General features: G+C 46.4%; 50 protein-coding genes and 1 tRNA gene (1 of these 51 running past the window's edge). 7 read left to right on the top strand and 44 right to left on the bottom strand.

The genetic code is table 11. The annotated features are described in order from the left end of the window. Both ACLROL_RS04715 and ACLROL_RS04710 read right to left on the bottom strand, forming a co-directional pair. Positions 1 to 1,366 carry the 5' portion of an ABC transporter ATP-binding protein gene (locus ACLROL_RS04715; protein ID WP_087202039.1) on the bottom strand. Its footprint begins 329 nt before the window's first position, so 1,366 of the gene's 1,695 nt are visible here — the first part of the coding sequence; its start codon is at positions 1,364 to 1,366; its stop codon lies beyond the left edge, outside the window. A 27-nt stretch (positions 1,367 to 1,393) separates the two neighbouring features. Continuing rightward, entirely contained in the window at positions 1,394 to 2,245 is an 852-nt protein-coding gene (locus tag ACLROL_RS04710; protein WP_413067421.1) for a hypothetical protein, read from the bottom strand. A gap of 293 nt (positions 2,246 to 2,538) precedes the next feature. Here ACLROL_RS04710 and arcC point away from each other — a divergent pair, with 293 nt between their 5' ends. After that, on the top strand, positions 2,539 to 3,468 hold the full coding sequence (gene arcC / locus ACLROL_RS04705) for a carbamate kinase (RefSeq protein WP_087202043.1): 930 nt from the start codon (positions 2,539 to 2,541) through the stop codon (positions 3,466 to 3,468). On the opposite strand, the gene ACLROL_RS04700 is transcribed toward arcC, so the two are convergent. From ACLROL_RS04700 to ACLROL_RS04690, 3 genes are all read right to left on the bottom strand, one after another. Then, a complete protein-coding gene (locus ACLROL_RS04700; RefSeq protein WP_087202045.1) occupies positions 3,458 to 4,018 on the bottom strand; it encodes a nicotinate-nucleotide adenylyltransferase in 561 nt (186 codons plus the stop codon). The two genes, arcC and ACLROL_RS04700, sit on opposite strands and share 11 nt — an antisense overlap. Positions 4,019 to 4,150: 132 nt before the next feature. Then, positions 4,151 to 5,716 carry an aryl-sulfate sulfotransferase gene (locus ACLROL_RS04695; RefSeq protein WP_413067420.1) on the bottom strand — a complete coding sequence of 522 codons (1,566 nt, stop codon included), beginning with the start codon at positions 5,714 to 5,716 and terminating at the stop codon, positions 4,151 to 4,153. A gap of 139 nt (positions 5,717 to 5,855) precedes the next feature. After that, entirely contained in the window at positions 5,856 to 6,113 is a 258-nt protein-coding gene (locus tag ACLROL_RS04690; protein WP_087202047.1) for a hypothetical protein, read from the bottom strand. Positions 6,114 to 6,161: 48 nt separating this feature from the next. Between ACLROL_RS04690 and ACLROL_RS04685 the strand changes: the two genes are divergently transcribed. Both ACLROL_RS04685 and ACLROL_RS04680 read left to right on the top strand, forming a co-directional pair. Continuing rightward, the gene (locus ACLROL_RS04685) at positions 6,162 to 7,442 is read left to right on the top strand and encodes a sensor histidine kinase (protein ID WP_221920312.1); all 1,281 of its coding nucleotides are present in this window, start codon (positions 6,162 to 6,164) and stop codon (positions 7,440 to 7,442) included. Then, positions 7,439 to 8,290: a response regulator gene (locus ACLROL_RS04680; protein WP_087202052.1), complete on the top strand. Its 852-nt coding sequence runs from the start codon at positions 7,439 to 7,441 to the stop codon at positions 8,288 to 8,290. Before ACLROL_RS04685 ends, ACLROL_RS04680 begins: the two co-directional genes overlap by 4 nt. Before the next feature lie 68 nt (positions 8,291 to 8,358). Here ACLROL_RS04680 and ACLROL_RS04675 read toward each other — a convergent pair whose 3' ends face one another. The 4 genes from ACLROL_RS04675 to ACLROL_RS04660 all read right to left on the bottom strand — a co-directional run bounded on the left by ACLROL_RS04675 (position 8,359) and on the right by ACLROL_RS04660 (position 13,051). After that, positions 8,359 to 9,405, bottom strand: coding sequence for a PTS sugar transporter subunit IIC (locus ACLROL_RS04675; protein WP_287450032.1), 1,047 nt, complete (start codon positions 9,403 to 9,405; stop codon positions 8,359 to 8,361). 190 nt (positions 9,406 to 9,595) lie between these two features. Continuing rightward, positions 9,596 to 11,338, bottom strand: a complete 1,743-nt coding sequence (locus tag ACLROL_RS04670; protein ID WP_413067419.1) for a S8 family peptidase — start codon at positions 11,336 to 11,338, stop codon at positions 9,596 to 9,598. Continuing rightward, entirely contained in the window at positions 11,339 to 11,968 is a 630-nt protein-coding gene (gene rbr / locus ACLROL_RS04665; protein ID WP_087202058.1) for a rubrerythrin, read from the bottom strand. 66 nt (positions 11,969 to 12,034) lie between these two features. Beyond that, positions 12,035 to 13,051, bottom strand: coding sequence for a glycosyltransferase family 2 protein (locus ACLROL_RS04660; RefSeq protein WP_087202060.1), 1,017 nt, complete (start codon positions 13,049 to 13,051; stop codon positions 12,035 to 12,037). A gap of 151 nt (positions 13,052 to 13,202) precedes the next feature. Between ACLROL_RS04660 and ACLROL_RS04655 the strand changes: the two genes are divergently transcribed. Next, positions 13,203 to 14,423, top strand: a complete 1,221-nt coding sequence (locus ACLROL_RS04655) for a 6-phosphofructokinase (RefSeq protein WP_087210256.1) — start codon at positions 13,203 to 13,205, stop codon at positions 14,421 to 14,423. Positions 14,424 to 14,675: 252 nt separating this feature from the next. Here ACLROL_RS04655 and ACLROL_RS04650 read toward each other — a convergent pair whose 3' ends face one another. The 17 genes from ACLROL_RS04650 to purF all read right to left on the bottom strand — a co-directional run bounded on the left by ACLROL_RS04650 (position 14,676) and on the right by purF (position 38,101). After that, complete coding sequence (locus ACLROL_RS04650) at positions 14,676 to 15,545, bottom strand: SDR family oxidoreductase (protein WP_087210253.1); 870 nt, start codon at positions 15,543 to 15,545, stop codon at positions 14,676 to 14,678. Continuing rightward, on the bottom strand, positions 15,542 to 16,687 hold the full coding sequence (locus tag ACLROL_RS04645) for a M56 family metallopeptidase (RefSeq protein WP_087210251.1): 1,146 nt from the start codon (positions 16,685 to 16,687) through the stop codon (positions 15,542 to 15,544). The genes ACLROL_RS04650 and ACLROL_RS04645 overlap by 4 nt, the downstream gene beginning before the upstream one ends. 2 nt (positions 16,688 to 16,689) lie before the next feature. Then, positions 16,690 to 17,067 carry a BlaI/MecI/CopY family transcriptional regulator gene (locus tag ACLROL_RS04640; RefSeq protein ID WP_087202068.1) on the bottom strand — a complete coding sequence of 126 codons (378 nt, stop codon included), beginning with the start codon at positions 17,065 to 17,067 and terminating at the stop codon, positions 16,690 to 16,692. Positions 17,068 to 17,074: 7 nt separating this feature from the next. Continuing rightward, entirely contained in the window at positions 17,075 to 18,091 is a 1,017-nt protein-coding gene (locus tag ACLROL_RS04635; RefSeq protein ID WP_413067418.1) for a hypothetical protein, read from the bottom strand. Positions 18,092 to 18,093: 2 nt separating this feature from the next. Further along, positions 18,094 to 19,461, bottom strand: a complete 1,368-nt coding sequence (locus tag ACLROL_RS04630) for a biotin/lipoyl-binding protein (RefSeq protein ID WP_221920298.1) — start codon at positions 19,459 to 19,461, stop codon at positions 18,094 to 18,096. A gap of 16 nt (positions 19,462 to 19,477) precedes the next feature. After that, on the bottom strand, positions 19,478 to 20,320 hold the full coding sequence (locus ACLROL_RS04625) for a carbohydrate ABC transporter permease (RefSeq protein WP_221920297.1): 843 nt from the start codon (positions 20,318 to 20,320) through the stop codon (positions 19,478 to 19,480). Beyond that, on the bottom strand, positions 20,317 to 21,105 hold the full coding sequence (locus ACLROL_RS04620; RefSeq protein ID WP_221920295.1) for a carbohydrate ABC transporter permease: 789 nt from the start codon (positions 21,103 to 21,105) through the stop codon (positions 20,317 to 20,319). Before ACLROL_RS04620 ends, ACLROL_RS04625 begins: the two co-directional genes overlap by 4 nt. A gap of 53 nt (positions 21,106 to 21,158) precedes the next feature. Then, entirely contained in the window at positions 21,159 to 22,940 is a 1,782-nt protein-coding gene (locus tag ACLROL_RS04615; RefSeq protein WP_413067417.1) for an extracellular solute-binding protein, read from the bottom strand. Further along, a complete protein-coding gene (locus ACLROL_RS04610) occupies positions 22,912 to 23,370 on the bottom strand; it encodes a hypothetical protein (RefSeq protein ID WP_413067416.1) in 459 nt (152 codons plus the stop codon). Before ACLROL_RS04610 ends, ACLROL_RS04615 begins: the two co-directional genes overlap by 29 nt. A 342-nt stretch (positions 23,371 to 23,712) precedes the next feature. Then, positions 23,713 to 24,945 carry a 6-phosphofructokinase gene (locus tag ACLROL_RS04605; protein ID WP_087202079.1) on the bottom strand — a complete coding sequence of 411 codons (1,233 nt, stop codon included), beginning with the start codon at positions 24,943 to 24,945 and terminating at the stop codon, positions 23,713 to 23,715. A 184-nt stretch (positions 24,946 to 25,129) separates the two neighbouring features. Next, on the bottom strand, positions 25,130 to 26,626 hold the full coding sequence (gene glpK, locus ACLROL_RS04600) for a glycerol kinase GlpK (protein ID WP_413067415.1): 1,497 nt from the start codon (positions 26,624 to 26,626) through the stop codon (positions 25,130 to 25,132). A 256-nt stretch (positions 26,627 to 26,882) separates the two neighbouring features. Then, positions 26,883 to 27,437 (bottom strand): ANTAR domain-containing response regulator, encoded by a 555-nt coding sequence (locus ACLROL_RS04595; RefSeq protein WP_087203197.1) that lies wholly within the window; start codon positions 27,435 to 27,437, stop codon positions 26,883 to 26,885. 21 nt (positions 27,438 to 27,458) lie between these two features. Further along, positions 27,459 to 28,748, bottom strand: a complete 1,290-nt coding sequence (locus tag ACLROL_RS04590; protein WP_413067414.1) for a glutamine synthetase family protein — start codon at positions 28,746 to 28,748, stop codon at positions 27,459 to 27,461. A 76-nt stretch (positions 28,749 to 28,824) separates the two neighbouring features. Then, positions 28,825 to 30,306 carry a glutamate synthase subunit beta gene (locus ACLROL_RS04585; protein WP_087203199.1) on the bottom strand — a complete coding sequence of 494 codons (1,482 nt, stop codon included), beginning with the start codon at positions 30,304 to 30,306 and terminating at the stop codon, positions 28,825 to 28,827. After that, positions 30,282 to 34,844: a glutamate synthase large subunit gene (gltB, locus tag ACLROL_RS04580; RefSeq protein WP_413067413.1), complete on the bottom strand. Its 4,563-nt coding sequence runs from the start codon at positions 34,842 to 34,844 to the stop codon at positions 30,282 to 30,284. Before gltB ends, ACLROL_RS04585 begins: the two co-directional genes overlap by 25 nt. Positions 34,845 to 34,865: 21 nt before the next feature. After that, positions 34,866 to 36,476, bottom strand: a complete 1,611-nt coding sequence (locus ACLROL_RS04575) for a CTP synthase (protein WP_413067412.1) — start codon at positions 36,474 to 36,476, stop codon at positions 34,866 to 34,868. A 212-nt stretch (positions 36,477 to 36,688) separates the two neighbouring features. After that, entirely contained in the window at positions 36,689 to 38,101 is a 1,413-nt protein-coding gene (gene purF, locus ACLROL_RS04570) for an amidophosphoribosyltransferase (protein WP_287448812.1), read from the bottom strand. Between the two features lie 226 nt (positions 38,102 to 38,327). Between purF and ACLROL_RS04565 the strand changes: the two genes are divergently transcribed. Beyond that, positions 38,328 to 40,439, top strand: coding sequence for a glutamine synthetase III (locus ACLROL_RS04565; RefSeq protein ID WP_087203202.1), 2,112 nt, complete (start codon positions 38,328 to 38,330; stop codon positions 40,437 to 40,439). Here ACLROL_RS04565 and ACLROL_RS04560 read toward each other — a convergent pair. The 7 genes from ACLROL_RS04560 to ACLROL_RS04530 form a co-directional block, all read right to left on the bottom strand. After that, positions 40,432 to 42,099 carry a DUF4091 domain-containing protein gene (locus tag ACLROL_RS04560; RefSeq protein WP_413067411.1) on the bottom strand — a complete coding sequence of 556 codons (1,668 nt, stop codon included), beginning with the start codon at positions 42,097 to 42,099 and terminating at the stop codon, positions 40,432 to 40,434. The two genes, ACLROL_RS04565 and ACLROL_RS04560, sit on opposite strands and share 8 nt — an antisense overlap. An 88-nt stretch (positions 42,100 to 42,187) precedes the next feature. Beyond that, positions 42,188 to 42,961 carry an acyltransferase domain-containing protein gene (locus ACLROL_RS04555; protein WP_413067410.1) on the bottom strand — a complete coding sequence of 258 codons (774 nt, stop codon included), beginning with the start codon at positions 42,959 to 42,961 and terminating at the stop codon, positions 42,188 to 42,190. Positions 42,962 to 43,036: 75 nt separating this feature from the next. Then, a tRNA-Arg gene (locus ACLROL_RS04550) sits at positions 43,037 to 43,110 on the bottom strand. A gap of 97 nt (positions 43,111 to 43,207) precedes the next feature. After that, positions 43,208 to 44,401 (bottom strand): FprA family A-type flavoprotein, encoded by a 1,194-nt coding sequence (locus ACLROL_RS04545; protein WP_413067409.1) that lies wholly within the window; start codon positions 44,399 to 44,401, stop codon positions 43,208 to 43,210. Positions 44,402 to 44,422: 21 nt separating this feature from the next. Next, complete coding sequence (locus ACLROL_RS04540) at positions 44,423 to 45,295, bottom strand: YitT family protein (protein ID WP_287448808.1); 873 nt, start codon at positions 45,293 to 45,295, stop codon at positions 44,423 to 44,425. A 100-nt stretch (positions 45,296 to 45,395) separates the two neighbouring features. Next, entirely contained in the window at positions 45,396 to 45,968 is a 573-nt protein-coding gene (locus tag ACLROL_RS04535; protein ID WP_287448806.1) for a GNAT family N-acetyltransferase, read from the bottom strand. Positions 45,969 to 45,973: 5 nt separating this feature from the next. Continuing rightward, on the bottom strand, positions 45,974 to 46,246 hold the full coding sequence (locus ACLROL_RS04530) for an acylphosphatase (RefSeq protein ID WP_287448805.1): 273 nt from the start codon (positions 46,244 to 46,246) through the stop codon (positions 45,974 to 45,976). A gap of 108 nt (positions 46,247 to 46,354) precedes the next feature. Here ACLROL_RS04530 and ACLROL_RS04525 point away from each other — a divergent pair, with 108 nt between their 5' ends. Beyond that, positions 46,355 to 48,052 (top strand): ABC-ATPase domain-containing protein, encoded by a 1,698-nt coding sequence (locus ACLROL_RS04525; protein WP_413067408.1) that lies wholly within the window; start codon positions 46,355 to 46,357, stop codon positions 48,050 to 48,052. Between the two features lie 2 nt (positions 48,053 to 48,054). Here the strand turns inward: ACLROL_RS04525 and ACLROL_RS04520 are convergent, their stop codons facing one another. Genes ACLROL_RS04520 through ACLROL_RS04505 form a run of 4 tightly spaced genes read right to left on the bottom strand, consistent with a single transcriptional unit; the run spans position 48,055 to position 51,499 of the window. Then, positions 48,055 to 48,804, bottom strand: a complete 750-nt coding sequence (locus ACLROL_RS04520; RefSeq protein WP_413067407.1) for a sulfite exporter TauE/SafE family protein — start codon at positions 48,802 to 48,804, stop codon at positions 48,055 to 48,057. After that, the gene (locus ACLROL_RS04515; protein WP_413067406.1) at positions 48,805 to 50,121 is read right to left on the bottom strand and encodes an amidohydrolase family protein; all 1,317 of its coding nucleotides are present in this window, start codon (positions 50,119 to 50,121) and stop codon (positions 48,805 to 48,807) included. It lies immediately after the preceding gene. Between the two features lie 44 nt (positions 50,122 to 50,165). Next, positions 50,166 to 50,612, bottom strand: a complete 447-nt coding sequence (locus tag ACLROL_RS04510; RefSeq protein WP_413067405.1) for a hypothetical protein — start codon at positions 50,610 to 50,612, stop codon at positions 50,166 to 50,168. A gap of 2 nt (positions 50,613 to 50,614) precedes the next feature. Further along, positions 50,615 to 51,499 carry a DUF3100 domain-containing protein gene (locus tag ACLROL_RS04505; RefSeq protein WP_413067404.1) on the bottom strand — a complete coding sequence of 295 codons (885 nt, stop codon included), beginning with the start codon at positions 51,497 to 51,499 and terminating at the stop codon, positions 50,615 to 50,617. A gap of 131 nt (positions 51,500 to 51,630) precedes the next feature. Here ACLROL_RS04505 and ACLROL_RS04500 point away from each other — a divergent pair, with 131 nt between their 5' ends. Continuing rightward, positions 51,631 to 52,326: a Crp/Fnr family transcriptional regulator gene (locus ACLROL_RS04500; protein ID WP_413067403.1), complete on the top strand. Its 696-nt coding sequence runs from the start codon at positions 51,631 to 51,633 to the stop codon at positions 52,324 to 52,326. A gap of 118 nt (positions 52,327 to 52,444) precedes the next feature. Here ACLROL_RS04500 and ACLROL_RS04495 read toward each other — a convergent pair whose 3' ends face one another. From ACLROL_RS04495 to ACLROL_RS04465, 7 genes are all read right to left on the bottom strand, one after another. Next, a complete protein-coding gene (locus tag ACLROL_RS04495; RefSeq protein ID WP_087210215.1) occupies positions 52,445 to 53,275 on the bottom strand; it encodes an SdpI family protein in 831 nt (276 codons plus the stop codon). 18 nt (positions 53,276 to 53,293) lie between these two features. Continuing rightward, positions 53,294 to 54,058, bottom strand: a complete 765-nt coding sequence (locus ACLROL_RS04490) for a prolipoprotein diacylglyceryl transferase (RefSeq protein WP_413067402.1) — start codon at positions 54,056 to 54,058, stop codon at positions 53,294 to 53,296. A gap of 15 nt (positions 54,059 to 54,073) precedes the next feature. Then, entirely contained in the window at positions 54,074 to 55,051 is a 978-nt protein-coding gene (locus ACLROL_RS04485; protein WP_287448381.1) for an RNA polymerase sigma factor RpoD/SigA, read from the bottom strand. Positions 55,052 to 55,236: 185 nt separating this feature from the next. Continuing rightward, on the bottom strand, positions 55,237 to 55,464 hold the full coding sequence (locus tag ACLROL_RS04480) for a hypothetical protein (protein ID WP_287448379.1): 228 nt from the start codon (positions 55,462 to 55,464) through the stop codon (positions 55,237 to 55,239). Between the two features lie 117 nt (positions 55,465 to 55,581). Further along, positions 55,582 to 56,016, bottom strand: coding sequence for a DUF523 domain-containing protein (locus tag ACLROL_RS04475; RefSeq protein WP_413067401.1), 435 nt, complete (start codon positions 56,014 to 56,016; stop codon positions 55,582 to 55,584). A 5-nt stretch (positions 56,017 to 56,021) separates the two neighbouring features. Next, positions 56,022 to 57,155 (bottom strand): aldo/keto reductase, encoded by a 1,134-nt coding sequence (locus ACLROL_RS04470; protein WP_413067400.1) that lies wholly within the window; start codon positions 57,153 to 57,155, stop codon positions 56,022 to 56,024. 25 nt (positions 57,156 to 57,180) lie between these two features. Beyond that, complete coding sequence (locus ACLROL_RS04465; protein WP_413067399.1) at positions 57,181 to 57,393, bottom strand: hypothetical protein; 213 nt, start codon at positions 57,391 to 57,393, stop codon at positions 57,181 to 57,183. Positions 57,394 to 57,671 lie beyond the last annotated feature (278 nt).

The raw sequence follows: 57,671 nt of genomic DNA, 5'->3' as shown, positions 1-57,671 counted from the left end.
GAATCTCGGGATTAAGGGCAATGCCGATGGCAAGGGATGCCCTTCTCATCTGTCCGCCGGATAAAAGCCGCCCGTCCCTGTCCTTCAATTCCGCAAGCCGGAACCGCTCCAGAAGCGCTTTCGTCCGTTCTTCCCAGTCCGATTCATTCCGGACTTTCATGGCAAATGCCACATCCGACTCAATGGAATCTTTGATAAACATATCTTCCGGATTCTGGTACACCAAAGATACATACCTGGAAAGCTGTTCCGGCTTGGTATCCTTGATGGATGTTCCCTTTAAGAGAACCTCCCCTTTTGCCGGCTTGATAAGTCCGGTCATCATTTTCATCATTGTAGACTTTCCGGCACCGTTGGAACCGATCAGCGCGATCTTCTCCCCTCTGTGAATTTCCAGATTCAGTCCGCCAAACACCTGAGCCGCCTTGCCTTTCACTGCCCTGTAGGAGACAGAAACGTCCCGAAACTGCACCATCGTCTCCGTTTCGGATATAACAGCACCTTCACGATCACCTCTTCTTTTGCATGCAAGACCTCCCAGAATCCGAATTCCATCTTCCATGCTGGATGGCAGCATGTCCGGCTTCGGAATGACCTGTTTTTTAACCATCTCGTAGGCTGCCAGTGTCACCTGAGGCGGAAAAATGTTGCAGGATCGGAGTTCTTCTACCCGGCATAATGCCTCTTTCGTCGGCTTCTTCCATTCCATATGCCCATCTTTCATCAGAATCACATGTTTGCAGTACTCCGCAATATACTCGGTATGATGTTCAATCACAATAATTGTCTTTCCATACTTCTCATTCAGATTTTTTAAGATCTGATAAATCAGATCCGCATGATGGGGATCCAGCTGTGCAATCGGTTCGTCCAGGATCAGTACTTCCGGCTCCAGAGATACGACGCCCGCCAGGGCAAGCAGATGGGTCTGCCCTCCGGAAAGCTGCCAGATATACTCATTTTCTCTACCTTCCAGCCCGCACTGCGCCAGTGCTTTCATTCCCCGTTCTTTATAATCCGGCATGGCATAATTCATGCAGGCATAGGAAGCATCGTCCAGCACAGTCGGCCGGACGATCTGATTTTCGAAATCCTGATAGACATATCCCACTTTTCTTGCCAGAGTCCCGATGTCTGAATCCTGGACTTTTATCCCGTCTGCCTCCACACTTCCCGAATATGTTCCGGTAATAAAATGGGGAATCAGCCCGTTCATGGTCTTGCATAATGTCGATTTCCCGCAGCCATTGTTGCCGACAATCGCAACGAAATCTCCTTTTTCAATTTCCAAGTTTACATCATTTAATGTATTTTTCTCTGCTCCCGGATAAGCAAATGTCAAGTGTTTGATTTCAATACTATTCATATCTGTCTATTCTGCTTCCCTTTTTACTTACGCATTTTTCAGTGTATTATCCGTAGTTTCCGCCTTTTTCTTCATCACGATCAGCATCACAACCGCAAGGACCGCTGCCACAACCATACCTGCCGCCACTGCAGTACCGCTCTCTGCCCAGCTTGCTTCCCAGTCAATGAGGGAAGAGCCGCTCTCTGCCAGCATTTCCGCTCCTATTGCCACAGCAAATGCCATCAGTGCGCCGACCACTACTTTTGCATTGATTGCTCCCAGCGCTGTCTCTTCTGTCCTTGGCTGCATGCCAAGAAGCGGCTCGATTTTCCCATAAAGTCTTGGCACAAGGAATATCGTCGGAAGCAGGCAGAACAGGATTCCGGAAAACAGGATATCATTTAAGCAGGCAAAACCTTCTGTCGCAAATACACTTTCCGGGAGTCCCGGCACCGCCTCAAAATCCGTTACCGCAAACTGAACCTTTAAAATATCCACAATCGTTCCCAAAAACTGCTGTAAAATCACACCCGTCATCGATGCAATTCCTACCATGGTCCGGTTTTTCGGATTTCTCACAAGTTTTCCCGCAATATAGACGCCGATTGTGACTGTAACAAACTTTTCCAGCTCTCCAAGCCCGCCGAACTGTCCCAGCATGATCTCGCTGAATACCAGTTCTCCGGTGGCCGCTCCCAGTGCCGCTGACATCGGGTCAAACAGAATTGCAAGAACCAGCGGAATAAACAGAAAATATTCCACGGAAAATTCCACGATTCCTACCTGAAATTTCGGAATCAGTTCTGTAAACAACGTAGCCAGACCGTAAAGTGACATCGTAAGAACAAAAATCATAAGTTTCTGCGACTGTGTCGCTGTCTGTTGTTTCGTAACCATTCTCTTTTCCTCCTGAAAACTCTTCACGCTTTTTACAGTATGAATCATAACAGGCAGACGTAAAGTTTTCTTTCATCCTTCAGTTAAATGTAAGTAAATTTTCTTTTATTTTTGGTTATGAAAATTTATTTTCGTCACAACTCTTTATCTTTTTCGCACAATTACTAGATTTTTTATCTTTGAAAAGAAAAGCACAAGTGATTTTCAGTTGCATTTTTTCTGAAAAAATTATATAATTTTTTTATCATTTATCAGTAAAAAATCAAAATTTTCAAGAAACAGAGGTAGTGCTTATGAAAAAGAAAGTTGTGGTGGCATTAGGACACCGTGCCCTCGGAACAACACTTCCAGAACAGCAGATCGCTGTCAGAAAAACATCCAAATCCATCGCCGACTTAGTACAGGAAGGATACCAGGTTGCAATCACACACAGCAATGCACCGCAGCTTGGTATGATCCATACCGCCATGAATGAGTTCGCCAAAAATCATCCGGACTACACGCCGGCTCCGATGAGTGTCTGCTCCGCTATGACACAGGGTTATATCGGATTTGACCTACAGAACGCTATCCGGGAAGAGCTTTTAAATCGTGGAATCTACCGTTCTGTCAGTACGATCCTGACACAGGTAACCGTAGACCCTTACGATGAGGCCTTCTACACTCCTACGAAAGTGCTCGGCCGTTATATGTCTGCTGAAGACGCAGCTATTGAACGTAAGAAAGGGAACTATGTGGTAGAAGAAGCCGGAAAAGGCTTCCGAAGAGTTGTATCTGCTCCAAACCCGGTTAAGATTGTTGAGATCGATGCCATCCGAGCTCTGGCCGATGCAGATCAGGTTGTCATCGCCTGCGGCGGCGGTGGAATCCCGGTTCTTTCCCAGGATCACCGGCTCAAGGGTGCCAGCGCCGTTATCGAAAAAGATCTAACTGCCGGAAAACTGGCAGAAGAGCTGAATGCCGATTCCCTCATCATCCTTACAAGTGTGGAAAAAGTCTGCTTAAACCGCGGCACCGATCATGAGCAGGAGCTGGGAGAGATCACAGTGGCACAGGCAAAGCAGTATATGGAAGAAGGACATTTCGGCATTTACAACATGCTTCCAAAATTCCGCGCTTCCGTCTCCTTTATCGAGAAAGGTCAGGGACGCAGCGCATACATTACCTCTCAGGAGGCACTCTCAGATTGCCTGAAAGGAAAAACCGGGACGATCATCCGTTAGATAAGCGTATGATCCTCTCATCCAGTCGATTCTTTGTGATGTACTTATGCACACTTTTGGGCACGAGATGATCCCACGGCTTTCCTTCCATGATCAGCTTTCGGACTTCGGTTCCCGTCGTACCTTTTTCTTCGGGTTTCCGTTTCCACAACACCTCCACCCTAAGTCCAAGTCCGGTCAATGTATCGTATTTTTCTTGCCCCCACGCGTCGCAGATGCTCATATAATAAATGGCGTCCGTGGGTGCATACTGGGATATATATTCCGGTTTATTGATAGGGAAAGGTACAATTTCAAATTCTTCCCTCGGGACGCCATACTCCAGCATGGCGTCCCGTATCATTTCATACCGCTCAAAATACGTAAATGGATTATTTTCCTTTTTGGAGCGGTCTCTGTCATTTTCACTTGGACGGATATAGCTTACATCCGGATTAGAGATGCCTATGATCAGTGTCTGGCATCTGCTTTTCGCCAAAAGCAGGTATTCCATATGTTTGTTATGCAGGCACTGGAACCTGCCGTGGATTACTCCTCTTTTTTCTGTCATACTCTCTTCCTCTTTCCGTAAAAGGCCCGCAAAGCAAGCCATTATACTAAATACAAGTACTGCCCGGACAGGAACATTATGCCGGGCAGTTTTAGTATACCATATTTCTACACCCCGAAAAATCATTTCTTCTTAACTAAAATAGAAATTTCGGAAATCATATTTATATACACGGTAAATAAATTTTTCTTTATCCATCGTAAACGTCCGTATCGGATCTCCATTTTGGCTGTACTCTTCAAAAGCTCCCGCCATACCGGAATCCATTACCACATTGTCCCCAACTTCCTGTGCGCTGCTCACATATGGGGAAAACGGTACGTCAAAAGAATTTACAAGGGTATACGTCCCTTCCTTTTCGTCTACCGAATACCGATAGTAATGTGACGTCCCTTCCTTAGTACTTTCAGAAATTCCTTCAATCTCACTCCAATCATAGTCTGGCTGGGACTCGCTTACCCCAAGGTTGTTATTATAAAGGTAAAGGTAATACTGTCCCTCCGGAAGTGACGGATCTTCCACATACGTAACGGAATGCTGTCCTCCTGTATTGCTGAAGCTTCCTTCTTTCTCAAGAAGATAGCTTTCATATCCCGTTCCTTCCCAGATGCTTTCCTGTCCGATCATATAAGAAAGTGTCGGCGTATCATAAAGATGATCGATTTTCAGGATTGTGGATGTCTCGCGGGAACTTAAGATCACACTTCCGTCCCCAAGCCACTGCAGAGTATTGATGTGCATCCAGTCCAAATCTCCGTCTGAATTATTGACGCAAGTCTCCTTGTAACTTCCGAATAAATCTGCAAGATCCAGCACTTCTGTGACCTCTCCTGTCTGGACGTCCACTTTTATGATCATATCTTCCACGCTTTCCTTTGTGGAATCACTTGCCAAAATCAGGAGATTTCCGTCATCATCAAAGACATAATCATGATGGAGCTCATATTTCCCAAGGTCGTAAATCTGCTCGACCTGCCCAAGCCTGTTTACCGCTGCCATCTTCGTCTCTGAGATGCTGTAATACATCCGGTCATCCTGGAAAAGAAGTCTGTGGCTTCGATATCCGATCAGAGGGATCTCACCTCTTAAAATCCCGTCATTGTCATAATAGTACATGAAATCCAGCTCAGAGCTGTCATTTCCCAGGATCACATACAGCCCATCTGTAAGTTTTTCCCCGGCATTTTCCACCTTATCTTCGGCATCCAATTTTATGTCTTCTTTGCCCCAGAGTTCGCCCATCTCGTGACTGATAGTCTTCGTCTCGCTTGTCCCGTCTTCATATTCTACTGTAAATGTCACTTCGTTTGTCTCTTCCGGTATAAGCCCGATAACCTGATATTCATGGTCTGTCATATATGTTTCATCCTGATAGAACTGCCCCTGGAAGTCAGCTATATCCTGATCGTCCACGTGGACGGTATATGACACTTTAGCTGGTTTTTCCGTCTCAAAATACACATAAAGCGACATTGTGTTCGTCCCATATGGATTTTCCTTTACCAGCATATTGGATAATGTATAAGTATCTTCCTGTTTTGCCTTTTCCAGCTCCTGTGATGCCTCTTCCTGGTAATCTGCCGTATAAATTTCCCGGATCTTTTCTTTTCTGGTCTCCTGCTCTTTTGTAAGACTGGAAGTATTCTCTACCTGTGAATCGTCAATAATCAGTTGTTTTCCACCAATCACTGCCAACACTACCAGGAGCCTGCCAGCAGAATTCCCACTTTTTTCTTCATGGACATCCCCCTCCCTTTCTTTGATAAAATAAATACACTGTTTTATCAAGTATAAGCAGGGTTTGTGTTTTTAACGTGAAGATTTTTTGATGATTCTGTTATAACTTTGCCATCTCTTTTGCTTTTTGGTTGATCCAGTCTGTTATTTCATGGAACCCTTCTTCCTGAGCTGGAAATTCTTTCCTCTCGATTTTCTCTTCCGGCGTCTTGTCATAACAGTAAGGCTCCTTCCACACTGCCGCCTCAAGCTTATCTTCTTTCAAAGCGATGCGAAATCTCGTATTCGGAGATACACTCCCAAGATATGCCGCTTTTTTATAATATGGCATTCCGTATAAATCTTCTCGTTTCAGCATGTTATTTTTCTCCTTTTTATGCTAAAATAGAAATATTAAGGAGGGATTATGAAACCACAGACACATCTGGATATTTTTATTCACACTTTTTTTTACAGCGTGCTCACGGCAGCAGCAGCACAATTTCAGATTAATATTTTTTCCCCTGAGTTCAGCGTATCTCTTGGGATTGTTTTCCTTGCTGCTTTTTCTCTCCTCTCCGATCATTTTCCTTTGTTTCCAGTATCTCTTTTATCCGGGATCTTTGTCCTGCTCTCCCGTACCTTCTATAGTTGCATGAATGGGAACGGCCTGGAACAAGCATTCCTTATATCACTCCCGGAACTCGGATTTTACATTATTTACGGCATCATTCTTACTTTTTACCTGAAAAAACTCCGTGGAACCGGCCAAATATGGAAAGATCTTGCGGCGCTTTTTTTCTGTGACTATCTGGCAAATTTCGGGGAATTGATGCTTCGTCTTAATATTAATGCATTTTCCAACTCTTCGCAATCCGGAATTTTGATCACAGCCTTGCTTCGAACAGTGCTGATCTTCATATTCATCACAATATTCCGGCAGTACCACCTTGTTCTGATCCGGAGGGAACAGAAAGATTACTATCAAAATCTTGCTCTTTTGACTTCCCGTCTTCAGGAGGAAGTCATCTGGATGAAAAAGAATTCCGGCATGGTGGAATCTGCTATGCATCTTGCCTATCAGCTCTTTGAACGGCTGCGTGCGGATTCCGGCACAAAGGATGCCGCAAAAGATGCCCTCGTAGTGGCAAACAATATTCATGAGATCAAAAAGGAGTACTATCTGATTCTCAGAGGCTTGTCGGATGTTCTCTCTCTGGAATCCACTTCAAAATCTCTTCCTTTTTCAGATCTTTTTTCTATCTTGGAAGATCCCATCCGGCAGTTTGCGGCTTCACATAAAAAGACGGTTTCTTTCCACGTCCACGGGAACACATCGCTCTGCGTGCCGGATCCTTACTGCCTGCTCTCCGTATTCCGCAATCTTTTCATGAACGCCATCGAGGCTTCCGAAAAAGATCATGTCAGACTTGATATTTCTATCGAAGAGACAGGCGAATCCCTTCTCTGCACTGTGACAGACGACGGCCCTGGCATTTCGCCGGACATCCTTCCTATGATTTTTGATGCGGGATTTTCTACAAAAATCAATTATGAGACCGGAGAAATCAGCAGAGGCCTGGGACTTAATATTGTAAAAAATATCATTGTGGAGCAGCTTGGAGGTACGATCACGGCCACTTCCCGTCCAGGAAAGACAAGCTTTCACATTACTTTCAAGAAAACAACATTGGAGGAATCAAAATGAAATTCTTTTTTGTAGACGATGACAGAAATGTCCGAACCATACTGAATATTCTCATCAAAGAGAGGAATCTTGGCGAGTGCTGCGGTTCTGCTTCAAGCGGACACGACGCCCTGGATGATATCCGCGTTGTCAAGCCGGATATCATCATCGTGGACCTTTTGATGCCGGAGATGGACGGTATTTCATTTGTGGAGGAAGCACGGAAAATATGTCCCGACAGCGCTTTCATCATGCTCTCCCAAGTTTCCTCCAAAGAACTGATCGCAAAGGCTTATGAAGCAGGAATCCACTTTTTCATCCAGAAACCCCTCAACGCAGTTGAGACAGAGTCTGTCATCCGAAATGTAGCCAAGAGTCTTTCCATGCAGCGGACACTTGGAAAAGTCCAGTCTCTTTTTGAGACCGAATTCCGGGATTCAGTGCCGGATGAGTCCGGATCATCTCAGTCTGAAACTTTCCAGAATCGGCTGACATCCATCCTTCAGAAACTTGGTATCATCGGAGAAATCGGAAGCAGAGATATTATCACGTTGATCACATACCTCCACGATCATCACGAAACACTGGAGCAGCAGACTCTGCAGAAGCTTCTCAGCCATTTCAGTGACAATCCAAAATCCATCGAACAGCGAATCCGAAGAGCTGCCCTCTCCGGAATGGTCAATCTGGCACATTTGGGACTCGAGGATTACTCAAACGAAGTATTTACAGAGTTTTCCAATACACTTTACAACTTTGAGCAAGTTCGGAAAGAGATGGACTACATCCGCGGCAAAAGCGATAAACATGGAAACGTAAAGATCCGTACTTTCCTCAATTCTCTCCTTGCATACTGCGAACATATCTGATCCATTAAAAGAAAAAGAGCACAGGACAAAATCCCGCGCTCTTTTTCTGGTTGATTATCTATAGGGTTTTATTCTGCTACTGCTGCTTTTTCAACTGAGATTTCCTGCTTTTCATTTCTCAGTTTATCATAACGCTTCTTGAAAATCTGACTTCCTACAAGTCCTGCAAGTGTTCCTCCGATAGCTGCGAAGAAGACTGCCAAAACTACATTCTTTGGATCATTGAATGCAAACGGTGCCAGAAGCCCCGGAATCGGGGACGCTGTACCCGGTGCATTGTTGATGATATGGAATACTGCCGCCGATACACCTGCAAGTCCTCCTCCAAAGAAGTTGGAACCGTAAATCGGAATCGGATTGGCTGTGATGATCGGTGCCTGTGTAAGTGGTTCCATCATAACTGCCATGATATTGCTCTTATCTCCAAGATGCAGACGTTTGAATACGATACCATTTGTAAAAGATCCTCCCACACACGCGATCGCTGCGATCCCCATTGCCAGACCGTCCAGCCCGATCATGGCAGTAAGAGCCATAGAGCTTAGCGGAGAGGTACAGATCATCTTCATGATACCTCCGAGAAGGAATCCCATCACAAGAGGAGACTGTTCTGCCGCTGCTGTGATCGTTCCTCCGATCCTTGCAAGCGTCATATTGACAAGCGGATCTGTAAGTGTTGCGATTGCAAGAGACAATGGAGCGATAACCAGCGCTCCCACAATAACGTTGACACCTTCCGGCAGTTTCTTTTCGATGATCGGCGCGATCAGCCCAACTACATATCCGGCAATGAATCCAGGAAGGATACCGAACTGTCCGAGTACAACACCGGCAGATACTGCAAGTACCGGGTTTGTTCCCATACAGAGCGGAACAGAGATAGCTGCCGCTACTCCTCCGAATCCTCCGGCATTTTCTCCTGCTTGACGGAGAAATTCGATCCCTAACAGATCGCCGGAAATATATTTGTGGATCGCCTCCACCAGAAATGTCGCTACTGCTGCATTTGCCATACCGCTCATGGCAAGTGAACCTTTTGGCATTTTCATGCTGAACAATGAGAACAATGCCAATGTAAGGATCAGCATTCCTACTCCAGTTAAAATTGTCGTCATTTTCTTCCTCCTTACTGAAAAACACCCTATAGACTTTTTTTGTTTTTCCCGTTCTTTATCGATAAAATAAATATATAGTAGAGGTTTCAAAAAATAACAGGAGGTGTCAAATTCGACATATTTTTTTTTCGTCTTTTCACTTTTTTAGAAGTATTCAACAAATTAAATGTCATAAAAATATCAATATTGCCTAAACAGGAATACTATTTCTGATACAAAGCACACCATATCCCAGCTGGTCATTGGGCCATCTCTCATATCCGGGCAGTTCCTGAGCCCCTCTCCTTAAGTACGCTTTCAGCTTCTCTCCATATAGATAGGGATCGTTCCCATTTACAATTCCCCACTCCATCAAAAGCGCCGCGCCCCCCGATGCAAATGGAGCTGCAAAAGAAGTGCCGGTAAAAGCGGCATATCCAGACTCCTGATCTGCCGAAATAACATTGACCCCGGGGGCCGCGATATCCGGCTTTCCCCTATCGTCTGCCGCCTGTCTTCCTCTCCCGGAAAAATCAGCATAGGCCATCGTCCTTGCATCGATGGCCCCTACCGACAATACCCTGGCCGATGTGGACGGAATCGTGAAGGTACGCCCTTCTGTGGGATAAAGGAATCCGGTTCCCTGGTTGAGCGTATAGCTGCTCGGAAGCCACAGATCATACCTCCCGGTAACAATCTGTTCCGGAATGAGAATGATCCGCCATTCTCCACTGTTTACATATTCCTGAAACGGCAAAAGTTCCAAATAAACTTCCTGAAGTCCACTGTATGGGCTTGGTTCGCCATAATACAAAAGAATCTCCGTATCTCCCAATCGGAATCTCTGCGGCCCTTGAGCTTCCCGGATCATTCCAGACCGTTCCCCCGAAGGAGCTTGTAGCACAACTCCAAATACATCAGTGTAATCGCTCCATATCTGAACACTGAATGCTCCTTGTCTTTCTTGCACTGCAAGGGAAATTTCCTCATCCTGCCCTTCTCTTAAGTACCCGGATGTATGTCCGGACTCGGCCGCCTCATTTCCAGTCCCTACACAGATCACAGTTCTCCCTGTCTGTGCCGCCACGTCCAGGAATCGCTCTAAAAGGGAGGTACCGTCATGAGATCCGTATGTATTTCCAAAACTTAAGTTTATGGCAACCGGCATCTCAAGCTCCTCTGCTTTTCTCACTACATAATCCACTGCCTGCATCAGCTCTGTCGTTCTTGGAAATCCGATATTTCCAGGATTTCCAAGTTTCACGACAATCAGCTCACTGTCCGTTGCCACTCCCCGGTAGAACCCCTGGCTGTTGCTCCCATTTCCTGCCGCAATGCCGGCCACCGCAGTCCCATGTCCTGATGTGTCAATGCTTGGCACGAGAGCAAGTCTTTCCGAGCGTTCCGGTCTCTTCAGAGCCTCATCAATCTGCTCCTTCGTATATTCTGCCCCGATTTTGTATCCTTGCGGCGGAGTTCCTGTGCCTGTTATGGTCTGATCCCACAGAAACCGGATCCTTGTCGTTCCATCTGGATTTCGAAAATCGCGGTTGGCATATTCGATTCCGGAATCAATGACTGCAATGAGCACCCCTTTCCCGGTAAGCCGAAAACGGGGCGTCTGCACCGCATCGATGCACGACACCCTTCTTCCGTTTACCACTTCAAAAAATAGTCGTTTCGGTTTTTCAATATAGATGACTTCCTCCAATGCTGCAAGTCTCTCGAGCATAGATTCCCGGATTCTTACAACAGCAAAATTGCCAAGGAGCGGAGTGACAAATTCAGACAACTCCCGGATTTTTTCCAAGGATCCCAGATACAGTATGATCACATCCCATTCATTTTCTTCTTCGTAGTATCCCACATCAAGGTTTTCTGATTTTTTCCGTTCTTCTTCTGTGGCATCGAGCGCAAGATTGAAGATGTTTTCGATTTTCTGATTTTCTGTCATCTACTCTCCTTTTCTTTCATATCCGCTTCCTTCAAATCCAAGATACGGCGCCATACATGCAGGGATAAAATAACCTCGCTCTTTATGACATACTGGACACATAGTCGGGAGTTTTGTCCCTTTGAAAATGTAGCCGCAGTTCAGACACATCCACTCATCCCCTTCCGGCTTTTCATAGTATGTCTCATTTTTCAGCATATCCGCAAGTTTCGTAAAACGCACCCCATGAACCTTTTCCACTTCCGCAATTTCCCGGAATGTATAGGCCACATCCTGAAATCCTTCTTCCTCCGCTGTTTTGGCAAATGCCGGGTAAACATCCTCGTGCTCCTGCCTTTCATTGTGAGCCGCCATATTCAAAAGTTCCACAAGGCTTTCTGACTGATCTACCGGATAGGTGCCATCGATTTCGATCGTATTGCCCGCTTCCTGTTTCAGGAATTCATAAAACCTGGCCGCATGCGCCCTCTCCTGCTCCGCCGTGAACAAAAAGATCTCTTTCAGCGCATAGAACCCTTTGTTCTCCGCTTCTTCCGCAGCAATCGTGTATCGGTTTCTCGCCTGGCTTTCCCCTGCAAATGCTCTCATAAGATTCTCTTTTGTCCTGCTCTGTGAAAAATTAACAGCCATAGTCATCTTACTCCTTTACTGATCTTTACAGAGTAGTATGCCCTATGGCTGTTTCTTTATGCATATTTAATTAAATCCGATGATCCTGCGCATGACGGAATACCCCATGGAGGAAATTTTTCGTCCTGGTTTTCCTGGAAGATTCATTGTCTGCCCGAGAATTCCGTAACGGATCTTAAAGTACGTTCTGTAATCCCGCTTCTTAAGATACTGCCAGAGTTCCTTCTTCTTTTTCAGGTTCTCCTCCTTCTTTGAACGGATACAGATGATGGAAGACACCGTCATCATGATCGCCAGATACTTGATCATATAGGACTTCAGCTTTTTATTGGTAATGCGCTTCATCTGATACATATCGATCATAGTTTTTGTGACAAAAAGCTGCTGGTCGATCCGTTTGATCATATTCTTCTCATTGACTGACTGATCATCACGGCCAATATAGTAGCGGTACAGATTCACATCCAAATAGTAGATCGTGTTAACGGCAGGAAGCGGATAATAGACATAAATATTATCCACATAAAATGTATGCTTTGGAAGCTTTAACTGGATCAGCTTAAGAAGCTCTGTCCGATAGATCACAGAATGCATCAGAATATACTGATCGATCCGAAAGCGTCCGATATCACTCCACCCGAAAATCTCATTCTGAGGAAGAGCATTTCTATAATGGATGACTTTTTTGTGCTCCACCCCTACCTTCTCATATACATAGTTTGAGATGAGCATATCAAGATCCTGGTCTTTCTCCTCAAAATCCTTCAGTGTCTCCAGCACCTTTTTCAGCGCCTCCTCATCCAGCCAGTCGTCGCTGTCCACTACCTTAAAGTATTTCCCCGATGCATGTGAAAGTCCGGTATTGACCGCTTCTCCGTGTCCCCCGTTTTCCTGACTGATGGCCTTTACGATATTTGGGTACTTTTCTTCATATTCCTTTGCGATCTCCTCTGTCCGGTCTTTGGAACCATCGTTTACGATGATGATCTCCACATCGTCTCCGCCGACGAGAACCGACTCGATAGCCCTCTCCATATAGTCCTGTGAATTATAACATGGTATTGCAAATGTAATGTATTTCATAAATTTCCCCCATTCCATAATTTTAGGCGATTGATGCCTTTAGTATAATCTTTTTTTCCCCTTTTTCCAAGAAGATTACACAAAAAAGATGCAAATTTCAGATTTTTTCGTTATACTGGACTCAAAGCAAAAAACTGGAGGACTGATAACTATGGGAAAAAATTTACTTGTTGGACAATCCGGCGGACCGACTGCCGTCATCAATGGGAGCCTTTACGGAGTAGCCAAAAAGGGACTTGAAGATGTGTCTGTAGACCATGTATACGGAATGGTCAACGGTATCGAAGGATTTTTAAACGGTCATGTCATGGATATGTCTACACTCATGGAAGATGGCTCTATCGAGCTGCTTCCGACGACACCTGGGGCATATCTTGGTTCCTGCCGCTATAAACTTCCGGAAAATCTGGATGATCCGGTATATCTGGAATTATTCCGCAAATTTGACGAGTATGAGATCGGCCTTTTCTTCTATATCGGAGGAAACGACTCCATGGATACTGTCAGCAAGCTTTCACGCTACGCAGCTTCCATTGAAAGCCCGATCCGATTTATCGGTGTCCCGAAAACAATCGATAATGACCTTGTACTCACAGACCACACCCCTGGATTTGGAAGCGCTGCCAAATATGTCGCCACCACTGTGCGTGAAATCGCCGTGGACGCCTCTGTATATGACAATAAAAAATCCGTGACCATTGTAGAGATCATGGGACGCCATGCAGGATGGCTCACGGCTGCATCTGCCCTTGCCCGCAAATTCGAGGGAGACAACCCTGTTCTGATTTATCTTCCAGAGACCGACTTTGACCAGGAAGCATTCATCAGTCAGGTAAAGACGGCACTCGAAACGACATCTAACCTCGTTGTGTGTATCTCTGAGGGAATCCACGATGACAAAGGCACATTTATATGCGAATACGCGAGCGAAGTCGGCACCGACAACTTCGGACACAAGATGCTGACCGGCTCCGGAAAATACCTGGAAAATCTCGTGAAAGACAAGCTTGGCGTCAAAGTCCGCTCTGTAGAACTCAATGTCTGCCAGCGCTGTTCTTCCTCCTGCCTGTCTGCAACTGATGTGGAGGAGGCAAAGGCTGCAGGATCCTACGCGGTAGAGCGCGCTCTTCTGGGGGACACAGGTGTAATGATCACATTTAACCGTGTGAAAGACGAGCCTTACGAAATGGAACTTGGCACAGCTGATGTGAATCAGATATGCAACGCCGAAAAACCAGTTCCGGCGGAATGGATCTGCAATGACGGTTCCGACGTGACAGAAGATTTTCTCCGCTATGCCCTTCCACTTATCCAGGGACATGTGGAAGTTCCTGAAAAAGACGGTTTGCCACATTTTATTTTCAGAAAATAGGCATCTGTGTACAACCTGCACAATCGGATTTCCTGCGTTCATATTTTGTTCATGTTTTGTTTTACAAAGCTTCACTTCTTGAACACTCTTTTTTCATGAATAAAAGCTATACTAAAATCATCAAAGGAAAACAACATACAAAAGTCAAAGACGACGCAGGTAAAATACCTTTTGAATAAACTTTTTCATAATATATGTCGGGAGCTGAGCCGATCAGCTACCCGGCATCCTCCCTTTTACGGGAGTTTTTTATTATAATGGAGGGTTCGTAATAAACATCGTCTCTCCTGCTGCCTCCAGCGCTTCCGCGGTCGTCCGAAACACCGCGCCGGCAGCTCTACATTTCTCAATATCCATCCTCAGATTGCGGGGATCCCCCGCAAATGCTTCCTCATTTTTCTTTAAAAGGTTCTGCCCTTTCCCGATATGCGCAAGAACTCTCTTTACAACTTCGTACATACTGAGATCATTTTCACTTCCAAAATTGTAGATCCCGGCTGGCGCCTGAAACATGATTTCCATATTTCTGACTACTTCCCACACATCTGTGATACTCCGATAATCATGAACCGGATAGCGTATCTCGCACCCGTTCTGTATTGCATCCCGGATACTGGAAAAAAGCGTCCCATGCTCCTTGCCTTCTCTCCTGTCCGCGGAAAACATCCAGCTCAGCCGAAGAGCTACCGTATCCGGCTGCAGACGCAACGCCTCCTGCTCGGCCTTTCGTTTCTGACATGCATACGCGGACACGGGACAAAGCTTTTCATTCTCCCTGTGTGGTGTCCGAACCTGGTTTCCCATGTAGACCTGATCAGAACTACAGAAAATCAGCCGAATCCCCAGTTCTCCACATACACTGGCAAGATTGCTTACTCCTTCCACATTGACTTTCCACGACAACTGTGGGTTCTCTTCACAAGCACTTGTATCTGATATGGCTCCCGTATGGATCAAAATATCCGGATGATCCCTTTTGATCACCTTCTTTGCTTTCTCTCTGTCTGTAAAATCCAGCTCCTGTCTCGTGTAGCCGATCGTCTCATACCTCTCCTGATAATACGCCGCCACTCTGGAACCAAGAAAACCATTGGCTCCGGTTACTGCAATCTTTCTGCTCATTGTTCTTGTTCTCCCTTTTCTTCATAAACTGGGATCCCCATTTCTTTGAATGTCTCATCTATTTCTTCCATTGTTCCTCTGTATATCCCATCCGCATATACGTCGTACCCTTCTTCCGTCTTAATAAAATACGCATTTTCAGGAGTCATTTCAAAACTTCCCTCTTCTTCATTTCGTAACTTTATTTCTTCTCTATACGACACTTCCGGAACAACGATCACAGAAACCAGCATGACAAGGCCGATAAAAATCATATGTCCCAATATCGTCAGACGCTGCTTTCTCGTTTTTGGCTCTTTTGGTTCCATGAGCAGGCGGACCCTTATCTCCAGACAGCCTCCATCTGCAAGATTCAGAGCATACCGGTTTCTTTTTTGCTTTAGCTTTGCTATTTTCAGCAAGGTCTGAGCATAATCTACTTTTTCCCTTTCCGTCATCTCTTTTGTCACAACATAGTCGTTGGAAAGCTCAAGTACATTGTTCAACTCCCGGCGCATCAGATACACCAGCGGATTCCACCAATGGATAACCGCCAGAAGATCCACGATCCATTTCAGCCATAGATCATAATGATGGTAATGCTCGATCTCATGCTGGATAATATAACTCATATCCTGGTCTTCCAACATATAATCGGGCAAAATCATGATTGGACGGATCAGTCCGAAGATGGCTGCCCCATTCTCTCCTGGCAACACGGCTATCCGCATATTTTTTATGCCTGCTGCTCGTAAAAACGAATCATAATACGCTCTCTTTTCCTTGTCTGTAACGAGATAGTACTCCAGATATTTCCGTACCATCCAGCGTTTCCAAATATAGCGCACCAACTGTATGGCTGCACCTGAGGCCCATAAAATGACAAAGACATCAAAAACGAAGATTTGCTTTCCACCAATTTCTATATGGGCATTGATAATATCGCCCAATCCAATCAGTATATGATACGAATACACTGTATACGTAAAAGGAAAGTTGACTGGTATGAGCATGCGTATCATGATGACTGCCATGACGGCAAAGATAATCTTTACCCTGCACTTAAAGATTGTTCTGGATTTATACAGAACAATATACAGATATCCTGTGAGTACCAGGATCGTCAAAAAACAGGTCAAAAATGGCCCCATGGATATCTCCATACCTATTCTTCCTCCAGTTCCCTCTTCCTCTTATCAATAACTTCTTCCAACTTCTGCAGAATATCTGAATCGTCAATCTCATCGATATAATGGGCAAACAATGTTTCTTTCCGGAGCATGTTTTTGATACCCTGTTCCACATCATCTGCAAACTCTTCCCGCTCTACAAGTGGTCGGTAACTCCGCGTGAGAACCGTACCACTGTATACGATTTCCGCTACTTCGATGTATTCCTTCTTTATCAGACTTCTCAGTGCTGCCTGCACCGTATTGATATTCAGATCTTCCTTTGCCTTTACGATCTCTGAGGCGATCATCGGTTTCTGCGCCTCCCAGAGAATATTCATCACTTCTGCCTGTCTTCTTGTCAATCCTAACATTTCGTTATCACTCCTCTTCTTTTTTCATGTATGTTCTTTTCTTAATTCCACCGGCAAGACACAGAGCTGCCAGTGCAGTATAGGCCAAACAGTTCCGGAACGTTTCGAAAAATGTACCGAGTATCCATGGCTTTTCCATATCCAGCAGTTCTCTGATCTGTCCTGTCAGCAGACGCATCTGTTGGGACCATCCTTCAAAATCCGAGAGCGGATAAAGGGCGATTCCCGGGTCGGACTGAAAAAAACGTATACAAATCAGAAATACCACGACTGCGGACACCGTTCCCGCGGCTGCGCTTCCGATCCACCCCATTGTCTCTTTTCTCTTCCTTTCCTTTACCATGCGGCACACATGCGCTGCTCCAGCTGCTGCGCACCCGGCTGGAATCATGGAAAGGATACATGCCGTGAGAAAATACAAAAGTGAAAGCTGCATTTCCTCCCCGCCTACTCCATAATTTGTCATTACCTTTTGCAGAAGATTTTTCTTTTCATCCGCCTTCCCGGGCTGCACAGTCATGTACTGCATCATTTCTCCTTCGTGGGCTGTCCGGATAAACAACCCTTCCTTTCCTTCTATAACCATGGAAATGATATAGTCCTTATCTCCTGCCCGGACCGTCTGACCTTTCCCTTCTGTACTTCCAAACAAGACTTCCGCCGTCTTTTCATCGATCACACACTCTCCGTCCGCCTCAGACTTATAAATGGAACTGCATTCCGGGGATAAGACAGACAGAACGCCGCAATAGATGATTTCTTTTACGTCCATTGTCCTGCCAAGGTCTGGATTTTCACAGTACTGCCTCTTTTCTTCTGACCAAAAGACAATCTGACCGGTCTCTTTTTCCAGAAACTGTTCTGTCGTATTTTGCGCACTTTGTACATTCGTTTCACTGCTCAGCCTTACAAATAGTTTTTTCTGTATTGCACGGATCTTCGCCATCTCCCCGACTGCCAGCCCGAATAAAAGGATCCCTGCAAAGATCAGCACAATACTTAAGACAATGCTTTTCTTTTTCATGTTCAATCTTTTTCCCTTACTGTTGTTCCGTCCTCGATCGTCTTGTCGCTTGTGTAAATGATGTTCTGCTGGCTCGACAACGTATCACTGTCCACGGCGGCAAACTCTGCATCCTGATCGATTACCTTTACCATAACTTTCCTCGCCACAAGCTCTTTCCCTATCATCGTATCTTTTTCTTCCGTGATGTAGACCGCATATCTGTCTGCCCCTTCCTCGTGAAGTGCCTGGAGCGGAATGCACGTATCATACTCTGCAGACTGATTACGGATCTCCACACTCACATTGGTTCCGGGGGCAAACACTGTTTCAGGAGACGTTATCACTGCTTCAAAGGAGGATAAACTATCCTCACTTTCTTTCTTCTCCTTTATGGAACGGATTTCCACATTGGTAAGGACTGCTTCCTTCCCTTCCCGGTCTTTTCCCCGAATGGTCACTCCAGAATCCTGCCCCACATACTTCGCCTCGTCCGCCCCAAGCGTGACTGTCAGTTTGATTCCGGAAGACATATCCGCCACCAGGGCACTGGCTGTAGACGGGGTAAATTCTCCTGTCCTTACAAGGATTTCCGAGACCATCCCAGCCGCGCTTGACACGATCTTTCCCTCCCGGTCTGCCAGTTCCGTCAGCTGTGACAGGTTTTTCTCTGTCTGTTCCTTCTGAAGCTGAAGCTGCTCTTCGGATGTAGAGTCCGCCCCTGTAACTTTACTTGACTCCAGATTCTGTCCCGCCGTGAAAAGCTCGTCCTCTTTCTGAGATACGCTGGCCTCATACTGGGCTTCTGCCTCTTTTAAAGCCGCCAGGAGCTGATCCTGTTCCGCCTGCGCCTCCCCCGCCTGTTCGTCTCCGTTCTCCGGCTTTTTCTTTAAGCTTTCCTCGTACGCCCTCCTTGCATCTTCCACCGCCTTTGCATCTTTTGCAAGCTGCTTCTCCCATTTGGCAGCAGTCCTATCATAATTTTCCTTTGCCTGCTTCTGCGCAAGCGCTTCTTGATTTCGTCTATCTGCCTCCTGGTTCTTGGCATCTCGAATCTGGTACTCAAGCTGTGCTATCTCGTTTTCCAGGCTGTCAATCTGCTGCCCGAGATACTCCATATCCACCGCAAACAGCGGATCTCCTACTTTCACTTCCTGCCCTGTCTTCACATAGATATCTGTAACGATCTGATTGGCTTGTGCCAGCACAACAAATTCACGGCTCTGTTCTACGATCCCGTACATTTCGATGTCGTGGTTCAGCGTGTACATTCGCGGAGTCTGCAGTGTCACATTGGCGATGGAAGCCACATAGAGCCCTCTGGAAATGACTGTGCAGAGTGCTGCAATAACCAAAAAAATCACACCTGCTCTGATTACTTTATTACGCATTTTTCTCTCTCCTGAATCATTCGTCTTTCATAAAAGCTGCAATGCCTTTCTGCATATACTCCTGTCCTGCCAGAAATACAAAAAACGGCAGGATCATTACCAGTATCGAGATGGCAAAGGAAACACCGGTTCTTGCCTCTGTGATCTGCGGCATGTAAAGAGACAGCGGCCAAAGCGATTTTGTATCCAAAAATGTCATCGGTTGTTCGATCAGATTCCAGTATTCCACAAAACTCAACATCAAGGAGCTGCAGATCCCAGCTTTTCCAATCGGCACGCCGATTTTCAAAAAAATCTTTGTCTCTGACGCACCGTCGATTCTGGCCGCATCCAGTACTTCCTCAGGTATGCTCACAAAGAACTGAAACAGAATAAACACCGGATACGTAGAAAACACAGCTGGAAGTACGATTCCCCAAAGTGAATCCAAAAGTTCCAGTCTCCTCAAAAGTAAGTACTCGGACACCATCCGTACCTGGAACGGGATCATCATCAGGATCATATAAATCCGAAAGACCGGCCGTGTGAACCGGTATCTTGCAAATCCCCACGCCGCCGGGATGCCGACAATGATCTGTCCCAGAAGGATCAGTCCGGTCATACGGACAGAATTCCAAAACAATGTCCAGAATTCCGGGCTGTCAAACACAACCTCCACATAATGCCGCAAGGTCGGATATGCTGGAAAAAAACTCCACTGAAATGAGCCCTCTCCTCCTGATATGACTGCACCCAGACTTTCTCTTAGCTCCTCCGTCCCTTTCAGCGAACCGGTAAAGAGGAACACCACAGGCAGACAGAAGACGACTATGACCATACATCCAAATATGAACTTTCCCGCTTTCTGCATCTTTTTCATCTTTCATCCAACCTCATCATCAGCCGCTTTTGAAGCATCATCACAAACGCTGCCAGCACAAGAGCCACTATAACTGCACCTGCGGCCATTTTTTCCACTGAGAAACTCTGGAACCAGTTGTTAAATACATTCTGTGTCATATAGATGGACCGATGCGGGTAGTTCCCAGTAAGCATATAAGACTCCCGAAAGACTTTGAAACTGTTCAGCACAAGCAGGAGGACAATGATAAATGCCGAGGCAGACAAGATTGGCAGAATGATCCGCCCCATCCTTGTAAAAAACCCGGCTCCGTCAAGCTTCGCCGTCTCATAAATCTCCTTCGGGATCGCATCCATAGCCGCACACCAGAGAATGACGCAAAATCCAATGTTCTTCCATATGTACAGAAGCACAAGCACCCAGAACACATATCCACTGTCCATCCACCGGATCGGATCGCCGCCGAATGCCCTGATCGTCCCGTTCATCATACCGGCATCGTCAAACAACAGCCTGCAAAACAATGTCGTCGTAGATACCGGTATGACCATTGGGAATAAAATGACCGCCTTCACGATCCCTTTATGTACAATCCGTGCATTGATATAGCAAGCCATCAGAAGCGACAGGAACAAAAGCAGCGGTACGCTTGTCAGGATGAACCGCGCAGTATTTTTTGCACTCAGCAAAAACGCTTCATTTTGCAAAACTGTGGCAAAATTCCGAAATCCGGCGAACGTCGTCCCCGATGTATTGCTGAAAGCCCTCCTTACCACATCGAAAAACGGCAGAATGGAAAACAAGAACACGCCGAGAAAACCTGGCAGAATAAAACAAATTCCTGCTCTCTTCTTCTTTATTCCTGTTGATAAAGATTTACCTTTTCTGCTGCCAGTGCCGTGCATTCTTCCAACGTCCCTTCTCCATTGATATACTTCTCTGCCTGCTCCATCACGATTTCTTTGATGGTCGTGTCGATGTAGGTGTATTCCTCCAGTCCATCTACCATATCGAAAAATTTTTCCTGTTCTTTCTTAGGGAGACTCTTGCATGGAAGTTCTATCTCCTTTCCTTTACTGTTCTTCATGGTTTCTTTATCATCAATTCCTAGTGTAAATGGATACTTAAACGCTTCCCGATTAATTGGGAAACCATTTCCCCCCATCCTTTCTTTCATTGCTTTCGAAGTCAAACAATAGGAGATAAAATCTTCTGCCTCTTCTCCATATCTTCCATTTCCGCTGGCTGCTAAAATCATACGAGGCACAAAGATTGGTTTTCCGTCTCTCCTAAAATAATCGTACGATAACCCTTTTCTTATATCTCCATAGTAATAAAGCCGCTCCACATCGTCACACCCAAGCACTCCGCTGATCGATACATCCAATTCGCCCATTGCAAGAATCCCTTCCGACCACCAGTTATCACTAAGCCATAGATGTTCCAAACTGATCATATCATTTCCTTCTCCTGTACGATTTACCGTCCAGTCATATTCCGATACATGATGGATTCTCTCAAGATTCATGTAAAAATCTCCCAGCTCTTCTTTTTCTAACTTTCCATCCTCCAAAAGATCCGGAAAATAAGTCTGGAAAAATACTTCCATATAGTTATCGCTTTCCCACCGGTCAAGCGTCAGACGATCTGGGTGTGCCTTGTGGTAATTCTCCAGATAATCCGCCAGTTTTCCGAGTGATCCAATGGAGTTTACCGCCTTCTTTTCTGCATGAATGGCCATAAGATGAAACTCCATTGGTACACCATAGATTTTTCCATCTCTCTCAAACGGTGCCGCGATGTTTGTATAATGTTCCTTTTCATCCAATACACTCGAAATATTCCGTAAAAGACCATTTTCTATGTATGAATCCGCATTGAGTTTATCCAACAGCAAAACATCCGGTCCGTCCCCTGCAGCAATCTTTGTGTTCAGCTTGCTGATTGCATCATTAGGTGTGACCCCATTTTCCCATGTCACATCATATTCATAATTGGCATGAATCTTATCTTGTGCAGAGTTAAATTTATTTACAAGATCTTGCATCATATTATCTTGCCAGAGGGAATATACTGTCAGCTCTTTTACCATTTTTACTTGGATTCCCTCTTCTATATATGTATAAATCCATACAATTGGCTTTCTGTTTTTATCTACATAATTAATTACAATTTTATTGTCCAGCATTGAGACATCTGTAAGGTATCCTTTCACATCGGAAAATGCATGGTTTTCGCCATACAGCATCTGTTCCAGGCTTTCTTTTTCTATATCATAACGGAACATCCCGTCTATCCCTATGTAAAAAATTACATTTTCCGCTGCATCGTAACACATCTTAGAATTATATCCCTGACTGCGGGATGACAATTCCACAAAACTGCTACTCATCTTTTCGCTTGTCTCCAGGACTGCTCCGGTATTTAAATCATACTGGTCGACCCGATCTATTCCGATGGCAATAATTCGATCTTCTGCCAATGTAAACTGGTTAACGAACATATCCGACTGGCCAAAAGATTTTTTCTCTTCCCCAGTCTTATAGTCATATCCCTTAATAATACCATTTGTATTTCTTCCGTACACGATACCATTCTGACAGACGATATCACTGAGTCCATCCTTTTCTGCAGCCATCTTCTTCTCTTCGAACTGTCCTTCCGGCGTCACATAGATAAAACATACCGGGGGGGGGAACTTGATCTGTCATGTTCAGGGCATCTTTTGCAATGATACAGAAAATCCCTCCATCTTCTGTAAACTGTGCTTCCGTCACAAGACTCTTCTTCCATTCTTCCGGGAGTGTTAGGTCTGCCTCCCACGTCTTTCCTTCATCCTGCGACTTCCAGGCTATCGTTCCCTGATCAAGAGTCTGACCGATTGCCAGGTAATCCCCATTGTCATCACATCTAAAGTCAAAGCAACTCGACAGTTCTTCCGGCATCTTTAATTTTTCTTCAGAAAAATATTCCGTGACTGTGTTCTCTTCTTCCTTTGGCTCAGAGTTACACCCTGATAAAAACAATGCAAATACTATCATCAAAAAATATGCCCTAAATTTCCCCATAATTCGCACCTCCTCCCTTTAATTATCATTATTTTTTTCTTATTTTTAATTTTACTCTGTTATTATTTCTTTTTCAATAGATTTTTATATTTTTATTATTTATTAATTTTTCTTTTCATACTATAATTTCTTTTTATTTTTGGTCGCTCTGTTTGCTCTCGGAGTATTCCGGATTGTAGGAAGCACAATCCAAACATACGCAATAGAAAAAAGCATAAAAAAAGCGCCGATCTGTCTCTACAAATCAACGCTTTTCTTATGATTCACACACAATTTGTCCGCGTACCGCAATATAGGGGACGTGTACCTTCTCGTTGGAACACGTCCCCTATACATTAAATTCTAGTGTGGTTTATACAAATGTCTCGGGATTCCGTCTACCATAACTGGTGATACGTCTCCCTGGATGAGTGGTTTTACATAGGTCACAAATTCGTCTGTCACGTATGTTCCTTCTTCGTTTACCCATTCTCTAGGTACCAGTTTTTCGTCGTTTGCGATCTTATGAACGTCTTTGACTTCTGTGCTGCACTGATACGGATCGTCGGAGAGACGTTTGAGTACAACCATTTTTCCGTTGTCTCCTTCGTCTGCCGCTTTGACTGCTGCACCGCCTACCTGGTATGCTTCCAGGATGTCCACTCTGGACGCACAGTGTGATGCGGATCTCTGAAGTGTGCTCAGCTCGATCGCTCTTGTCTTGCATCCGATTTCGTGCGCCACATAGTTTGCCAGATATGCAGCTGTTCCGGTAAGCTGCTTATGTCCGAATGCATCCACGAAGTCCACGCTTGTTCCGAGTTCGCACACATATCTTCCGTCTGCCAGATGGATTCCTTCGGATACTGCCACAACAACGGATGTTTTCTTTGCAAGAAGGTCTTTGATCCGTTCCATAAAGTTATCAAGATCGAATGTCAGCTCTGGGAGATAGATCATATCCGGTCCTGCGCAGTCTTCTCCTTTTGCCAGTGCCGCTGCTCCTGTCAGCCAGCCTGCATTTCGTCCCATGATTTCCACGATCGTTACGAGGCCTTTGCTGTATTCCAGACAGAAGCTGTCGCGGATGATTTCTTTGATGGATGTTCCGATATATTTTGCCGCACTTCCATATCCTGGTGTGTGGTCTGTAAGAGCCAGGTCATTGTCGATCGTCTTTGGACATCCGATGAAACGGGTTTTAAATCCTGTCACGATCGCGTAATCGGAGAGCTTTTTGATGGTATCCATGGAGTCGTTTCCTCCGATGTAGATGAACGCTTCGATCTCCAGTTTTTCCAGGATCGCGAAGATCTTTTCATACACTTCCCTGTCTTCGTGGATTTCCGGAAGTTTATACCGGCAAGATCCAAGATACGCCGCCGGCGTACGTTTCAGAAGCTCTGCGTCCAGTTCATTTGTGATGTGTTCGGAGAGATCGATATACTTTTCTTCCAGAAGTCCCTGGATGCCGTGAAGCATTCCGTATACTTTTTTCGCTCCTCTGTCTTTTGCTGTGCGGTAAACCCCCGCGAGACTGGAATTTATTGCAGCGGTCGGACCGCCAGACTGTCCTACGATTACATTTCCTTTCATTCCTTCTACCTCCGTATTCTTTTCTATACCCTTTGTGCGCCGCCGGCCTCTCCACCGGAAGCGGGAACAGGATCAAACACATTTTGTTCCAAACAGCATATATCTATATTAGTATATTTGTACAGTATTGTCCATCTTTTTTTATTTTTTTCGTTATTTAATACAATTATATGCCTTAGTTTGTCTATTCCTCTCTGGCCCAGTCAAAGGCATACCGAACCGCTTTTTTCCATCCTTTGAGTTTTGCCTTTCTCTCCTCTTCCCCCATCTTCGGCAGAAATTCCCGATCCATAGCCCAGTTTTTCCGGATTTCTTCCGTATCAGACCAGTACCCTACTGAAAGTCCCGCCAGGTAAGCGGCTCCCATCGCCGTCGTCTCCACGCATTTTGGACGTTTGACCGGGGTGCGGTTGATATCTGCCTGTACCTGCATCAGAAAATTGTTGGCGCTGGCTCCCCCGTCCACTTTCAGAGATGTAAGCGGGATTCCTGAGTCTGCTTCCATGGCGCGTATGACATCGTGCACCTGATAAGCAAGCGATTCCAGAGCCGCCCGGATGATGTGGCACTTATTGACTCCCCTCGTAATGCCCACGATCGTTCCTCTTGCATACTGATCCCAGTACGGCGCTCCCAGACCGGTAAAAGCCGGAACCACATAACATCCATTCGTATCGTCTACCTTTTGGGCCATATACTCGGAATCCGCCGCCGAATCGATAAGCCGCATCTCATCCCTCAGCCACTGAATGACAGCGCCTGCTACAAAAATGGATCCTTCCAGGGCATAGTTTACTTTTCCATTCAATCCCCAGGCAATGGTTGTTACAAGCCCATTCTGGGAAAACACTGGTTTTTCTCCGGTGTTCATCAGAAGAAAACACCCCGTACCGTAAGTATTTTTTGCTCCTCCTGCTTCAAAGCACGTCTGGCCGAACAGTGCGGCCTGCTGATCTCCGGCCGCTCCCCCGATGGGAATAGATCCCCCGAAAAATGCCGGATCCGTCTGCCCGTAAACAGCGCTTGACGGTACCGCTCTCGGCAGCATACAAGCTGGGATTCCCAGAACTTCCAGTATCTCTTCATCCCATTCCAGTGTGTTGATATTGAACATCATTGTCCGTGAAGCATTGGAATAATCTGTCACATGGACTCTTCCCTTTGTCAGTTTCCAGATCAGCCATGTCTCTACCGTTCCAAATAAAAGTTCCCCTTTTTGCGCCTTCTCACGCGCTCCGTCCACATTTTCCAGAATCCATCTGAGCTTTGTCCCCGCAAAATAAGCATCGATGGTAAGCCCTGTCTTTCTTCGAAACCATTCCTCCAGCCCGCGCTCTTTCAACTCATCACAGTATTCCGCCGTTCTCCGGCACTGCCAGACAATGGCATGACAGACAGGATTCCCCGTCTCTTTTTCCCACACGACGGCAGTCTCCCTCTGGTTGGTAATTCCGATAGCTGCAATGTCTTTGGCGGATGCCCCGATCTTACTCATGGCTTCCACCGCCACTCCAAGCTGCGTGGACCAGATTTCGTCTGCATCGTGCTCTACCCATCCTGGTTTTGGGAAATACTGGGTAAACTCCTTCTGTGCGGCGCTTACGATCTCTCCTTTTTGATTAAACAGAATACAGCGGTTGCTCGTCGTTCCCGCGTCCAGCGCCATAATATATTTTCCCATCTTGACACCTCCTAGTATTGGCTGTATTTACTTTTATTTCTTCTCAATTTTTGTAAGGCTGATCACAGATGCGGGGAACAACAACGACACGAGATTCTGTTCCCCCTGCTGCAAGTATCGTTTTTGTTATTGTAGCATATCCCGGATCATGCGGGCAACACTATCCATCTCCATCTGCATGATATAAAAAAGGATATGCCCCTGAACGGTTCATACCCTTCTTTTTCTTCGCTTACCTTTTCTGTATCAGAAAACATTATATTTCATTGTAAATCAAAGCCAATATCATCTGAGCCGTCTCTGCCATATTCGTGCCTGTATCCATACTGCTTTTCTGGATATACCGAAACGCCTCTTCTTCGGTCATATGGTTGCGCTCCATCAACACATATTTGGCGTTCCGAATGTAATTTTCCTCCTTCTCCGTACGCCTCGGTTTCGATTTCTTTTTCTGATTTGCACGGCAGTTGACATGCTCAATCATCATACGGACCGTACTGATCAATTCGTTTACCCTGACCGGCATCGTTACCGCCACAAGTCCTGACTGCCTCCGGGCACTGACCTTCTGTCTTGAATCCAAAAGAAGCAGTTCAAAATATTCTGGCAGACAGTCCAGAAGTTCTGTATAGTCCGCATCCAAAAGTCTGATCCCGCTGATTACAATCCCGTGGGAAAGACGCTCCGTCTCCTGCAGAACCGCCGATACGCTCCCCGCTGTGTACACATTCCGGAAACCATGCCGGATCAGTATTTCCCTGATTTTCTCCACATCTGCTGGCCGCGGCAGTGCAATGATAATACTTCCCATTCTCTTGCTCCCTGCTCTGCACTAAAACCTGTGTAAATACTCCCTCAGCTCCCAGTCTGTTACCTCTTTTGTGTAGAGATCCCACTCTTTTGATTTTTCCCGGATATACACATCGGCATATCGGTTCCCGCAGATTTTCTGCAAAAACGTATCCTGTCCAAAAGCCTGCAGCGCCTCTTTGAGTGTCCCCGGCAAAGCCCCTGCCTTTTCTCCTGCTTTTAAAGGAACCATCTTTTCACGGATACCGGAAAGTCCTGCCGCCACCGCAAATGCAATGAGCATATAGGGATTGGCTGCCCCGTCGGGCAACAGCCATTCGATCCTGACCTGTCCTTCGCTCCCTTTTGTCACACGGATCGGCGCCTCTCGGTCGGTAAGCGACCAGAAAAGTTCTGTCGGTGCGTGGAAACCGGATTTCAGCCTTTTGTAAGAATTGATGATTGGGTTTGCAATAGCTGCCATCCCGTTCATGTGAGCCAGGAGTCCGGCTATGAACGAGTATGCTTCCTGGCTGAGCCCGTTTTCTGCCTGCTCATCTGCAAAAATATTTTTTCCGTCCTGAAATCCGGTAATATGGATCGCCATAGATGAACCCGGCAGATCGGTGCGCGGTTTCGGCATGAATGTAGCATGCAGGCCATGACGCTGCGCGATCGTCCGCACGGTTGTCCGGAAAGTCACAATCTGATCTGCCGCCCTTATCCCTTTCGCCTGCCTGAAATCTACTTCGTGCTGTGCAGGCGCATCCTCATGGTGGGAAGACTGAATCTCAAATCCCATCTCTTCCAGGGTAAGGATCATATCTCTCCTCACATTCTCTCCCTGGTCCAGCGGAGCAACGTCCAGATAATTCGCCTTTTCCCTCGTGTATGTCGTCGGATTCCCCTCTTCGTCCGTCTCGAAAAGGAAGAACTCGCACTCCGGATCAATATCGAAATCATACCCTTCCTCTTCTGCCTTTAAAAGAACATTCCTGAGAATCTGCCTTGGGCTTTCCTGGATCCGCCTCCCTTCCCGGTCGGTCAAATCACACAAAAACCGCGCTACCTTCCCCTGCTGCGGCCGCCACGGAAGAATCGAGAATGTATCAATATCCGGCTGCAAGAACAAAGAGCCATACCCCAGCTCCCGCATTCCGTGGACACGCTGTCCCTCGATCATGCACTTTCCGGCAAGCGCCTTTTCCATCTGCCCGGCTGTGACTGCAATATTTTTGATCGTTCCGAACAAATCTACAAACTGCAGACGAATAAACTTCACATCTTCCTCTTCTATGATCTGCAGGATTTTCCATTTTTCATATTTTCCCATTTTTATCCTCCATACAAGCGCCAGTCTTTCTTTTTATTATAATCCGCTTCGTTTTCCCCTGCAAGATGCAACCTGGCTACCGAAGATTTGTATAGCCCATAAGTGAGCGATCCACCGCCTTTGCCGCCTCCCTTCCCTCTTTTATGGCCCATACAACCAGCGACTGGCCTCTTCTCATATCTCCTGCCGTGAAGATATTCTTCCTCGACGTTTGATATTTTCTGTCCATAACCGTATTTTTCTCTGTCTTCTCTACCTGAAAAGCATCCATCACATACTCCTCCGCTCCGGTAAAACCAGCGGCAATCAATACCAGATCGGCCGGTATTGTCCGCTCACTCCCTTTCACAAAAACCGTCTCGGTATGTCCGGTATCCCGGTTTTTTTTGAATTCCAGCCGTACCGTCTTAACCCCGCGCACTTCCCCTTTTTCATTTTTGACAAATTCCTTGACCGTCGTCTGGTAAACTCTTGGATCCTCCCCGAACAAACAGATTGCTTCTTCCTGTCCATAATCTGTCTTGCGTACTTTTGGCCATTCCGGCCATGGGTTTCTTTCCTCTCTTTTCTCTGATGGTTTGGGCATCATCTCTAACTGTACGACAGATCGCGCCCCCAGACGGATCACTGTCCCTGCACAGTCATTTCCTGTATCTCCGCCGCCGATGATAACGACATGTCTGCCTTTTGCCAGCTTATATGGCACATTTGCAAAACGGCTGTCCAAGAGTGCCTTTGTCACTTCTGACAGGAAGTCTACAGCAAAACGGATCCCTTTCGCATCTCTTCCAGGTACGTTGATGTCCCTTGGCCTGGATGCTCCACATGCCAAGATAATCCTGTCAAACTCATCCTGGATTTCCTGCGCCTTTCCTTCCTGGGCTGCGTCCGTGCCAGTCACAAATGTGATTCCTTCTTCCTCCATCATCCTTCTTCTTCTTTCGATGACAGACTTGTCCAGCTTCATATTGGGGATCCCATACATAAGCAGTCCCCCAATCCGGTCGCTGCGCTCGAAAACCGTCACACTGTGTCCTCGTTTATTCAGCAGCAAAGCTGCGGAAAGACCGGCCGGCCCACTTCCGATGACCGCTACCTTTTTCCCGGTACGCACGCTTGGGGGAGCCGCATCCACAAGGCCATGAGAAAATGCATATTCGATGATGGCGCGCTCATTTTCTTTTGTGGACACCGGTTCCGTATGGACACCGCAAGTGCATGCCGCCTCGCAGAGAGCCGGACATACCCTGGATGTAAATTCCGGCAGACAGTTCGTCTGCTGCAGTCTCTGATATGCCTGATCCATCCTTCCTCTGTAGACGAGATCATTAAATTCCGGCACCAGGTTGTGAAGAGGACAGCCCGATGTCATCCCATTTAACTCTTCCCCGAACTGACAGAACGGAATCCCGCAGGCCATACACCTTGCGCCTTGCTTTCGCTGTTCTTGCTCAGGTAAGGGCCGGTGAAACTCCTGAAAATCATGGATTCTCTCTTCGGGTTTCTTCACAGCTCCAATCTTTCTTTTATATTCTAAAAATCCTGTCGGTTTTCCCATTCTTTCTGTTCCTCCCAGTCTGTCTGCCCTGTGCTTTCATAAAAAGCTTTGATCTTTGCTTCTTCCATGCTCATGCCGAGTTCCCGATATTTGTCGCTTAATTTCAAAAGGTTCTTATAATCTTTCGGTATAATCTTTTTAAATTTCGGGACATATGCCTGGAAATCGTCCAGTATTCTTCTCGCCTTTTTTGACCCTGTTCTTTTTACATGCTGTTCCAGAAGGTCTCTCACTTCTTCCTTGTCTCTATCCTCCGTCAGTTCTTCCATCCATATCATGGATGGATTGATATTTCTGTACAGAGAATTCGTCTCGTCCAGCACATAAGCGATGCCTCCGCTCATACCTGCCGCGAAATTTTTTCCGGTCTTTCCGATGATTGCCACTTTTCCACCGGTCATATACTCGCATCCGTGATCTCCTACCCCTTCCACTACCGCAGCAGCTCCGGAATTCCGCACGCAGAATCTCTCTCCAGCTATCCCGTTTATGTAAGCGTTCCCGGAAGTCGCTCCATAAAGGGCGACATTCCCGACAATCATATTCTCCTCTGCACGATATGTACTGTTTTCCGGAGGGCATACAGCCAGCGTCCCCCCGGAAAGCCCTTTCCCAAAATAGTCATTGGAATCCCCCCGCAGCGTAATGGTAAGCCCTTTTGGAATGAATGCTCCGAAACTCTGTCCTCCGTTTCCTGTACAATTTACTTTATACGTATCATCCGGAAGCCCATCCGGATACTGTCTCGTGATCTCTGATCCAAAAATCGTCCCGAATGTGCGGTCAGTGTTTCTTACATGAATCGAAAGTTCTCCCGGTATTCTTTCTTTCAGCTTTTCTTTCCATTCTTTTACAAGCACTGTCTCATCCAGCGTCTTATCGAGCCCAAAATCGTATTCCTCTTCCTGATTTTTTTCCCCTGCTTGCGGATACCGGCAGACAGCGCTTAGATCCACCTTTGCGGCACGTGTATGTGCAGGGTATTCCCTTACTTTCAGAAGATCCGTCCTTCCTACGAGCTCATCCACTGTCCGGATCCCAAGTCTTGCCATATATTCTCTGAGTTCCTCCGCGATGAATTCCATGAAATGTATCACATATTCCGGTTTCCCTTGAAAACATTTTCGAAGTTTCGGGTTCTGTGTGGCCACCCCCATCGGGCATGTATCCTCGTTGCAGACTCTCATCATAACACATCCAAGCGCAACAAGCGGTGCCGTGGCAAACCCGAATTCTTCCGCCCCCAGCATGGCCGCCACCGCCACATCACGTCCGCTCATCAGTTTTCCGTCCGTCTCCAGGCGAACCTGTCTGCGCAGTCCGTTCTTCAGTAATGTTTGGTGTGCTTCCGAAAGGCCAAGCTCCCACGGAAGCCCTGCATTGTGGATCGAACTTCCCGGCGCCGCCCCTGTCCCTCCGTCATATCCGGAAATCAGTATCACTTGCGCTCCTGCTTTTGCGACTCCGGAAGCAATCGTCCCTACTCCTGCCTCCGATACGAGTTTTACAGAAATTCTCGCCTCTTTGTTTGCGTTTTTCAAATCATATATCAGCTGCGCCAGGTCTTCTATCGAATAAATATCATGGTGAGGAGGAGGGGATATCAGGCTGACACCTGGTGTGGAATATCGGGTTCTGGCGATCCACGGGTATACTTTTTTCCCCGGCAGGTGCCCTCCTTCCCCCGGTTTTGCTCCCTGCGCCATCTTGATCTGAATCTCATCCGCACTTACCAGATAACGGCTTGTAACCCCAAATCTCCCGCTTGCCACCTGCTTGATAGCAGAGCACCGGTCTTCTTTTGTCCCTTTGGACAGAAAACGTTCCGGGTCTTCCCCTCCTTCTCCGCTGTTGGATTTCCCTTGTATCTTGTTCATAGCCAGCGCCAGCGTCTCATGTGCTTCCCGGGATATGGATCCATAGGACATAGCGCCTGTCTTGAATCTTTTCACAATAGATCCTGCACTCTCTACTTCTGAGATCGGCACCCCTGTTTCAGGATAATTGAAATCCAAAAGGCTTCTGAGATAACCGGTCTCCTCACCATCAGCAAGTTTCGTATATGCTTTGAACATAGTGTAGTCGTTCTTCCAGAGAGACTGCTGCAGCAAATGAATCGTCTTCGGATTATACCGGTGGTATTCTCCCTGGCTGCGGAATCTGTGACGTCCAATACTCGGGAGCGTCCGGTCCGTATCCAGTCCCAGAGGGTCAAATGCTTTCGTGTGCAGTGTCTCTGCATCCTTCTGGATATCCGCAAGCGTGATGCCTCCCACGCGGCTGATCGTATTTGTAAAATAAGCGTCTATAACCTCTTTTGAAATTCCGACAGCTTCAAAAATCTGTGCTCCCTGATAGGACTGAAGCGTGGAAATGCCCATTTTCGATGCAATCTTGACGATCCCTTCAAGGACTGCTTTGTCGTAGTCGTGAATCGCTGCATGGCAATCTTTATCCAGCAGTCCATTCTCTGTCATCTCCCGGATTGTCTCATGAGCCAGATATGGGTTGACAGCACAGGCGCCGTATCCTAAAAGTACTGCAAAATGGTGAACTTCCCTCGGTTCTGCCGATTCCAGTATCAATGCAAGCGAAGTACTTTTTTTCGTCCTTACCAGGTAGTGATGGACCGCCGAGACAGCAAGCAGCGATGGGATTGCCACGTGGTTTTCATCCACGCCTCTGTCTGTTAACACCAGAATATTGGCCCCTTCTTCATATGCTTTGTCCACCTGGATAAACAATCTGTCCAGCGCCTTTTTCAGAGGAGTGGATTTACAGCAGAGAATGGATACCTGGGCCGAGCGAAGTCCCGGTTTCTCCAGCGCCTTGATCTTCATCATATCCGTATCAGACAAAATAGGGTTTTTTACTTTCAGAACACGACAGTTTTCCGGACATTCCTTTAGCAGGTTCCCTTCTTTCCCGATATAGATACTCGTGGAAGTCACAATCTTTTCCCGTACGGAATCAATCGGCGGATTCGTGACCTGGGCAAACCGCTGTTTAAAATAATAGAATAATGGCTGATGTTCTTTTGAGAGAACCGCAAGAGGCGTGTCCGCTCCCATAGACTCAATGGACTCCGCCCCGTTCAGCGCCATCGCGTAAATGGAATCGTGATAGTCTTCATATTCGTATCCAAATGCAAGGCGGAGACGTTCGCACTCTTTTTGCGTATACTCTTTTGCCTTCTGGTCCGGTATCTCCAGGTCTTTCAGTTCTGTCAAGTGCTGATTCAGCCATTCTCCGTAAGGCTGTCTCCCTGCATAATATGTTTTCAGCTCTTCATCCCGTATGATCCGTTTTTGTACCGTATCGGCCACAAGCATCTTTCCTGGGTGGATCCTTCCTTTCTCCAATATATCTTCCTCCCGGATGCCAGCCAGCACCCCAACCTCGGAAGCAAGGAAAAGACAGTTGTCTTTCGTGACGTAGTATCGGGATGGCCTGAGTCCATTGCGGTCGAGAACCGCCCCAAGGATATCCCCGTCGCTGAAAAGCACAGATGCCGGTCCGTCCCATGGCTCCAGCATTGTGGCGTAATACTGATAAAAATCTTTTTTGTCTTGCGTAAGCGTGTTATCGTTCTCCCACGGCTCCGGGACAACTGTCATCACAGCCAATGGCAGTTCCATACCGTTCATTGTGAGAAATTCCAGTACATTGTCAAGCATCGCCGAGTCTGATCCTCTTCTGTCTACCACTGGAAGGATTTTAGGAAATGCCTCCTGGAAACAGGCTGAACGCATGTTTTCTTCCCTGGCCAGCATTTTATCTGCATTTCCCTGGATCGTGTTGATCTCCCCATTATGCACGATAAATCTGTTTGGATGTGCTCTCTCCCAGCTGGGTTCTGTATTCGTGCTGAATCTGGAGTGGACCAGGGCGATGGCTGATTCATACTCCGGATCCTGAAGATCCGCAAAGAACAGACGGAGCTGCCGTACAAGGAACATTCCTTTGTAAACGATCGTCCTGCTGGAAAGGGAAACCGGATACGTCTCCGGACAGCTTTTTTCAAATTCCCTTCTCACCACATAAAGTCTCCTGTCAAATTCAATCCCTTTTTCTACATTCTCCGGCTTTTGGATAAAAGCCTGCCAGATATCCGGCATGCAGCCGCGCGCTTTTTCTGACAACACTTCCGGAACAGAAGGCACCTGTCTCCATCCAAGGAAGACAAGACCTTCTTTTTTCACAATCGTTTCAAACATTTTGCGATCCCGGTTTCCTCGCAGTTCGTCACTTGGAAAGAAAAGCATACCCACTCCGTATTCCCTTTCTTCTCCAATAGAAATCCCGATTTTTTTGCATTCTTTTTTGAAAAAACGGTGTGAAATCTGAAGAAGAATTCCTACCCCGTCCCCGGTCTTTCCTTCCGCATCTTTTCCAGCTCTGTGATCCAGATTTTCTACGATCTCCAATGCCTGCCTGACAACGTGATGTGTCTTTTCCCCATCTATATTTACGACTGCTCCAATCCCGCAGTTATCGTGCTCCAGCATGGGGCAGTACAGCCCTTTTCTCTCTTCCATTCTTTCCCAGTCCTTTCACGTTTATTTTTTGCCAGCCAGATGCATCTGTGCCGCCTGCACAAATCCTGCAAACAGCGGATGCGCCCGGTTTGGCCTTGATTTGAATTCCGGGTGTGCCTGCGTTCCTATATAGAAAGGATGATCTTTTAACTCGATCATCTCCACGATACGTTTATCCGGCGATAATCCGGATAATACCATGCCCGCCTTTTCAAGAGCCTCCCTATAATCATTGTTGACTTCATATCGATGGCGGTGTCTTTCCGTGATCTCTTCTTTCCCGTACAGCCGATATGCCAGGGAATTTTCATCAAGAATACACGGGTACGCGCCCAACCGCAGTGTTCCTCCGATATCCTCCACATCTTTTTGCTCCGGCATCAGAGCAATTACCGGATGCAAGGTGTCTGGATGGAATTCACTGCTTCCGGCATCGTGATACCCCGCCACATTCCTGGCGAATTCCACAATGGCCATCTGCATCCCCAGACAGATACCAAGATATGGAATCTTCTTTTCCCTTGCATATTGTGCCGCAAGGATCATCCCTTCTGTCCCGCGTCTTCCGAAACCGCCTGGAACAAGGATGCCGTCCACTTTGTTCAGCACCTTGTCCGTCTCTGATTTTTCCAGCTCTTCTGAGTCCACCCACCGGAACCGAATATCCGTATGGGTTTTGATTCCGCCGTGCTTCAACGCTTCCACAACGCTCAAATATGCATCGTGCAGCTGAGTATATTTTCCCACTATGGCAATCTCCACTTCCCGATCCGGCTTCCGAAGCGCTTCTACCATCTCTTTCCATTCCAGAAGATCCGGCGTCCTCTGCTCCAGGTGCAGGCATTTGAGCGCCGCCTCTGCAAGATGTTCTTTCTCCATGGCAATCGGCGCCTCATAAAGATATTCTACATCCAGATTCTGAAGAACCTGATCCGAAGGCACATTACAGAACAATGCGATCTTATCGCGCATCTCCTGCGATACCGGGTACTCAGACCGGCACACCAGGATATCCGGCCAGATGCCAAGTCTTTGCAGTTCTTTTACGCTGGCCTGTGTAGGTTTTGTCTTCATCTCCCCCGATGCTTTGAGATACGGTATGAGAGTAACATGGATCAGAATGGCATTCTCTTTCCCTACATCGTGCTGAAACTGACGGATGGCCTCCAAAAATGGCTGGCTTTCAATATCCCCCACTGTTCCTCCCACCTCGATGATGGCGATCCTGTCCTCATCCGGATTCTTGGCGCGGTAGAATCTGCTTTTGATCTCGTTTGTAATATGCGGAATGACCTGTACAGTTCCCCCGCCATAATCTCCATGACGCTCTTTATTGAGCACCGACCAATAGATTTTCCCGGAGGTCACATTGGAGTTCCTGTCCAGATTTTCGTCGATAAACCGTTCGTAATGTCCCAGATCCAGATCCGTCTCTGTCCCGTCCTCCGTCACAAAGACTTCTCCATGCTGGATCGGATTCATCGTCCCCGGATCCACATTGATATACGGATCAAACTTCTGCATCGTTACCTGATAGCCCCTGGCTTTCAAAAGCCTTCCCAGAGAAGCCGCTGTAATCCCTTTTCCCAGCCCGGACACTACTCCTCCAGTCACAAACACATATTTTACCATTTCTGTTTCCTCCTCTTTTCTATAAATCTCTATGCCGCATTGCCCTGAAACAAAAAAAGCGGCAAAGAGCCCTGAAATGCGTTGCTTTGCATCTCAAACCGACCCCTTTGTCGCTTTTCATCCCTGTTCTGTTTTAGTATTTCCGAAAAGAGCTTCGAAAATAATTATTTTTTTACTATACTCTTCTTTTTTTCATTTGTAAACCCCTGATTTTATTTCCCTGGATCAATCGGATATCTGTTGTCGAAACATGCCTTGCAGATTCCCATGTCCCCGACCATGGTCTGTAAATCCTCAATCTTCATATACCCCAGAGAGTCCGCTCCTATCATCTGGCGGATCTCCTCCTCCGTATGGGAAGACGCAATGAGCTGATCGTTGGACGGCACATCTGTCCCGTAGTAGCACGGATAGAGAAATGGCGGCGCGCTGATCCGCACATGGACTTCCTTTGCCCCGGCTCCTTTGAGCATCTGGATCAGATTCGCCATGGTCGTTCCTCTTACAATGGAATCATCCACAAGAACGATGCGCTTGTCTTTTACTACAGATTCCAGGACATTCAGCTTGAGCCTGACACTGGATTCCCGTTCTTGCTGCGTCGGCTTGATAAATGTCCTCCCGATATAACTGTTTTTATAAAAAGCAGCCTCAAACGGAAGTCCCGCTTCCATAGCGTATCCCCTTGCCGCAGTAAGGCCGGATTCCGGTACACCGGTTACCATATCCGCTTTTGCCGGATAGGCTTTTGCAAGAGCCCTGCCTGCCCGTATCCGTGCATCGTACACCTTAACGCCATCCATCCTGCTGTCCAGACGGGCAAAATAGATATATTCGAAAATACAGTGCGCCCTCTCTTTCTGCTGCAGTTCTTTGTTGGACCGGATTCCTTCTGCCGTAACAGTGATCATTTCCCCCGGTTCGATATCCCGGATCAGCTCTGCCCCAACCGCAGAAAGCGCACAGCTTTCCGATGCCACCACGTAAGCATTGTCTCTTTTGCCGAGACAAAGAGGTTTTAGTCCGAATGGATCTCTCACTGCGACAAGCTTTCTCGGACTCATGATGACCAGTCCGTACGCTCCTTTGATCTTTCTTGCTGTCCTCAGCACAGCTTCCTCCACACTGGCCGTGTGGACGCGCTCTCTGGCAATAAAATACGCGATCATCTCTGAGTCTGTCGTCGTGTGGAAAATGGCGCCTCCATAGACAAGCTCTTCTTTGAGTTGTTCTGCATTGACCAGATTTCCATTGTGGGCAAGGGCAAGCGTCCCTTTGATGTAGTTCAGCACCAGTGGCTGTGCATTCTCTCTTGTGGACGCTCCCGTGGTAGAATAGCGCACATGGCCAATGCCGAGATTGCCATGAAGTCTGGAAAGATTTTCCTCCTTAAACACCTCTCCCACAAGGCCAAGATCTTTGTGATAAGAGATATTCCCTCTTGGCCCTTTCGTGTCAGATACGACGATGCCGCAGGATTCCTGCCCTCTGTGCTGCAGCGAACAAAGGCCGTAGTAGACAGAAGGTGCCACATCCTTTCCATCTATGTCATAAATGCCGAACACTCCGCACTCTTCCTTTACGCCGCTTATTTCCAACTGATTTTTCATACGCTTTGTACTCATTTTTCTGTCCTCCGAAAGCTTGCTCTGCTTGATTTTGATTTTATACTAAGACATTTTACCCATCTTCCTCCGCTTTTCAAGGCTTTTTTCTGTTTTTTTCAAAAAATGTTTGACAAAGCAAAAAAAAGGTGTATACTGAGATGACATAAAGCAAAGGCGCTTTGGCATGGATCCAAAGCGCCTTTTTGCATTTTATTTATAGCTCAAGGAAAGGGGTATTTGCACTATGAAAGAAACAGGAAATTCTATTCCGGAACTATACGGCTCCCTTGTATTCAATGACAAAGTCATGCGGGAACGTCTCCCAAAAGACACGTATAAAGCACTCCGAAAAACGATAGAAAACGGAACGCATCTGGAACTGGATGTGGCGAATACTGTGGCGGCAGCCATGAAAGAATGGGCTGTGGAACACGGCGCCACCCATTTTACCCACTGGTTCCAGCCTATGACCGGTTTTACCGCCGAAAAACACGACAGCTTCATCTCGCCGGATAAAGCCGGTCAGATCATTATGGAATTCTCCGGAAAAGAACTTATAAAAGGCGAGCCGGACGCTTCCAGTTTTCCTTCCGGCGGTCTTCGCGCCACATTTGAGGCAAGAGGCTACACTGCCTGGGATCCGACTTCCCCTGCCTTTATCAAAGACGGTTCTCTCTACATTCCAACCGCCTTTTGTTCTTACAGTGGGGAAGCGCTGGATAAAAAGACGCCTCTCCTCCGATCTATGGAAGCCCTGAACAGGGAAGGAGTGCGCCTTCTCCATCTTCTGGGAAGAAAGGACGTACGCAAAATTGACACTACAGTAGGCTCTGAACAGGAATATTTTCTTGTAGACAAAGATTTGTATAAAAAAAGAAAAGATTTGCTTTTCTGCGGCCGCACACTGCTCGGCGCTCCCGCTCCCAAAGGGCAGGAAATGGAAGACCACTATTTCGGTGTCTTAAAACCAAAAGTCGCATCCTACATGCATGATCTGGATGAAGAGCTCTGGAAGCTTGGCGTGCCGGCCAAGACCAAACACAATGAAGTGGCTCCTGCCCAGCATGAGCTGGCTCCTGTGTTTGATACGGCCAATGTGGCAGTCGATCACAATCAACTTATCATGGAGATCATGAAAAAAGTCGCCGATAAGCATCATCTCGCCTGTCTCCTGCACGAAAAACCATTTGAAGGAGTCAACGGAAGCGGCAAACACAACAACTGGTCCATCGTGACAGACTCCGGAGAAAATCTTCTTGATCCTGGGAAAACACCGGCTGAAAATACCCAATTTCTTCTCTTTCTTCTGGCCGTCATCGAAGCGGTAGACGATTACGCAGATCTGATGAGAATATCTGTGGCAAGCGCCGGCAACGATCATCGTCTCGGTGCCAACGAAGCGCCTCCTGCTATCGTTTCTATCTTCCTGGGAGACGAATTGACCCGTGTCCTTTCCTCCATTGAGAGTGGTACGGATTTTGCCAAAGAGCAGCAGACCCTTATGGAAATCGGCGCCCATGTCCTTCCTCATTTTGCCAAAGATACGACGGATCGGAACCGTACGTCCCCATTCGCTTTCACTGGAAACAAATTTGAATTTCGGATGCCTGGAAGCGCCCTTTCAGTGGCGGGTCCCAATGTGATCCTCAACACAGCAGTAGCGGAATCCCTCCAAAACATCTGCGGCAAACTCGAAAATATCCCCGAAGAAAACCTTCATGACGCCATCCAGAATCTTCTAAAAGAAATGATCCGACGTCACAAACGGATCCTCTTTAACGGGAACGGCTACACGGACGAATGGATCAAAGAAGCGGAAAAACGCGGTCTTTACAACCTGAAGTCTCTGCCTGATGCTCTGCCTGAGTTTATCTCGCAAAAAAACCTGGATTTATTCACAAAGCATCATATCTTCACAAAAGAAGAAATCTTCTCCCGCTATGAAATCCTTCTGGAGAATTACGCAAAGACCATCCATATCGAATCCCTGACCCTTCAGGATATGGTACGGAAAGATTTTACACCCGCTCTTTTCTCCTATATGGCGGATATTGCATCGGAAGCCCTCGAAAAAAAGAAACTCCTTCCGTCCCTTTCTTCTTCATACGAAGAACAGATCATCCGAACGTTGACCGAATCATCCGAATCCATCTCTGTCCTGTTGGAAAAACTGTGTGCAGATACAAAAAAAGCCGAACAGCACCAAGATACTCTTGATGCCGCCCGGTACTACCACGATACAATCCTTTTGGATATGGAACTGCTGCGTGGCTCCGTGGATCAGGCAGAAGCGATCATACCTGGAACGTATCTCCCCTATCCGACATACGATGAACTTTTGTTCTCCCTCAGATGAGCAGTTCGGCTCTTTTTGCTATTTCTCTGTTGATCCGGTTCCTAAGCTGAAGAAGGTACATATCGGATTTCGGATAACATTTAAATGTCATCGGCTCTGCAAGTTCTCCTTCGATGCAGTCCATGACAAACTCCCTTCCAGCCAGGGATTCCAAAAGCTGGCATGCTCTCAGATCCTGGAGCGCTTCCTCATGTACCATCATGCGGATGGATTCTTCCGGGAACCCATCCGCCCCCGGATATACAAGGAAGGCATCTCCCGACGGGAATCCCCCTCCTGCATCCGTTACTTCGTACGGATTGATATGTTCCGTGGAAAACTGGGTGTTATAAAAATTGTATCCCCAGTGGAGAATTCCGACAATCTGGTATTTGTAAAGCTGAAGTCCGTAAATCCGATTGCGCATGGACGGCATGGACATGAAACGGTTGCTGACTTCATAGAACTGTCCGACACAGTAATACGTCCACATATCCGTCAGGCCATGAGACAGAAATTCTTCGATTTCATTATTTCCCGGTATGGGCTTGTCCACAAGCCCGTACCTGTAAAACTCGTAGCTGGAAAGCGCGTCAAACGTATGGAATCCATCCAGAAGCCCTTCTATGGATTCCTTGGCCGCCCGGTAACTGTCCAGATGTTCCTCTCTTGGCTCATCGGAAAGATGGAACCATGTATTCTGGCTAATTCCCCATTCTTTTAGCTTCTCCTTGAGCTCCGGCAAAAATGCATGGAGAAACTCCGTGTATTGTCCCACCGCCGGTGTATGCCAGCCAAAAATCTTTTCTTCTCTCCCATCGATATCTGCCACGATCTTCGGTGCATACATGGCTCCCCATTGGGAAAACAGATGGCTCATCTCAAAATAGCGGATTCCGCATCTTCGACACAGATCTACCCATCTTTTCAGTCTCTCAAACCCAAACTGATACTGCCCGCTTTTCACTTTCACATCCACCAGCTGCGTCGTAGTCCGCTCTTTTCCGACTGCCACATCCAGTGCCGGCGTAAAAAGCGGTGTGAGGATCATATTTCCTCCTCGTTTCACATACTCGTGCAGAAAATTTTCGATGATCTTCCAGTGTTCTTCTGAAAATACAGGAACCTGATAATAGTCCGCCAGACAGTCAGGATAGAACCATTCCGTATGCATGATCTTCTGCTTTGGAAGAACAGCGTCAAAGATATGGATCTGTGTGTCTGACTGACAAAGTATAGATCCATCTTTTTCAAGACTGATCCGGATATCGTACACTCCCGGTTCCATGTCTTCCGGTATCTCAATATCAATCCAGAGACTTCTCCATTTTCCTGGAAATATATCTGCTTTTCCTTCTTTTAATTCTCTTAAAAGATCCGGATACATTCCTGAGGTAGTCTTCAGATAATTGTCATCCACTTTCGGGCAGCAGGCCCTCCCAACAGGAACATTTTCCACACTTCTTATATGCATATACTCCCGGATTGGGGATTCCAGCACCACATCCACCCGCTCTTTCGCAAAAGAGTCTGTCGTGCAGGCGGCCTGGAAAGACACCGTCTCCCCCTTGAGTCCTGTCAAGACCATGCATTCCGGCCGATACACCGGAATCTCATCCAAAAAGACTTTCTCCAGTGAACTGACAAGTTTCATTTCAAAATTTACTTCTGTTTTTTGCATAGCGTTTCCTCTTTTTTTGCTCTTTTCCTCTACTATACATACAGAAAATCTCAGGTTGCAAATCGATATTTCTTATAAATCATTTTATTTATTTTGAACATCTATCAATAATGCCATACCCCATACCCGGATCTTTTCCATCCAGCACATATGCTTTCAGTTTTCTCTGAAGGGATGTCTCTTCCGGATAGTCGGCCTTATTTTCTAAAATTTCTCCAAACACTCTCTCTTCTGCCTGTCGGAACGTATATACTGTTTTTACGATCTGGAAACGTTTCTGAAATTTTATGATATTGCTGCTGCTATCCAACATTTTTGAAAGTTCCGGCGATAGCAACCAGGATTCGCAGTCGTACATCTGATACACATCAGAAAAAAAGGTATCTGCTTTTGCAAAAGCAAGGTCACATTCTTCCTCGTTCAGCCCTTCCCCCTCGGGAATGTGAACATGGATCACGGCCTCCTTTTCATCCGGTTCAAACTGGAGTCTCCCGAGACGGTAAATTCTCCCCTTCATATGAACCGCCAGCCATTTTTCTTCCATAAGTCCAGGCACTCCATATTTTTTGTGGTACTTCTTTGCCCATATCGTAATATCATAAAAAGTATCGAAATAAATTTCATCAGAGATTCCTTCCCTGCAAAAGTCCCCGTAACAATCTACCGCAAACCGGATATAAAGCCACAGCAGCAAACGCCCCTTATCTTCCCTTTCATCTATCTCTTCAAAAAAACGGGATTCATCCCTGTAAAACAACTCCTTCCAATTCTTATACTCCACTTCTTCCATCCGGAATGACTGCACTGCTCTCTGCTCCTCCTGGGGAAGGGAAATCGCCTCCATCCATTCTTTCTTTGTCATTTTTCTCCCTCCTTCCGCATCGCTCGGTTCAACATATCAAAAAAGAGTTCTGAAAACTCCAGAACTCTTTTTTCACGTGGGTTAGAGGATTCGAACCCCCGACCTTTTGGTCCGTAGCCAAACGCTCTATCCAGCTGAGCTAAACCCACACGTTATAGAATTATTTTTGTGCTCTGTACTTTTGTACCTCAGCAACAAAAATAATTCTACACGATAAAACGCTATTTGTCAATAACTTTTTTTATTTTATTTCAACAATTCTTCCACCATTTTCTTCACGTCCTCTTTCTGAGCTGGCTGAAGCACTGATTTGATGGCCAGAGATGGTTCCACGATCTCCATGTTTTTCATCGTCTCAATGATAGTACGCATATGTTTGCCCGCCATCGGTGCCCATGTCCCATTCTCCAGAAGAGCGATCTTTTTGTTCTGGATATTCAGAGCTTTCATATCATTCAGAAAATGTTCTACCGGTGCAAACAGCCCTGCATTGTATGTAGGCGCCGCAACTACGATCCGGTTGTAACGGAACGCTTCTGCAATGAGATAAGAACAATCTGTAACGGATGCATCGTACATAGCGATATTTGTCATGCCTTGTTCTGCGATCTCAGATGCGATAACATCCGCAGCATTTTCCGTATTCCCATACATAGAACCGTAGACAATCAGTACACCGTCCTCTTCGGCCTCATATTTGCTCCACTTGTCATATTTTTCAAGCAGCGTGCCAAGCTGGCTTCTCCAAACTGGCCCGTGGAGCGGGCAGATCATACGGATATCCAGTGCAGAAGCCTTTTTCAGAAGAGCTTGCACCTGCGGCCCATATTTCCCCACGATATTTGTATAATAACGTCTTGCATCTTCCATCCAGATACAGTTGAAGTCTATCTCGTCGTCAAAGAGTACTCCGTTTAACGCTCCGAATGTACCGAAAGCATCAGCTGAGAAAAGGATTTTTTCTGTTGTCTCATAGGATACCATGGCTTCCGGCCAGTGCACCATCGGTGCCATGACAAAAGTCAGACTGTGTTTGCCAAGGGAAAGCGTATCTCCCTCTTTCACAAGAAGTGTATCTCCAGGAGTTGTCCCTGCATAAAACTGCCCCATCATCTGGATCGTCTTTGCATTTCCTACAACCGTCACATTCGGGTATCTCCCGATTACCGCCGCAATGTTGGCGCAGTGATCCGGCTCCATATGATGAATCACAAGATAGTCAAGCTCTCTGCCCCCAAGGACGGCCTCTACATTTTCCATAAACCGTCCGCTCACAGAAGCATCAGCTGTATCCATGAGCGCCGTCTTCTCATCCAGAATCACATAAGAATTGTAAGAGACTCCCCTCGGAATCGGAAACAGGTTTTCAAACTTTGCAAGTCTCCTGTCACTTGCTCCAACCCAATAAATCTGATCTGTCACTTTTCTTGTACATTGCATGATAAAATCTCCCTTTCTTTTTTATACCTGCTCTGTTTTTTTCCTTTTTGCATGGATATTCCATTTTCCAATCACTTCATTGACGGTGTAGACCGTCACAAACGCCTGATAGTCTGCCTTATGTAGATAGGCCAGAAGCTGTTTGTATTCGCTTGGTGCAAGTATCGTGACAAGCTCCGTCCGCTCCGTCTTGTCATAGCCGCCTCTGGCCCGGTAGAGCGTAACTCCGCGCTTTAAGTCATTCATGATATAAGCCTGAATCTTTTCGAAGTCGTCGGAAATGATACAAATCCGTTTTTTCTTGTTAAATCCATCGATAAAATAGTCCACCGCAATTCCATTCGCATATGTCCCAAGCACACTCACGATCAATGTCCCTATATCATATACAAAGATCGATGTAACAGCGGTAATCAGTCCGCCGATCGTTACCGCTTTCCCGATATCCACATGGGTAAACTTATTGATAATCTTGGCAATGACATCCAGACCGCCGGAGGAGGCATTCACATTAAACAGCATGGCCTGTCCAAGCGCGACGATCAAAATGTACGCTGCCAGATCGTAAACGCTGTTCTTTGTCAGCGACTCTGTAACCGGTACGATTCTTTCAAAAATCCACAAAAATACCGGGAGCAGCATGGAGGTATAGACGGTCTTTGCCCCAAATTCTTTCCCGATAAAAATGAACCCTACAATCAGCAGGACTACATTCAGAATGAGCGTAATGACGGACATCTGCATGTGCAAAAGCTGCGAGAGAACCATCGCAAGACCAGAGATGCTTCCCACTACAATCCCGCTTGGAACCATGAAAAAGTATACGGCCGACGATACGATCAGCATGGCAAATGTAATTACGGTAATTTCCTTTACCAGTCCTTTTTTTCCCATTTTTTCTTCCCCAGTTCTGATATATTATTCTGTGTCTTTCCGCATGATGAAAGGCATCCGTTTTTATTATAGCAATCTTACTTTTTTTTACAACAAAAACTTACATTTTTTCCGGCACTTCCTGAAAATCCTCCCGGAAAATTACCATTCGGATATGGTCTTCCCATTTTCCATTGATTTTGATATTTCTCCGGAAATACCCTTCTCTCTCATACCCGCACTTTTCCAGGACCCGCAGAGACGCCCGGTTATTCGGCATCACATCTGCTACCATTTTCCGAAGTCCAAGTTCATCAAATCCGATTCTTGTCCCTACATAAGCCGCCTCGGTTCCGTACCCTTGCCCTTGTTTTTCCAGATCAATGCGGTACCCGATCGTCCCGCTTACCGTTTTTGCACACCGAAAATTACTGACCGTAACAGTTCCTATAATACGCCCTGGTTTTCGCTTCTCAAAAATATAGAAAGAAAGCCATTCCCTCTCTTCTGCCTTCTCCCTCTGCATCTCCAGCCATATTTTCTGGAACTCCGGAAGGTAAAATTCCTCCGGTTTCCTGTCCTCAGATATTTTTAATATCTCTTTGTTTCTCTGAAAAAACTCTGCCGCCATCCGGCAGAACGCCGGATCAGCCAGTCTGTAAATAAGTCTTCTTGAACTGAATTGCTTTTTCATACCGATTACCCACGCACCTTAAAATCCCTTTCTCCGTCCACCAGAGGCAAAGTCAGCATTTCTGTTTTTTCTATGCGGATAAACCTGTCTGTATTCAATTCCTGCATCAATCTGTCAATCAGCTCTTTTTCCCCCTGCACTTCCATCTCCACGTTTCCGTTGTACATATTCTGGACCCATCCTGTCAAATTCAGATACTTTGCCGTCTGCATTGCCTTCCATCGAAAACCGACGCCCTGAACTCTTCCATAAAAATAAATATGTCTTCTTTCTTCCATGAACGAATCCACCTTTCTTCCAAACTTGCTTTTATTATGCCACACTCCTGATTTTTTTGCTATAATTCTTACAGAAACACAAGAAAGACCTCGAAAGGAGTACAAACTATGCAGCCATCTTCAGAATTGAAAAAGCAGCTCATGGCCATCAACCGGAAAAGTTATCCTGCTTATAAATGCTTAAAAGGATCTTATCGCTTTGACGACTATACACTTACCATCGATCATGTACAGGGAGACCCTTTTGCGTCCCCTTCCCATGTGACAATCCGGGTTCCATATTCGGTTCACCGTTTCCCTTGCGACTATTATCAAAACCCGGAGGCGAAAACCGCTTTTACTGATTTTCTTCTCCGCAGATTCCATCGTCAGATCGGCCAATACAGTTTTCAGGCAAAAGGTTCCGGAAAAAGCGGACTTTTATCAATAAGCGGATGCGGTCAGGAAGTGCTGGCGCGTACGGCCTGCCAACTGGATGAGCGCCAAAAAAACGAACTGGTTTTGCGCTTTCACATCGGCTTCCCTGCAAACGGAAGAACTATCAATTCCCCGGAACTGATCCGGATTCTTTTTGATTTTCTTCCTGTCTGTGTGGAAAAATCCTGTCTTTACCGTACCTGTGACAAGGCCGCTCTCAGACAGGCCTTTGAGCTTTCCCAGGACCAGGCTTTCCTTCGCAGAGAATTAAAACGGCTCCATCTTGCGGCATTTGTGGCGGACGGTTCTGTCCTCCCGCGTCTGAGTGGGGTCTCAGACCGACCGATGAAGGAAAGCGTCCCGTTCTCTTCCCCGGATTCCCTCCGAGTCAGAATTTCCCTCCCATACAAAGGAGAAATTACCGGCATGGGCATCCAAAAGGGGATTACGCTTATTGTGGGCGGAGGCTACCATGGGAAGTCCACCCTTTTAAAGGCTTTGGAGCTTGGGGTTTACAATCACATCGCCGGAGACGGACGGGAGTATGTCATCACGGACGACAGCGCTGTAAAGCTTCGCGCCGAAGACGGACGCTGTGTGAAAAATGTAGATATTTCCCTTTTTATAAATGACTTGCCTAACAAAAAGGATACTTCCTCCTTCTCCACACTGGATGCAAGCGGAAGCACTTCTCAGGCGGCCGGGACTGTCGAAGCGCTGGAGGCGGGAAGCCATCTCTTTTTGATCGACGAGGATACGTCCGCCACCAATTTTATGGTTCGGGATACATTCATGCAGCAGGTAATCAGCCGTGACAAAGAACCGATCACACCATTTCTGGAACGCGTGCGTGATCTCTATGAAAAAGCCGATATTTCCACCATCCTTGTGGCCGGAAGCTCTGGAGCTTTCTTCCACGTTGCGGATACCATCATTCAGATGGACTGTTACCGGCCGGTCGATATTACCGCATCTGTCAAAAAACTTTGTGCAGGCTATCCTCTTCCTCCGTCTCTTCCAACACCGTTTCACATGCCGAAAAGCCGGCGTGTATTTTGCAGTTGTGCGCGGAAAATGGATTACAAAGACAAAAAAATCCGCCTTCGGTCAAAAGACGGATTTAGCCTCGGTAGAGAAGAGATTGATCTTCGGTATGTAGAGCAGATAAAAGATACCGAGCAGACGGCATCCCTTGCCTTCCTTCTCGGATATGCCAGGGAACACTTTGCCGACGGCAAAAAAACAATATCCGAAACAGCCTCTCTCCTTTACCAGGAACTGATGGAAAACGGTTTTTCCGGCTTCTTCTCTCATTCATATATTCCAGGTGGATACGCATTTCCAAGACTCCAGGAAATCCACGCCTGCTTAAACCGCTATCGTGAATAGCCTTACCCTGTGATCAACTTTACAACAGCAATCACGACGGAAAAAACAGCCACCCCTTTTTTCAGTATATCCGGCCGCAAAAACGAAGTGTTTCTGCTTCCGATCCACACGCCTGCTGCATGACTGATCAGTGTGACCGGGAGCAGGATCATCAGGGCATTCGGATCAGACTGGGCAGCATAGCCGATGCAGGATGGGATCGCGATAAACACGGAATTAAACAGTGCGATCCCAACTGCCGTCTTAACCGGCACTCCAAATACAACGAGCAAAGGCATCACAAGCACCGGGCCTCCGGCTCCTGACAGCGAACAGATCAGGCCTGTGACAAACCCGAATCCTACCCAAAAACCAGACCGCAGCGTCCTCCTTTTTCTGCCCTCCCCTTCTTCTTTCTTTTCTTTTCTGATCAGGATGGATATGCCGGACAAAAGCACTACAAGATACAGAATCCTCTTTACGACTCCTTCTTCGATCAAAAGATTCAGGCTGACCCCCGCGATGGCTCCTGCAAAACTTCCCAGACTGATGAACAAGGCGAGCTTTAGATCCAGGCTCCTGGACCGATAGTAATTATATGACCCGAGAATGCCTGATATGAGAAATGCGCAGAAACTAAGCGCCAGTCCCTGGGCAGACGGCATCCCCATAAATCCTGAATAGAGCATCGGGAGGAGGAAACCGGCGATTCCCGTAAGTCCGATCATCCCTCCGATCAGCAGATTGGCCGCAGCCATGATCAAATATTCCATCTAAATCCTTTCCTTCCTTTTGTATTCCCGTGCCAAAAAACGGATTTTTTCTTCATCGAGGGTAAGGATTTCCCTGTTTTTCATCAAAATCTTTCCCCCTGTAACCGTATGCTTCACATCCCCTGCCTCCACGCTTTCCAGAAGCGTGTTGGAAATTTGTCCGCTGATCCACAGATGCGGCGCATCCATGTCAATTCCGATCAGATCCGCACGGTTTCCCTCTCCGATGGCGGCGTTCTCCAGACCCATACAGGCAGCGCCTCCCTCTGTGGCCATAGAAAGAACGGTCTTTGCCGGCATGACAGCAGGCTCAGCCAGCGGAACTCCGTGATAAACATTCATGACAGAGCGGAAGATCCGCATCTCGTTCCAGATGCTGAGCCCTCCGTGAGCCGCCCCGTCCGTGCCGATTCCGGGCAAAATCCCCATATTCACAAGTTTTGGCGTATCCGGCACAGCTTTCCCACAGTTGCTGAACGGACAATGGCAGATCTTTACCCCTCTCTCTTTTATGATCTCTTTTTCCCGCTCTGACAAAAGAAGACTGTGTGCTCCGAGGAACTGTCTGCCCAGTACCCCTCTGGATTCCAGATATTCATATGGCCTCTTTTTATATCGTTCCATATATGGCTGAATTTCTCCCGGATATTCGTTCATATGCGCCTGCAGGAACGTATCTTTTTCTTTTGCCCTTTCATTTGCCATATCTATCAGCTCTTCCGAACAGGATATCAGTGCGCGCAGAGAATAGTAGACTTTCAGGTTGCCCCTTCCGTCCCAGGCGTCAAACAGTTCATCCGTCCTGCGTATCGCTTCTCTGGCATCCATAGAAATGGAATCCGGAAGGCCTTTCTGATCCATTGTGGAATAAGACAAAACCCCCCGAAGGCCCGACTCCTCATAGACTTTGGCCGCCTCATCCATAAAATAGCTTCCCGCCTCAATAAATCCGCACGTTCCGCTTCTGATCATATCAAGGGCTGCCAACCCCGCGCTTAATCTCATCTTTTCTTCTGTCAGAGTACTCTCAAACGGAAGCATGATTCTTTTCCAAATCATCGGCATCTCATCCAGTACTCCGCCTCTTAAAAGCTGCTGTCCTGTGTGCATATGGGCGTCCACAAGCCCCGGAAGAAACACCGTGTCCTTTCCATCTATCTCCTCTTTGGCCTCATATTTCCCGTCAAGGCTTCCTCCCGGTCCGACCTCCAGTATGACTCCATCCCGGACAGCAATATCTTTTCCACGGACATATTCCCAGTCCTTGTCAAGATAGTCCGTATTTCGGATCAGCAGATCTATCATTTCTTTTTCCATAATGCAAATCTTCCCTTTATTCTGATACTTTCCTCTCCATACTTCTAGATGGCATTTGTGAGTGACAATACAAGCTGTGCAATCAGCGCAGATCCAAGAAATGTTCCTGTCATGACAAGAACCCCGACAATAATCATCTTCCATCCCTGCTTCAGGAAAGATTTGATCTGATCACTGATGGAAATACCTGCAAATGCTCCCACCATCGTGAGCGGAGCTGTAAAGTTGATCTTGTTAACCGCCTCGATGACACCTTCTCTGACCGGAGAAACCGGACATGCCACCAGAAGCCCCAGAATTGAGCAATACGCTACGATAGGCAGTTTCAGCGGCACTATCTTGCTGATCACAACTGCCACAAGAGAAATCCCAAGAAGGATCAAAATTCCTGGAAGAGACTCCAGAAAGCCCACTTCAAATCCTACAAAATTGGCCAGTGCAATCCCAAGTCCTGCAACGGCAAACATCACTATCCATTCTATATATCTCATCTTTACACTTCCTCCACTTTCCCTTTTTCTTCATTCTGTCGTCTTGTAAGAACCTCACTCGGCTCATGTCTCAGCTTTGCAAATCTAGGCTCCATAACCTCGTACAGCTTTTTGGTAAGCGGAATCCCTACGAAGATAGCCACGTAGATTCCGGTGAGTCCCGATATGGTCTCGCTTGTACTTGCAAGAGCCGAAATCTGGGCGGCCATATCAGGATACACAGCTGTGAGGCTCGCAACAGAACTTGCCATCAGAATACCCGCCCCTACTCCGGACGCCATTCCAAGTGCATACGGATGAAAAAATCCGATAGCCGCTGTCATCGTAGCCAGAAATCCAAAATAGATCGTTCCGACCATGCCTCCTACCACGTAGATGGAAAGGCTTCCTCGCGTCTCAGGGGAATCCGGTCCAAACATGTTCGTGACAAGTGCCAGATTTGACTCACGGTTGATCGAATGCGTTGCTCCAATTGCCTCCCGTTTCATTCCAAGCAGAAGCGCAAACGGCAATGCAAGGAAAATCGTTCCAAGGTTTCCCACCTCCTGAAGCAAGAGTGCAGGCCCTGCCGAGATCACAGTTTCAAGGCTCGCCCCCGCATTGATTCCAAGCTTTGCAATAAACGGGCAGATAGCGACAATCACAAGCCCCGAGGCTGCCTTTACTTCTTTTGTCTTAAAAAACTTCAATATTTCCGGACCAGAGAGGATCCCCAGAATCAGTGCGTAAAATATTGGGAACAAGATCAGTTTTCCCGGTCCCACCGGCACTTCGATCTGCCCTATAAAATCAGCGATCACGATAAATAAAAATGCGGCAAGAATAATCCTGTACTCATTTTTCATTCTTGCCTTGAACGACGGGTAAATAAATGTTTCCTTTTTCATTGCCTTTGACTCCTTTTGATTTTATCCACGAGCTATCTTATCACTGACCCTCCTTCCAAAAAAAGGACAAATGAGCTGTTTTTTGTCTTTTTTTGTAGTATACTGGAAAAAAAGTAAAAAGGAGCCATCCCATGACATTAGATGATCTTCTCTCAAAATATCCGGATCTTTCGGATTACATAAAATATATGCCTGAGGAACTGAAAACCCGATGCTGGATTCGTGTCTACCCAAAAGGGACAATTATTCATCAGAAAGATGAAGTTTTAGAATACTTTGGAATCGTATGCGACGGTTCGCACCGTGTGATCAATGAATTTGAAAATGGAAACATCTACATGATTGAACGAAACGATCCCATCGACTTTGTGGGCGAGGTAACGATCCTTGCAGGGAAAGAAAAAACTTCTGTGACAATCGAAACGCTGACCGAATGTACAGTCCTTTATTTCTCCAGAAAAGACTTTGAAGACTGGATTTCCAGAGATATCCATTTTCTGCGTCTCGTCTCCCGTAAAGTCGCCTACAAGCTTTACCGTTCCTCATACAACAGGGGGAGTAAACTTTTCTACCCGCCTCAATACCTCCTTCTCGACTATTGTGTAAAATATCTGGATTCTGCCAGGCGCTCTTGCGGCGTTATTCCCAAAACCAGGCAGCAGCTCTACGAAGAGATTGGCATTTCTGTAAAGACACTGAACCGGACGATCCAGAAACTAAAAACAGAGGATCTGATCGGGATCGCAAAGGGAAAAATTTGTATCGATGAGGAGCAGCTGAAAGAGGCAAGGAGATATCTGGAGGAAAAGCGGCATATGAGCAAATAGGCGGAAACGGGACGAATCTCTAAGATCCGGCCCGTTTCCGCCTTCTCAGTTTTCTTATATCTTTTCTGATTTTAACACTGCAAATCGAATATCATAACTCTACAAAACCTTCGGACTTTCAGAAAGCTAATACAACTGCTCCGTAAACGCAGATGACTGCTGCCGCCACAAGAACGATCCCAACATACCGAAGCATCCTGCCTGGCTCTTTTTCCATCAGTCTGGCATCGTCCTGCCTCCAGTATAATGTCCCTCTTGTCCCTGTCTTATACTGTGACGGCTGCTCGGATCCGTTCATTCCTCTCCATCTTCTCGTCACATCATCCCGCTTATATTCATAAATCGGATAGTATGTATAGACCGGTTTTCCGCCTCTTGTCTTTGATCCTTCTTTCCATTTCAGCACTTCCACAATGCGTGCACTGATCCGGTTCAGTGATTTTTTCTCTTCTTTTACCTGAACCGCAATGAGACTGATACCGATCGCCAGAAGAAACACTGCTTCGACCATGGACACAGCCCCAGTGCCAAGTGCTTCCCTGATAAATGGAATCAGTATAACGGCGATCCCCGCAGCAATCCACACCCATGCCCCGATTCCATTGGCTTTGTCTTCTTTATAAATGAATACGTCTTTTCCATTATCCGGCGCTTTTACAAGCCGGATCGTATCCCCTTCCAGATATTCTTCCACGCTGTACACCGTCTTTTCCATCCGGTGTCCCTTATCATGGTACTCTGCTCTAAGCTCATAGTAGTTCTCCGTCAGAAATCCTTCTTTATCTCTCTGCTCTACATGTCTGCTGTGAAGCACTGTGCCTTCTTTTATCAAATCCTGCTTTCGGATCTTCGTCTGTCTGATCACGACTTTAATCCCCATGACCAGAAGAAATACTCCTGTAAGAATTAAAAGAATTCCCTGAACTGTAAAAACTTTTTCCAGATCCATCTTTCTTTCTCCTTCCGTCTACTTGTATTCCACTACTTTTTTGCGCTTACGGATCACGATCATCAGCACACCGATCACAAAAACAAAGATCGAAATAAACTGGGATGTGGAAAGAGGGCCGACACTTCCACGGATAAGATCCCCCCGGAAAAATTCCAGGATAAACCGTCCGACACTGTAGAATATCAGATAACATCCGGCCACGATCCGATCCCTCTTCGCATATCTTGCGATGATGCAAAGCACGATAAAGTTCAGAAAGTCCAGAATACTGGAATAAATCTGCGTCGGGATCAATGCCACCCCATTAGGTGCAAAATCCGAGTTCTGAAAAGTGATGGAAATAGGACTTGAAGTTTCCAGTCCGTAACAGCATCCTGCCAAAAGGCATCCAATACGCCCAAATCCCTGTGCCAGCGCGATAGACGGCGCAATCAGATCAAAATACTTCCAGAAATTTTCTTTCTTTATCCTGCACACCACTGCGCCTGCAAGGATTCCTCCTATGATTCCCCCGTATACGACAAACCCATCTGCCGTATCGATAATGACATGAGGATCCTTGATGATCTCATCCAGAATCGTTATCCAGTAAAATACTTTTGCACCCAGCAGCCCGAAAATCACGGACGACAAAAACAATGAAAAAACAATGTCACTGTTCATCCTCTTTTTCCGCGCTCTGTATTCTGTCAATAAATAGGCGGATATGAACCCGATACCAATCATGAGCCCATATCCGTGTACCGTTAAGTTGCCAATCGTAAACAAGTCATTCTTCATTTCAAGCCACCTGAATTATTCAAAATACTGATTTTGTCCTTTCTCTTTCATTCTCTGTCTCAATCTGCGGAGCGCCTTGCTCTCAATCTGCCGGATCCTCTCCCGGGTCAAATGCATCTTCTGTCCGACTTCTTCCAGCGTGTACACACGATCCCCGTTCATTCCGAACCTCATCCGTATGACTTCCTGCTCTCTCTCCGGCAGGATTTTCAGCAATTCATTGATCTCCTCTCCCATGATCGTGAGGATAGCCGCATTTTCTGGCTGCTGAGCATTGCTGTCCTCAATGAAATTCTCCAGACTGCTGTCCTCTTCCTCGCCTACCGGTGTCTCCAAAGAGACTGGTGTTCTGGAATATGCAAGGATATCTCTTACTTCCTCCACCGATTTGTCCCCAAGCCTTTTTGCAATTTCTTCCGGCGTCGCTTCCCTTCCAAGTTCACTCATCAGTTCTTTGGATGCTCTGCGTACCTTTGTGATATTTTCCGACATATGGACCGGCACTCGGATCGTCCTGGACTGATCTGCGATGGCACGGATCATGGACTGCTTGATCCACCAGGAAGCATATGTAGAAAAACGGTATCCCTTCTGATAATCAAATTTCTCCACTGCCCGCATCAGTCCGATATTTCCCTCCTGTATCAAATCCATCATCTGCAGACCATGTCCGACATATTTTTTTGCGATGGAAACAACAAGCCGGAGATTCGCTTCCTCCATTTTCTTTTTCGCCTCTCTGTCCCCCTGGGCTACTTTCTTTGCCAACTCCTGCTCTTCTTCTGGGCTTAAAAGCGCAATCCGATTGATTTCATTCAGATACATCCGAATCGAGTCTCCGGTTCCCTCCCCATATACTACAGAAGAAGCGCCCTGCAAATCATCCAGATCCGTATCTGCACTGTCCTCATCCTCCATACTTTCCAGAAGATGTTGTTCCTCTTTCTGGATATCGTCCGGAGATAAGATTTTCTTCTTTTTTTTCTCTTCCACTTTTTCCGACCTTCCTGCGCAGTAAAAGCCCTAAACTGAAAAACAGCCGGCTTTTTGTAAGCCGGCTGCTCATTTCATCTCGCTTCTGCAAAAGCTTCCTGCACGAAAACCAGCATGATCATTCTAGTATCTGCTATTTATTGTACCATGACTTTATGATTCCATACAAGAAAACTTATTGATTTTTATGATTTTACCATGGCCATCCTTCCATTTACCGGCAATTCCGGCAAATGAGAAAAATAGTATCTTCCAATTCTATCAGAATATTTCAGCTCTACCGGGATCCATCCATTTGAAACGTTGACATACAGATACTGTCCCGGCATAATCACACTTTGATCTTTTCCATTCAGAGCTGATAATATACAAGAACGGCTATCTTTTCCTATTGTCAAAAACCCAATAATCAAAATAATTCCTCCTTATCAATACTCCGTCAGTTTACAGGTTATGCTTTTCTTTCCCTCTTTATGCTGATTCAGTATATCAGGCGATTATGTTGATTATATGACCGAATTCTTAAAGATTTATAACAACTTTCTTATTTCCGACTCCCCATAGATTTGGAGTCCCATATCGCTAAGCTTTGCCGCGGCGATTCCGTTCCCTCTGGTAAGATGTCCGGAAAATGTGCCATCGTAGATTTCCCCATATCCGCACGACGGACTCCTTTCCTTTAAAAGCGCTACCCCGCATTCAAAAAAACGGGCCGTCCTTCCTACTTCTTCGGCGCCTCTCAGGAACTTTTCCGTTACCTCTTCCCCTTCCCTGTTCCATACTTTCCCGCTTCTCTGCTCAGAAGGAATTCTTGGGGTAGGAAGGCCTCCAAATATTTCGGCACACACTGGAATCAGTTCATATTTCTCTTTCAGCCGTTCTACTTCAGAAATATAGTTGTTTCCTCCGTCGTATTTACAGTTTATCCCGATCAGGCATGCGCTGATAAGCAATCTCTTCTTCATACGGCTTACATCCCGATCATAGAGGAAAATTCCTTCATAATATCTGAAATCGGGATCTGCTGCGGACATACCGCCTCACAGCTTTTGCACCCGACACAGTTGGACGGGCGTTTTCCTTCCGGCATACTTCCCACAGCCATCGGTGCAATAAAGCCCCCTCCCGTAATTTTATGTTCATTGTACAGAGCGATCAATTCCGGAATCGGAAGTTCCTGCGGGCAATGACTCGTACAGTAATGACACGCCGTACACGGGATCCCTCCTCTCTTCGTCTCCTCATCTGCAAGACATATCAGTTTCTCCTTTTCCTCTCGATTTAACGGCTGGTCTTCGCTCCAGACCGCAATATTCTCTTTGAGCTGTTCCATATCTGACATACCGGAAAGTACCATCGTCACTTCCGGAAGCGACTGAAGAAATCGGAATGCCCATCCCGGAATACTTTCTTCCGGGCGCATACGCTGGAGCTCTTCTGTCATTTCTTTTGACGCTTTCGCAAGCTTTCCCCCTCGAAGAGGCTCCATAACCCAGACTGGCAGTCCGGCTTTGTGGATCATCTCCACTTTCTGAGCTGCATCCTGAAAATGCCAGTCCATATAATTGACCTGAAGCTGACAGAACTCCATATGTTCCCCATAAGCATTCAGAAAACGGCGGATAGTGTCCATTGACCCGTGCGCCGAAAATCCCAGATGTCGAATCCTTCCATTTTCTTTCTGCTTTAACAGATATTCCAAAATACCATTTTTCGGATCAAGATACCCATCTATATTTCCCTCATATACATTGTGGAAAAGATAAAAGTCAAAATACGATGTCTGACATTTCTCGAGCTGTTTCTCAAAAATCTCCTCTACTTTCCCCATGTTGGCCAAATCATATCCTGGAAATTTTGTGGCCAGGTAATAACTTTCTCTTGGATATTTTGCCAGAAATTTTCCAGCCGCAATCTCCGAATTCCCGGAATGGTAGCCCCAGGCAGTGTCAAAATAATTGATTCCATGATGGTAGGCATAATCGACCATCTCCTGCGCCGCAGACTCGTCTATCTTCGAATCATCTCCATCCACGACCGGAAGCCGCATCATACCCAGTCCAAGCCCGGAAAGTTTCAAGTCCTTAAAATCTCTGTAAATCATAAAGTACCCCTCCTTTTTCTTATCCTTAAGAGAACTTCAGCGTTCCCCAATATACTACCGTCTTATTTGCCATCTCTGCAATCTTGCCTTTTGCATTGCGCTCAAACAGTTGCTCCAGCTCTTCCCGATATGCTGAATAATGTATATCCCCCTCTTTCAACGAATAGGAAGCGGACATACTCCGGCTGATAAAAGTATCCTTATCGTATAAAATCACATTATCAAACCACAAATTCATCGTCTACATATCTATTATACTACTCCTACCCCCATCTGTCATCCAGCCCCCTCACATCGATTATATTCTTTCCTTGTATCCTTTGTAGACAACATCATGCTGCAGTGTTATACTTCAATCAAAACAGGAACCATCTTTAAACTCTCAAGATGATCTCTCGGAATCCTGAGTGATCACAGCCAGCAGACGCTGGCGTTGAACTATGAAAAGTAAATATTATCTGAAAAGTGAAAAATAGACATGCTGAAATAGACATAGCTGTCGCTATATCTGGAAAA

Origin of the sequence: Sellimonas sp., assembly GCF_047234585.1 — a bacterium.
Taxonomy (GTDB): Bacteria; Bacillota; Clostridia; order Lachnospirales; family Lachnospiraceae; genus Sellimonas; species Sellimonas caecigallum.
The sequence above is the reverse complement of the archived record's forward strand: the minus strand, read 5'-3'. Positions and strand labels throughout refer to the sequence as shown.

What these genes read in the sequence shown, in the direction of transcription:
- ACLROL_RS04710 (WP_413067421.1), bottom strand. Translation starts at nt 2,245, where the DNA reads ATGGTTACGAAACAACAGACAGCGACACAGTCGCAGAAACTTATGATT.
- arcC (WP_087202043.1), top strand. Translation starts at nt 2,539, where the DNA reads ATGAAAAAGAAAGTTGTGGTGGCATTAGGACACCGTGCCCTCGGAACA.
- ACLROL_RS04700 (WP_087202045.1), bottom strand. Translation starts at nt 4,018, where the DNA reads ATGACAGAAAAAAGAGGAGTAATCCACGGCAGGTTCCAGTGCCTGCAT.
- ACLROL_RS04690 (WP_087202047.1), bottom strand. Translation starts at nt 6,113, where the DNA reads ATGCTGAAACGAGAAGATTTATACGGAATGCCATATTATAAAAAAGCG.
- ACLROL_RS04685 (WP_221920312.1), top strand. Translation starts at nt 6,162, where the DNA reads ATGAAACCACAGACACATCTGGATATTTTTATTCACACTTTTTTTTAC.
- ACLROL_RS04680 (WP_087202052.1), top strand. Translation starts at nt 7,439, where the DNA reads ATGAAATTCTTTTTTGTAGACGATGACAGAAATGTCCGAACCATACTG.
- ACLROL_RS04675 (WP_287450032.1), bottom strand. Translation starts at nt 9,405, where the DNA reads ATGACGACAATTTTAACTGGAGTAGGAATGCTGATCCTTACATTGGCA.
- ACLROL_RS04670 (WP_413067419.1), bottom strand. Translation starts at nt 11,338, where the DNA reads ATGACAGAAAATCAGAAAATCGAAAACATCTTCAATCTTGCGCTCGAT.
- rbr (WP_087202058.1), bottom strand. Translation starts at nt 11,968, where the DNA reads ATGGCTGTTAATTTTTCACAGAGCAGGACAAAAGAGAATCTTATGAGA.
- ACLROL_RS04660 (WP_087202060.1), bottom strand. Translation starts at nt 13,051, where the DNA reads ATGAAATACATTACATTTGCAATACCATGTTATAATTCACAGGACTAT.
- ACLROL_RS04655 (WP_087210256.1), top strand. Translation starts at nt 13,203, where the DNA reads ATGGGAAAAAATTTACTTGTTGGACAATCCGGCGGACCGACTGCCGTC.
- ACLROL_RS04650 (WP_087210253.1), bottom strand. Translation starts at nt 15,545, where the DNA reads ATGAGCAGAAAGATTGCAGTAACCGGAGCCAATGGTTTTCTTGGTTCC.
- ACLROL_RS04645 (WP_087210251.1), bottom strand. Translation starts at nt 16,687, where the DNA reads ATGGAGATATCCATGGGGCCATTTTTGACCTGTTTTTTGACGATCCTG.
- ACLROL_RS04640 (WP_087202068.1), bottom strand. Translation starts at nt 17,067, where the DNA reads ATGTTAGGATTGACAAGAAGACAGGCAGAAGTGATGAATATTCTCTGG.
- ACLROL_RS04635 (WP_413067418.1), bottom strand. Translation starts at nt 18,091, where the DNA reads ATGAAAAAGAAAAGCATTGTCTTAAGTATTGTGCTGATCTTTGCAGGG.
- ACLROL_RS04630 (WP_221920298.1), bottom strand. Translation starts at nt 19,461, where the DNA reads ATGCGTAATAAAGTAATCAGAGCAGGTGTGATTTTTTTGGTTATTGCA.
- ACLROL_RS04625 (WP_221920297.1), bottom strand. Translation starts at nt 20,320, where the DNA reads ATGAAAAAGATGCAGAAAGCGGGAAAGTTCATATTTGGATGTATGGTC.
- ACLROL_RS04615 (WP_413067417.1), bottom strand. Translation starts at nt 22,940, where the DNA reads ATGGCTGCAGAAAAGGATGGACTCAGTGATATCGTCTGTCAGAATGGT.
- ACLROL_RS04610 (WP_413067416.1), bottom strand. Translation starts at nt 23,370, where the DNA reads ATGGGGAAATTTAGGGCATATTTTTTGATGATAGTATTTGCATTGTTT.
- ACLROL_RS04605 (WP_087202079.1), bottom strand. Translation starts at nt 24,945, where the DNA reads ATGAAAGGAAATGTAATCGTAGGACAGTCTGGCGGTCCGACCGCTGCA.
- glpK (WP_413067415.1), bottom strand. Translation starts at nt 26,626, where the DNA reads ATGGGAAAATATATTATGGCGCTGGACGCGGGAACGACGAGCAACCGC.
- ACLROL_RS04595 (WP_087203197.1), bottom strand. Translation starts at nt 27,437, where the DNA reads ATGGGAAGTATTATCATTGCACTGCCGCGGCCAGCAGATGTGGAGAAA.
- ACLROL_RS04590 (WP_413067414.1), bottom strand. Translation starts at nt 28,748, where the DNA reads ATGGGAAAATATGAAAAATGGAAAATCCTGCAGATCATAGAAGAGGAA.
- ACLROL_RS04585 (WP_087203199.1), bottom strand. Translation starts at nt 30,306, where the DNA reads ATGGGAAAACCGACAGGATTTTTAGAATATAAAAGAAAGATTGGAGCT.
- gltB (WP_413067413.1), bottom strand. Translation starts at nt 34,844, where the DNA reads ATGGAAGAGAGAAAAGGGCTGTACTGCCCCATGCTGGAGCACGATAAC.
- ACLROL_RS04575 (WP_413067412.1), bottom strand. Translation starts at nt 36,476, where the DNA reads ATGGTAAAATATGTGTTTGTGACTGGAGGAGTAGTGTCCGGGCTGGGA.
- purF (WP_287448812.1), bottom strand. Translation starts at nt 38,101, where the DNA reads ATGAGTACAAAGCGTATGAAAAATCAGTTGGAAATAAGCGGCGTAAAG.
- ACLROL_RS04565 (WP_087203202.1), top strand. Translation starts at nt 38,328, where the DNA reads ATGAAAGAAACAGGAAATTCTATTCCGGAACTATACGGCTCCCTTGTA.
- ACLROL_RS04560 (WP_413067411.1), bottom strand. Translation starts at nt 42,099, where the DNA reads ATGCAAAAAACAGAAGTAAATTTTGAAATGAAACTTGTCAGTTCACTG.
- ACLROL_RS04555 (WP_413067410.1), bottom strand. Translation starts at nt 42,961, where the DNA reads ATGACAAAGAAAGAATGGATGGAGGCGATTTCCCTTCCCCAGGAGGAG.
- ACLROL_RS04545 (WP_413067409.1), bottom strand. Translation starts at nt 44,401, where the DNA reads ATGCAATGTACAAGAAAAGTGACAGATCAGATTTATTGGGTTGGAGCA.
- ACLROL_RS04540 (WP_287448808.1), bottom strand. Translation starts at nt 45,295, where the DNA reads ATGGGAAAAAAAGGACTGGTAAAGGAAATTACCGTAATTACATTTGCC.
- ACLROL_RS04535 (WP_287448806.1), bottom strand. Translation starts at nt 45,968, where the DNA reads ATGAAAAAGCAATTCAGTTCAAGAAGACTTATTTACAGACTGGCTGAT.
- ACLROL_RS04530 (WP_287448805.1), bottom strand. Translation starts at nt 46,246, where the DNA reads ATGGAAGAAAGAAGACATATTTATTTTTATGGAAGAGTTCAGGGCGTC.
- ACLROL_RS04525 (WP_413067408.1), top strand. Translation starts at nt 46,355, where the DNA reads ATGCAGCCATCTTCAGAATTGAAAAAGCAGCTCATGGCCATCAACCGG.
- ACLROL_RS04520 (WP_413067407.1), bottom strand. Translation starts at nt 48,804, where the DNA reads ATGGAATATTTGATCATGGCTGCGGCCAATCTGCTGATCGGAGGGATG.
- ACLROL_RS04515 (WP_413067406.1), bottom strand. Translation starts at nt 50,121, where the DNA reads ATGGAAAAAGAAATGATAGATCTGCTGATCCGAAATACGGACTATCTT.
- ACLROL_RS04510 (WP_413067405.1), bottom strand. Translation starts at nt 50,612, where the DNA reads ATGAGATATATAGAATGGATAGTGATGTTTGCCGTTGCAGGACTTGGG.
- ACLROL_RS04505 (WP_413067404.1), bottom strand. Translation starts at nt 51,499, where the DNA reads ATGAAAAAGGAAACATTTATTTACCCGTCGTTCAAGGCAAGAATGAAA.
- ACLROL_RS04500 (WP_413067403.1), top strand. Translation starts at nt 51,631, where the DNA reads ATGACATTAGATGATCTTCTCTCAAAATATCCGGATCTTTCGGATTAC.
- ACLROL_RS04495 (WP_087210215.1), bottom strand. Translation starts at nt 53,275, where the DNA reads ATGGATCTGGAAAAAGTTTTTACAGTTCAGGGAATTCTTTTAATTCTT.
- ACLROL_RS04490 (WP_413067402.1), bottom strand. Translation starts at nt 54,058, where the DNA reads ATGAAGAATGACTTGTTTACGATTGGCAACTTAACGGTACACGGATAT.
- ACLROL_RS04475 (WP_413067401.1), bottom strand. Translation starts at nt 56,016, where the DNA reads ATGAAGAAGAGATTGCTTATCAGCGCATGCCTGATCGGGATAAACTGT.
- ACLROL_RS04470 (WP_413067400.1), bottom strand. Translation starts at nt 57,155, where the DNA reads ATGATTTACAGAGATTTTAAGGACTTGAAACTTTCCGGGCTTGGACTG.
- ACLROL_RS04465 (WP_413067399.1), bottom strand. Translation starts at nt 57,393, where the DNA reads ATGAATTTGTGGTTTGATAATGTGATTTTATACGATAAGGATACTTTT.